The sequence below is a fragment of the Pseudoalteromonas sp. T1lg22 genome, assembly GCF_002964645.1.
GTDB lineage: Bacteria > Pseudomonadota > Gammaproteobacteria > Enterobacterales > Alteromonadaceae > Pseudoalteromonas.
The window spans coordinates 1-43,996 of the sequence record NZ_PQBY01000003.1 but is presented as its reverse complement, the minus strand read 5'-3'; the positions used below and the strand labels follow the sequence as shown (position 1 = coordinate 43,996).

At 50.9% G+C, this 43,996-nt stretch carries 42 protein-coding genes, 1 pseudogene and 1 riboswitch; of the genes and pseudogenes, 26 read left to right on the top strand and 17 right to left on the bottom strand.

Going from position 1 to position 43,996, the window contains the following annotated elements:
- Positions 1–684: 684 nt before the first annotated feature.
- From C2M24_RS02240 to C2M24_RS02200, 9 genes are all read left to right on the top strand, one after another.
- The gene (locus C2M24_RS02240; protein WP_105213180.1) at positions 685–1,215 is read left to right on the top strand and encodes a hypothetical protein; all 531 of its coding nucleotides are present in this window, start codon (positions 685–687) and stop codon (positions 1,213–1,215) included.
- 16 nt (positions 1,216–1,231) lie between these two features.
- Positions 1,232–2,494 carry a hypothetical protein gene (locus C2M24_RS02235; RefSeq protein ID WP_233999484.1) on the top strand — a complete coding sequence of 421 codons (1,263 nt, stop codon included), beginning with the start codon at positions 1,232–1,234 and terminating at the stop codon, positions 2,492–2,494.
- Between the two features lie 42 nt (positions 2,495–2,536).
- Positions 2,537–3,991: a hypothetical protein gene (locus tag C2M24_RS02230; protein WP_105213178.1), complete on the top strand. Its 1,455-nt coding sequence runs from the start codon at positions 2,537–2,539 to the stop codon at positions 3,989–3,991.
- Positions 3,992–3,996: 5 nt separating this feature from the next.
- Positions 3,997–5,985: a PEGA domain-containing protein gene (locus C2M24_RS02225; protein ID WP_105213177.1), complete on the top strand. Its 1,989-nt coding sequence runs from the start codon at positions 3,997–3,999 to the stop codon at positions 5,983–5,985.
- A 133-nt stretch (positions 5,986–6,118) separates the two neighbouring features.
- Positions 6,119–6,889, top strand: coding sequence for a MotA/TolQ/ExbB proton channel family protein (locus tag C2M24_RS02220; protein ID WP_105213176.1), 771 nt, complete (start codon positions 6,119–6,121; stop codon positions 6,887–6,889).
- A 5-nt stretch (positions 6,890–6,894) separates the two neighbouring features.
- Complete coding sequence (locus C2M24_RS02215) at positions 6,895–7,962, top strand: vWA domain-containing protein (RefSeq protein ID WP_105213175.1); 1,068 nt, start codon at positions 6,895–6,897, stop codon at positions 7,960–7,962.
- A complete protein-coding gene (locus tag C2M24_RS02210) occupies positions 7,959–8,903 on the top strand; it encodes a hypothetical protein (RefSeq protein WP_105213174.1) in 945 nt (314 codons plus the stop codon). The genes C2M24_RS02215 and C2M24_RS02210 overlap by 4 nt, the downstream gene beginning before the upstream one ends.
- A 96-nt stretch (positions 8,904–8,999) precedes the next feature.
- Complete coding sequence (locus C2M24_RS02205; RefSeq protein ID WP_105200421.1) at positions 9,000–9,695, top strand: DNA-3-methyladenine glycosylase I; 696 nt, start codon at positions 9,000–9,002, stop codon at positions 9,693–9,695.
- 8 nt (positions 9,696–9,703) lie between these two features.
- A complete protein-coding gene (locus tag C2M24_RS02200) occupies positions 9,704–11,134 on the top strand; it encodes a protein adenylyltransferase SelO (protein WP_105213173.1) in 1,431 nt (476 codons plus the stop codon).
- 58 nt (positions 11,135–11,192) lie between these two features.
- Here the strand turns inward: C2M24_RS02200 and C2M24_RS02195 are convergent, their stop codons facing one another.
- The 9 genes from C2M24_RS02195 to C2M24_RS02155 form a co-directional block, all read right to left on the bottom strand.
- Positions 11,193–12,401 (bottom strand): dipeptidase, encoded by a 1,209-nt coding sequence (locus C2M24_RS02195; RefSeq protein ID WP_105213172.1) that lies wholly within the window; start codon positions 12,399–12,401, stop codon positions 11,193–11,195.
- Positions 12,402–13,379: 978 nt separating this feature from the next.
- Entirely contained in the window at positions 13,380–14,033 is a 654-nt protein-coding gene (ribB, locus tag C2M24_RS02185) for a 3,4-dihydroxy-2-butanone-4-phosphate synthase (RefSeq protein WP_105213170.1), read from the bottom strand.
- Between the two features lie 105 nt (positions 14,034–14,138).
- Positions 14,139–14,358, bottom strand: a riboswitch (FMN riboswitch).
- 80 nt (positions 14,359–14,438) lie between these two features.
- Positions 14,439–15,137 (bottom strand): alpha/beta fold hydrolase, encoded by a 699-nt coding sequence (locus tag C2M24_RS02180; RefSeq protein ID WP_105213169.1) that lies wholly within the window; start codon positions 15,135–15,137, stop codon positions 14,439–14,441.
- Entirely contained in the window at positions 15,134–15,451 is a 318-nt protein-coding gene (locus C2M24_RS02175) for an antibiotic biosynthesis monooxygenase family protein (RefSeq protein WP_105213168.1), read from the bottom strand. The genes C2M24_RS02180 and C2M24_RS02175 overlap by 4 nt, the downstream gene beginning before the upstream one ends.
- A 118-nt stretch (positions 15,452–15,569) precedes the next feature.
- Positions 15,570–15,833 (bottom strand): YheU family protein, encoded by a 264-nt coding sequence (locus C2M24_RS02170; RefSeq protein WP_105213167.1) that lies wholly within the window; start codon positions 15,831–15,833, stop codon positions 15,570–15,572.
- Entirely contained in the window at positions 15,830–16,804 is a 975-nt protein-coding gene (locus C2M24_RS02165; protein WP_199775682.1) for a hydrolase, read from the bottom strand. Before C2M24_RS02165 ends, C2M24_RS02170 begins: the two co-directional genes overlap by 4 nt.
- 181 nt (positions 16,805–16,985) lie before the next feature.
- On the bottom strand, positions 16,986–17,132 hold the full coding sequence (locus C2M24_RS15940) for a DUF3149 domain-containing protein (RefSeq protein WP_158677986.1): 147 nt from the start codon (positions 17,130–17,132) through the stop codon (positions 16,986–16,988).
- A gap of 85 nt (positions 17,133–17,217) precedes the next feature.
- On the bottom strand, positions 17,218–17,691 hold the full coding sequence (locus C2M24_RS02160) for a TIGR02444 family protein (RefSeq protein WP_105213165.1): 474 nt from the start codon (positions 17,689–17,691) through the stop codon (positions 17,218–17,220).
- On the bottom strand, positions 17,678–19,591 hold the full coding sequence (locus C2M24_RS02155) for an ATP-binding cassette domain-containing protein (RefSeq protein WP_105213164.1): 1,914 nt from the start codon (positions 19,589–19,591) through the stop codon (positions 17,678–17,680). Before C2M24_RS02155 ends, C2M24_RS02160 begins: the two co-directional genes overlap by 14 nt.
- 121 nt (positions 19,592–19,712) lie before the next feature.
- Between C2M24_RS02155 and C2M24_RS02150 the strand changes: the two genes are divergently transcribed.
- Complete coding sequence (locus C2M24_RS02150) at positions 19,713–19,913, top strand: YheV family putative zinc ribbon protein (protein WP_105190300.1); 201 nt, start codon at positions 19,713–19,715, stop codon at positions 19,911–19,913.
- 10 nt (positions 19,914–19,923) lie between these two features.
- On the opposite strand, the gene C2M24_RS02145 is transcribed toward C2M24_RS02150, so the two are convergent.
- Positions 19,924–20,139: a SlyX family protein gene (locus C2M24_RS02145; protein ID WP_105200413.1), complete on the bottom strand. Its 216-nt coding sequence runs from the start codon at positions 20,137–20,139 to the stop codon at positions 19,924–19,926.
- Positions 20,140–20,828: 689 nt separating this feature from the next.
- On the opposite strand from C2M24_RS02145, the gene fkpA reads away from it, so the two are divergent.
- A complete protein-coding gene (gene fkpA / locus C2M24_RS02140; RefSeq protein ID WP_105200429.1) occupies positions 20,829–21,581 on the top strand; it encodes an FKBP-type peptidyl-prolyl cis-trans isomerase in 753 nt (250 codons plus the stop codon).
- A gap of 98 nt (positions 21,582–21,679) precedes the next feature.
- Here the strand turns inward: fkpA and rsd are convergent, their stop codons facing one another.
- Positions 21,680–22,147, bottom strand: coding sequence for a sigma D regulator (gene rsd, locus C2M24_RS02135; protein ID WP_105213163.1), 468 nt, complete (start codon positions 22,145–22,147; stop codon positions 21,680–21,682).
- Positions 22,148–22,588: 441 nt separating this feature from the next.
- On the opposite strand from rsd, the gene hemE reads away from it, so the two are divergent.
- Positions 22,589–23,653, top strand: coding sequence for a uroporphyrinogen decarboxylase (hemE, locus tag C2M24_RS02130; protein WP_105200411.1), 1,065 nt, complete (start codon positions 22,589–22,591; stop codon positions 23,651–23,653).
- A gap of 57 nt (positions 23,654–23,710) precedes the next feature.
- Here the strand turns inward: hemE and C2M24_RS02125 are convergent, their stop codons facing one another.
- From C2M24_RS02125 to C2M24_RS02115, 3 genes are all read right to left on the bottom strand, one after another.
- Positions 23,711–25,087, bottom strand: coding sequence for a tetratricopeptide repeat protein (locus C2M24_RS02125; RefSeq protein WP_105213162.1), 1,377 nt, complete (start codon positions 25,085–25,087; stop codon positions 23,711–23,713).
- A 131-nt stretch (positions 25,088–25,218) separates the two neighbouring features.
- A complete protein-coding gene (sthA, locus tag C2M24_RS02120; RefSeq protein ID WP_105200409.1) occupies positions 25,219–26,649 on the bottom strand; it encodes a Si-specific NAD(P)(+) transhydrogenase in 1,431 nt (476 codons plus the stop codon).
- Positions 26,650–26,687: 38 nt separating this feature from the next.
- Positions 26,688–27,818 (bottom strand): acyl-CoA desaturase, encoded by a 1,131-nt coding sequence (locus tag C2M24_RS02115; RefSeq protein WP_105213161.1) that lies wholly within the window; start codon positions 27,816–27,818, stop codon positions 26,688–26,690.
- Between the two features lie 99 nt (positions 27,819–27,917).
- On the opposite strand from C2M24_RS02115, the gene fabR reads away from it, so the two are divergent.
- The 6 genes from fabR (at position 27,918) to C2M24_RS02085 (ending at position 34,247) form a co-directional block, all read left to right on the top strand.
- Complete coding sequence (fabR, locus tag C2M24_RS02110; protein ID WP_105200407.1) at positions 27,918–28,532, top strand: HTH-type transcriptional repressor FabR; 615 nt, start codon at positions 27,918–27,920, stop codon at positions 28,530–28,532.
- 406 nt (positions 28,533–28,938) lie between these two features.
- Positions 28,939–30,486: a 2-isopropylmalate synthase gene (gene leuA, locus C2M24_RS02105; RefSeq protein WP_105200406.1), complete on the top strand. Its 1,548-nt coding sequence runs from the start codon at positions 28,939–28,941 to the stop codon at positions 30,484–30,486.
- On the top strand, positions 30,483–31,559 hold the full coding sequence (gene leuB, locus C2M24_RS02100; RefSeq protein WP_105213160.1) for a 3-isopropylmalate dehydrogenase: 1,077 nt from the start codon (positions 30,483–30,485) through the stop codon (positions 31,557–31,559). The genes leuA and leuB overlap by 4 nt, the downstream gene beginning before the upstream one ends.
- A gap of 21 nt (positions 31,560–31,580) precedes the next feature.
- Positions 31,581–32,984: a 3-isopropylmalate dehydratase large subunit gene (gene leuC, locus C2M24_RS02095; RefSeq protein ID WP_105213159.1), complete on the top strand. Its 1,404-nt coding sequence runs from the start codon at positions 31,581–31,583 to the stop codon at positions 32,982–32,984.
- Positions 32,981–33,580 (top strand): 3-isopropylmalate dehydratase small subunit, encoded by a 600-nt coding sequence (gene leuD, locus C2M24_RS02090; protein ID WP_105213158.1) that lies wholly within the window; start codon positions 32,981–32,983, stop codon positions 33,578–33,580. The genes leuC and leuD overlap by 4 nt, the downstream gene beginning before the upstream one ends.
- 70 nt (positions 33,581–33,650) lie before the next feature.
- Positions 33,651–34,247, top strand: coding sequence for a hypothetical protein (locus tag C2M24_RS02085; protein ID WP_105200402.1), 597 nt, complete (start codon positions 33,651–33,653; stop codon positions 34,245–34,247).
- Here the strand turns inward: C2M24_RS02085 and C2M24_RS02080 are convergent.
- Complete coding sequence (locus C2M24_RS02080) at positions 34,244–34,588, bottom strand: hypothetical protein (protein WP_442792498.1); 345 nt, start codon at positions 34,586–34,588, stop codon at positions 34,244–34,246. The two genes, C2M24_RS02085 and C2M24_RS02080, sit on opposite strands and share 4 nt — an antisense overlap.
- Before the next feature lie 68 nt (positions 34,589–34,656).
- Between C2M24_RS02080 and C2M24_RS02075 the strand changes: the two genes are divergently transcribed.
- From C2M24_RS02075 to C2M24_RS02065, 3 genes are read left to right on the top strand one after another with little or no spacing between them, the layout of a single operon-like run.
- On the top strand, positions 34,657–35,115 hold the full coding sequence (locus C2M24_RS02075; RefSeq protein ID WP_105213157.1) for a tellurite resistance TerB family protein: 459 nt from the start codon (positions 34,657–34,659) through the stop codon (positions 35,113–35,115).
- Between the two features lie 10 nt (positions 35,116–35,125).
- A complete protein-coding gene (locus C2M24_RS02070) occupies positions 35,126–35,689 on the top strand; it encodes a Crp/Fnr family transcriptional regulator (RefSeq protein WP_105213156.1) in 564 nt (187 codons plus the stop codon).
- A gap of 55 nt (positions 35,690–35,744) precedes the next feature.
- Entirely contained in the window at positions 35,745–36,242 is a 498-nt protein-coding gene (locus C2M24_RS02065) for a YgjV family protein (RefSeq protein ID WP_105213155.1), read from the top strand.
- Here C2M24_RS02065 and C2M24_RS02060 read toward each other — a convergent pair.
- On the bottom strand, positions 36,231–36,800 hold the full coding sequence (locus C2M24_RS02060) for an NADPH-dependent FMN reductase (protein ID WP_105200397.1): 570 nt from the start codon (positions 36,798–36,800) through the stop codon (positions 36,231–36,233). The two genes, C2M24_RS02065 and C2M24_RS02060, sit on opposite strands and share 12 nt — an antisense overlap.
- Positions 36,801–36,927: 127 nt before the next feature.
- On the opposite strand from C2M24_RS02060, the gene C2M24_RS02055 reads away from it, so the two are divergent.
- From C2M24_RS02055 to C2M24_RS02035, 5 genes and pseudogenes are all read left to right on the top strand, one after another.
- The gene (locus C2M24_RS02055; protein ID WP_105200396.1) at positions 36,928–37,812 is read left to right on the top strand and encodes a LysR family transcriptional regulator; all 885 of its coding nucleotides are present in this window, start codon (positions 36,928–36,930) and stop codon (positions 37,810–37,812) included.
- A gap of 198 nt (positions 37,813–38,010) precedes the next feature.
- Complete coding sequence (locus tag C2M24_RS02050; protein WP_105200395.1) at positions 38,011–38,391, top strand: hypothetical protein; 381 nt, start codon at positions 38,011–38,013, stop codon at positions 38,389–38,391.
- A gap of 300 nt (positions 38,392–38,691) precedes the next feature.
- Entirely contained in the window at positions 38,692–40,488 is a 1,797-nt protein-coding gene (locus C2M24_RS02045) for an assimilatory sulfite reductase (NADPH) flavoprotein subunit (RefSeq protein ID WP_105213154.1), read from the top strand.
- A 33-nt stretch (positions 40,489–40,521) separates the two neighbouring features.
- Positions 40,522–42,237, top strand: coding sequence for an assimilatory sulfite reductase (NADPH) hemoprotein subunit (gene cysI / locus C2M24_RS02040; RefSeq protein WP_105213153.1), 1,716 nt, complete (start codon positions 40,522–40,524; stop codon positions 42,235–42,237).
- A gap of 21 nt (positions 42,238–42,258) precedes the next feature.
- Positions 42,259–43,000: pseudogene (locus C2M24_RS02035) on the top strand (phosphoadenylyl-sulfate reductase).
- A 49-nt stretch (positions 43,001–43,049) separates the two neighbouring features.
- Here C2M24_RS02035 and C2M24_RS02030 read toward each other — a convergent pair.
- Positions 43,050–43,508 carry an RNA recognition motif domain-containing protein gene (locus C2M24_RS02030; protein WP_105213152.1) on the bottom strand — a complete coding sequence of 153 codons (459 nt, stop codon included), beginning with the start codon at positions 43,506–43,508 and terminating at the stop codon, positions 43,050–43,052.
- Between the last annotated feature and the right edge of the window lie 488 nt (positions 43,509–43,996).

Sequence of the window (43,996 nt, the reverse complement as noted above, 5' to 3'; positions counted from 1 at the left end):
CTTCGGTTTCTCGTCACCCAAACTCAGTAGTGAAACGAAACAGCCGGATGGCCGGCCCCGGTCGAGGATAGTGTGGCATTTGCCATGTGATAAAGCTGTAGGGAACAGCTTTACATCGCATAGGCGACCAGTAGGGCAAGGGCAGGATAGCCCGAAGTAAAGTAGAACATCCTACTTCGTAGCGAGCCAGGGCCTTGTTTAAAGAAACCCGTTGCAGCAATGCAGCGGGTTTTTTGCTTTCTGGCGTTTTAAGTTTTTTGCTTTTAAACCGTCCATTTGTTAACTGATCCCCCTTAGAATAGATTAGCCCCCATACCTTATTTAAGGAGCGGCACGATTAAGTGTGGCTTTAACAATACTTCCCTGTAGCTTGGTTACATCGCTCATCCCCGCTCCTCGCAGAGCTCGTCACCTTCAAGTGGCGTGAGTGAAACTGTTCACTCACTTAATTCCACTTTCAGCCATGCAGCATTGAATACGTCCTGTACTCACCCCTTCGGGCCAGCTAACGCTGTTCAAATCTGTTCCAGACAGATTTGTCACCTCAGAAGCTGCGAAGCAGTGCTTCGGTCTTCTTCGTCTAACAAAACCTTACAATGAATTGTTTGCCTTAATAACAGGAAAAGCGATACAAATAGGTAATAATTAGGGTAATTCTTCACCGTTGGGCTTAATGGAGTGCCTATGCGAGTTGTGTTGTTATGCTTATTGCTTGCGGGTCTGCCCCTGGCTGCGTCGCAAGCGCCAATACAAATGGCTTACGACTGTACTGCCGTGGAAATAGATGAAATCGATCCGGCTACTTTGACTAAGCAGGAGCGTATTAAGTTAATGGAAAATGCGCTGCTTGATTCGGTAAATAAATACAGCACCTGTTTGGATAAGGTGCAGCAGCAAATGGCCAGCGATCAGGCCCAAGCCAGCGCATCGGCTCAGGGGCAGGAGCAGCAAGACGCGCAGGCCCAGTCTCAGTCGCAAGGAACTAGTACTGAACAAATGACCCAAGAATTGCCCTTATCAACCCAAGATCCAGCGCTTACCAAGGAGCAGGAAAAAATGAAATCCGGCGGTGGTCGGGCGCAACAGGTGGTTAAGCCTAAGGATAACGATTCTATTATTTGCACCATGCTCTATGAAGAGATCACCAAAGAAACAAACGATGCCACCAAGCAGGCGTTAATTAAGCAATATGAAGACTACAATTGCACTAAGTAAGCAAAGGTATTGAGATATGATATCTAAGAACCCTTATAGGCTAGCTGCGCTGTTGATCATGATGATTGTCACCCTCAGTGCCTGCCAATCGACCTCAAACAAGAATACTCGTAATGCTCCCCTAGCGGTCGGTCCGAACGCAATGGGGCAGGACTCATACAGCACAGCTAAGGTGCTACCTCAGAGCGATATATTTTTAGATGTTGCGGTGCCGGTATTTGATCCCGGCTTACCCATGGACGGCAATAAGGTCGATTATGATGAGTTGGATGAAATGGATATTTGGCCGCAATTGCGTCGTGCCGAGGCCAAGCGCTTTGCGGTAGAGACCAAGCGCGCCATTGCTGCTACTCAGGCTTTCGGCTCTGTGTCTGTGGTGCCCGATGCCAATACCAGTGCCGATTTATACGTGCTGGGTACGGTATTGCACTCTGACTCCGAGTTTGTGCGTCTTGAGGTAACCGTGGTCGATAGCAGTGGTGAGCCTCTGGATAGCGAAGAGTTTGAGCATCAGGTTACCAAGAGTTATTTCCGCGATGCCTTAAATGAAGGCAAAGATCCCTATCAGCCGGTGTTTGATCAGGTGGCTGACTATGTTTACCGGCTGTTGATGGATCTTTCCGAGCAACAAAAGCAGACCTTGAAAAACACCACTTTAGTACGTTATGCCCATTATTATTCTCCCGAGGCCTTTAAGGACTATCTCAAGGTATCTATCGACCGTAAGAATGGCACCCGTTTTTACAAGTATGAGCTTAATGGCCTGCCAGCGGCTGACGATGCCATGTTGCAACGCATTGAGGTGCTGCGTAATCAAGAAATGTTGTTTGTCGATCGTCTCCAGGATCAGTTCGATGTATTCCAACAAAGTACAGATGATCCTTATCACGAATGGCAGCGTGAAACCTTACCCGAGGCTGTCAGGGCACGAGAGGCCCGTGCCGAGCGTAATACCAAGGCCGTGGTCGGTGCCCTAGGCTTTATAGCTGCCTTGGCGCTGGGCAACAACAGTAACTCAACTTCCACTTCGGTGGCTAAAACAGCAGGTGCCCTGGGCAGTGTTTGGCTGTTAAAGGATGCCTATCAAGCGAATCATAACCTTAAAGTGGCCTCAGCGGTGATCGATGAAATGGGTCAGGGTCTGGACTTAACCCTTAGTCCTCAGGTAATGGAATTTAACGAGCAGCAGGTTGAATTAAGCGGTACCGCTGCCGAGCAGTATCAGCAATGGAAAGCTCATTTAAGGAAGATGTATCATCTTGAAACTAGTGCCAATTAAGCGCCTGCCATTTTCAGTAATAAAGAACACAAGGTATTAGTGGTGGGCGAAGATAAGAAGACGAGCTTAGATCAGCAGCTGCAACAGCAAACCTCGGCCCGCGGGGCAAAGCTCAATACCTATATGCTAGTTGTTGCTGTAACTCTGGCTTTAGTGTTGGCGGCGAGTGTTTGGTATGCCTTAAGTGAGGATGCGGCGATGCCTTCGGCACACATCACATCAGTGCCAAGTGCTGAACTGGCTATTCCCCTTGATAGCGCTGCGAACGAGGTGCTGCGTGAGCAAGTGCAACAGGCTATTTTAACCTTTGAGCAGCAACACCAAGCCCTGCTAACTAACGAACAGGTGATTGCTTTCGCCCCTGAGCGACAAGTACAGGCCAGAGGTGCTTTTGATGTTGCTCTCACGGCCTTTGCACAAGGCCAGTTTCGTCAGGCTCAGGTGTATTTACAGCAGGCCGATGAACTGGCAACCGAGTTATCAGTACAATGGCAGCAAGCCATAGATAGCTGGTATCAGCAGGCATTAAAGGCCCTAGAGGAGCAACGTCCGCAAGAAGCCAGGCTTTATGTGGATAAGATGTATGCGCTCAATGAAGAGGATGCGCGCATCGATACCTTGCAACAGCAGATCCAAGCCTTTACCCAGCAGCAAAGTCTAAGGCGTGATTATCAGGGGGCCGTGGCGGAGCGCGATATAGATAAACAGGCGGCGGTGTTGGCGCAACTTGTGGCATTGCAACCCGAAAACCAGGAGTTGCAGGATAAACTTAATGCTGCCGAGGAAAGCATACGTAAACGCCAAGTTGCCCAGGCGGTCAAAGAGGCGCAGCAGGCCTTGGTACAGCAAGACTTTATCTTGGCCGAGCAGGCGATTACACAATTGCAGCGTTTAAAAGCCGACGGCGACACCCTGAATTTATTGCGCGCGCAACTGAGTAAACAGCAGCGCCAGCTGAGTACCGAGCGCACCCGCGCCCTATTAGTTGCCGCCAGCGAACAGCAAGAGTGGCAGCAGGTAGAGAGCCTAGCGCAGCAGTATTTGGCGCGCGCCCCCGGTGATAGCACCATTACCCACTTGTTGACCCGTGCCAAACAGGTATTGGCGGCGCAGCGCGCTTTAAGTATTTATACGGCGCGGCCCGAGCGTTTAAGCGACAGTCATATTCGCGCTCAGGCCGAGGCGGCGCTGACTAAGGCCCAGCCCTATGCCCCTTACTCGCGGCAATTGGCAAACAGTATCGAAGAGTTGAATCAACACCTGAGTCACTTTAGCACTCCCATCGCCGTGACCTTGCTGTCCGATGAGCAAACCCAGGTACGCATTTATGGCGGTGACCAGCTTGGCGAGTTTGCCCAAAAGCAAGTGATGCTCTTACCCGGCAGTTATACTCTGGAAGGGCGCAGAACGGGTTATGTCAGTGTGAAATATGAGCTTGAGGTGAGCGCAACGGATACGCCAATTACGCTTACCATAGCCTGTACACAAAGGATTTAGTGGTTATGTCAGAGCTAGACGCACAATTAAAACAACGACAAAAAAGCAGCTTGCTACCCTTGCTGATCGCCAGCTGCCTAGCGCTGATGAGCGTGGCGGCCATAGTGATCTATCTGTTTATCGCCAAGGGACATGCTATTAAGGTCTTGCCCGTCGAGGCCCAAGAACAGGCGCAGGTTGAGATTACTGCTGGGTTTGGCTTTGTGACCGATGAGCTGGTCTATCGCTTTGCCAGCGACGTGAAAATTAAGGTCTCCTCTGCCACCTATTTTGCTCAGGAGCTAGTGCTGACAGACACCAGCCCCGCCGCCGTGACTATAGAACTAAAACCCCGCCCAGGTACCTTGATGGGCAAGGTCGCTCAGCCCTATGGCGAACATACCTTGTGGGTTGTTGATGGCCGCTTGCTGGCCAAAGGGGCGACCATTAGCGAGACACTGGGTGAAGGCGATTACACGCTCAGTATCGAAAATCCCTATTATCAAAACCAGCAGCAGGCGCTGATAATGGCACGGGCGCAAACGACCGAGGTAAGCCCTGAGTTAGCTCCCATCTCCGGGGTGCTGGATCTGGCATCCATTCCCAATGGCGCAGAGGTCTATATGGGTGGTAAAAGCCTGGGTAAAACCCCTTTGCGACACACCTTGGCCGGAGGTAGTTATATTCTGGAGTTGCATAAGCCGGGTTATGAGCCGAGTATCGAGAATGTGGAAATTACCGAGCAATATTCGAGTGTTACCCGCCAATACCAACTTAAACCCGAACAAGCCTATTTGGAGATAACCCTGGATCCCGAGGGTGGCAGCCTGTTTATTGATGGTCAGAAGGTGGCGCCAGGGCATGTCGCCGTGGATGCCAATACCATGCACAGGGTGCGCTACGACAAGCCAGGCTATTACAGCTTTAACAGCAAGGTGATCCTGCCCCCCAAGGAGCAAAAATTCTACGCCATTACCCTAAAGCCGGAGCAAGGCAAGGTCAGCGTGCGCAGCAATGTCGAGGCCGAGGTCTATATTAATGGTCAGTTACGAGGTAAAACACCGCTGAGTAAGATCCTGCCGGCTACCGCTCATGAAATTAAGGTGAGCAAACCTGGCTATCGTACTGTGGTTAAAACCCTGACTCCAAGCGCCAAACACGCCTCTACGGTGGATGTCACCTTGCTAACGGAGTTTGATGCCCGCCGTCAGGAGGGGCGCCCCCTATTTGTTTCTACTCTTGGCATGGAGCTGCAGCAATTTAATATGACGCCCTTTACCCTGGGCTCACCAGCCAATGAAGTGGGTCGCCAGCGCAATGAGTTCCAGGTGCAGGTCGACTTCACCCGACCGGTCTGGGTGGGCAAACATGAAGTGACCGAGGCGCAATTTCATGCTTTCGATAAGCAGGTGCATAAATCCCAATTACCGGTAACTAATATCAGTTGGTTGGCCGCCGCACAATACTGTAACTGGCTCAGTGAACAAGAAGCCCTGGAACCCTATTACCGTATCGTTAATAACCAGTTTACGGGTATCAATAAAAAGGCCCGGGGTTATCGTTTGCTGAGTGAGGCGGAATGGGAATGGTTGGCGAAAAAAGCTAAGCGTGCCCGCGCCAGCAAGTATGTGTGGGGCGACAGCGAGCGGGTGCCTAAGGAAGCGGGTAACTTTGCCGATGCCAACCTTAAGGGCAAGCAGGCATTTTATCTGGCTGACTATCAGGACAGCCACGCGGGTAAGGCTCCGGTGGGCAGCTATCGTGCTGATAAGGCCGGTCTTTATGACTTGGCCGGTAATGTTAGTGAATGGGTGTTTGATGTCAGCTCCTATGTCACCCCGGATTTGAACCGGGTGCACAAGGATTATCTTGGCCCAGGGGGGGGAGGTAACCATATTGCCAAGGGCGGCAACTATCAGTCCGGGCGACTGCAGGATTTACGGGCGGCGCTAAAAATCGTTACCGATGGTCCCAGTGAAACCATAGGCTTTCGCATCGCCCGTTATGAGAGGTAAGGTATGAAACGTAAAGGCATATTACTGGTGCTGGCCTTAGTCTTGGTCGGCGCCGTCACTTCGGTCGCGATGGCGGCAAAAATCAGTTTGGACTCACCGGCCACCTTCCCGGTGGATATCTAAGGAGCGCATTATGGTAACGGACAATACCCGCATGAATTTGCCGCCTCTGGTGTCTATCGGCATCTTTATTGCTACCGTCGTTGTGGTGCACTTGCTGTATCAAGGGGTGATCCGCCCTGCGGCGGAAGCCGCTATTGTCGCCCATGGCAGTGGTGCCACGACTAATCTTTGGGTGATCTTAAAAGACGCCGAGCAGCAGGCTTGTATGACCTTGGGCTTGTTCTGTCTGATCCTGATGGGCTACAAGTATTATCGTATCGTCACCAAGGAAGAGCCGGTCTTTACCTTTGACTATCTGCGCTCTTTCCCCAAGGAGGAGGCGCTGAATGTGGATGAAGCCCTGGCGTTTTTAGAAGAAGGGGAGAGTGCAAAAAATAGCTCTGTGGCCACCTGGATCAATTGCTTACGTCGCTATAAAAACACCCAAAATGTGCAGCATGCCGCCGATGCTATTCGTGATAGCGTTGAATCTCTGGCGGCGCAACTGGAGGCGGGCAACGCCACCATTCGCTACTTTATCTGGGCCATTCCCAGTATTGGTTTTGTTGGCACCGTACGCGGTATTGGCTCGGCCCTGGCAAAAGCTGAAGAGGCGGTGGCCGGTGATATCGCCGGTATGGTGGATAAGCTCGGGGTCGCCTTTAACTCGACGCTAGTCTCGCTGTTGCTTTCTATCCTCTTGATGTATGTGCTATTTCATCTTAATAACCGCCAGGATGAAATGGTGCTCAAAACCAAGAACAACTGTGAAACCCATTTGTTAACCCATCTGCATAAGTAGCCAAAATGTTGAAGCGGCGCGGCGAACAAGGGTTAAACCTGTCCTTTCTCGATGTTATGGCCTGCGGCTTGGGCGCTGTTTTGATGATCCTGATTGTCATCAAGTTTCAGGCCTCAACCTCGGTACCCAGCACCGAAATAGAGCGACTGCAGCAAAAGCTCGCCGCCACCGAAGAGCAGGCCAGTGCCTTGCAGCAGGAGCTGGATGAGGTAGCGCAAGCGCTGGCCGCGGTGCAGGCGCAAAACAGTGACAACGACGAGCGCGTGGCCGCGTTAAAACTCATGCAGCAAGCGGCCAGGCAGGCCTTGCAAAATCAACAAGCGGTGGTGGCGCAGTTACAGCAGTCGGTAGCCGCGGCGGCGCCGAAACAGGCGGATGATCCTATTGAGTTAAAGGGTGGTGGTGAGGAGAATTACTTATTGGGCCTCAAGGTTGAAGGTCAGCGTATAGGCATTTTGATCGATCACAGCGCCTCGATGACGGACGAGCAGCTGATCAGGGTGATACGCCGTAAGCTCGGCCCCGCCCAGCAAAAGCAACAGGGGCCAAAATGGCAGCGTACCAAGCGGGTTGCGAAATGGTTGCTGGCGCGGGTGCCGAAGCAGTCTCAGGTCAGCGTGGTCGCCTTTAATTCCGGTGCTCAGGTGCTGGGCAACAGGGCCATCAACTCGGCCAAGGTGGAGGCCAGCATGCAGGCCTTGGTGAAGGACATTGACGCTCTGGTGCCGGAAAATGGCACCGACCTATATACCGCCCTGAGCACCATCAAGAGCACCTTTGCGGATATGGATGCGCTTTACATTATCACCGATGGCTTGCCGACCATGATGTCGGGCGCTAATGGGTTTCGCGAAACAAAACACTGTCAGCCAATAAGCGGTAATATGAAAACCATAGATGGCGATTGTCGTGCCCGAATCCATCAGTTCAGCATCGCCCAAGCCGCCCCCAAGGTACCGACCCATATTGTCTTACTGCCCTTGGAAGGAGACCCGCTGGCGCCGGCGCTTTACTGGAACTGGGCCAATAACACCGGTGGTTTGATGATCGCCCCGGCGCGGAGCTGGCCATGAAGCGGCGTGAACCGGTAGAAATCTTTAGCCTGTCGTTTTTAGACATTATTTCCTGTGCGTTTGGCGCTGTGGTAATGCTGATCCTGCTGGCTAAAAATGGCGATCAGGGTGAGTTTAATGACGCCAGTCAAATTGCCACCCTGGTTCGAGCCTTGGACGGGGCCGAGCGCAGCGTCCAGCAATTACAGCAGGCCTTGAGCGAGGGTGCGGAGCAGTTGGCGGCCGCCGAGGCGCAAGGGGCCAGTAATGCAGAGCAGCAGATGGCCTTGCAGGCACAACTGGCACGGGCCAAGGATAAGGTGCAGCAGTTGACCGATGCCGCCTCCGGGCTGGAGCAAACCCTGGTGGAGCGTCAGCGTGCCGCCATCAATGCCCCACGTGCCTCGGTGCGCGATGACGAGGTGGGTGGTATTCCCGTCGACAGCAATTATGTGGTTTTTATTATCGATACCTCGGGGTCGATGAAAACCATGTGGCCACGGGTGCTGAGGACCATGGACGAGGTGTTGAATAATCATCCCAAGGTACAGGGCTTTCAAGTGCTGTCCGACAATGGAGAGGTGCTGGGCGGACGCTCCCTTGGTACCTGGCGCAGCGACAGTCGGGCGCAGCGCGCCGGGGTACTGCGAGGCTTACAGCAATGGCATGGCAGCTCGAACAGCTCGCCGGTGGAGGGGATAGCCGCCAGCCTCAAGGCCTATGCCCGCTACCAGGGGGATCTCGCGCTTTATGTCTTTGGTGATGACTTTACCGGTACCAGTTACGACGATGCCTTAGCGCAAGTCAACCGGCTGAATCGCAGTACCGGCGGTACGCCTATCGCCCGTATTCATGGCATCGCCTTTAAGCGCAATATGGGCGCGTCACCGGATATGGTGAAGTTTTCCACCCTGATGCGTGAGGTGGCACGGCAAAATAACGGCACCTTTATGGGGCTGTAGTTTGATCTTCAGGTTGGCGCAATGGGTATAACCCTTTTTGTCATCGTACAAAGCATGTTTTAATGTCTCCCTCACACTAAAAAGACCCAGCAGCAGATGGAAAAATATCAATCTATTTATCAGCGTGCGCTTGAGCGCAAGGGCTCACAGGCGCAACTGGAAGCCTTACTCAGTAAGCCAAAAACCACCGAGCAATTAAAGCAACTAACCGATGATATCTGGTTAGAAGAGTTCACCCGAAAAATCTTTCAAAGTGGCTTTTATTGGGCGGTGATCAATGCCAAATGGCCGGGCTTTCGCGAGGTGTTCTGGGATTTTAGCGTTGAGAAATTACTGATGATGGCGCCGGAAATGCTGGAGCAAAAGGCCAGCGATGAACGTATTGTGCGCAACTTTAAAAAAGTGCAAACCTTGCCTATTAATTGTCTAATGATCCATGAAGTAGCACAAGAGCATGGCAGCTTTAGCGACTTTGTTGCCCAGTGGCCGAGCGAGGACATTACCGGCCTTTGGTTATATTTGAAAAAGCACGGCGCTCGCCTCGGTGGCAATACCGGCGCTTTTGCCCTGCGAGCTTTAGGTAAAGACACCTTTATGTTATCGCGCGATGTGGAAGCCTATTGCCGTGCCAATGAGGTGATCGACGGCGGTCTGCACTCGAAGCGCTCCCTGCAGGCCATACAAGGCATGTTTAATGAGCTGCAGCAGCAAAGTGGCCGCTCCTTAACGGAGCTAAGCCAGCTTATCGCCTTTAGCGTTGGCGACAATTATGTTGGTATGCAAACCAACTAAGGATAGCTATGAAGCTAAATAACCCCTATGCCCATATTGGCGCCCTGAGTCACAGCGCCCAGGTGCGTCAGTTTAGTCAGCCGCAGCTGTTGCTGTGGAATAGTGCGTTGGCGAAAACGCTGGGGCTGAGCGAGGACGAAACCACTAAAGCCCAGCTTGCCAGCGGTCAGTCTTATCCGGATGCTAATGCCTTGGCTTATGCCGGTCACCAGTTTGGCAATTACGTGCCCTTGCTCGGCGACGGTCGGGCTCATTTGCTCGGTGCCGTCACCGATCCTCAGGGGCTGAGCTGGGATCTGCAATTAAAGGGCTCAGGAGCAACCCAGTTTTCCCGCGGTGGCGATGGCCTCTGTGGTATTGGCCCGGCGGTGCGCGAATTTATTATGAGCGAAGCATTGGCGGCACTAAAGGTGCCTACCACGCGCTGTTTAAGTGTGGCGCTGAGCGGCGAGACGGTAATGCGACAACAGCCCAGCGCCGGCGCCATAGTGACGCGGGTGGCCAGCAGCCATATTCGCGTTGGCAGCTTTCAGTTTTTAGCCGCGCAGCAGGATGAGCAAGGCTTGGCCCAGTTGGTGGAGCTGACCATAACCCGTCATTACCCCGAGCTGGCCGCGCTGAGCGGGGATGAGCGCTTGTTGGCACTCTTTAGTGCGGTGATGGATAAGCAAATCGAACTGATTGTACACTGGCTGCGCATCGGCTTTATTCATGGGGTGATGAATACCGACAATACCCTGGTCAGTGGTGAAACCATAGATTATGGCCCCTGCGCCATGTTGAACGGCTTTGACTTTGGCCGGGTGTTTAGCTCCATCGACCGTACCGGTCGTTATGCCTTTGGCAATCAACCGCAGATCGCCAGTTGGAACCTGGCGCGCTTCGCGGAAACCCTGATTGACCTGTTTAGCGTAGAGCGCGACCAGGCGGTGGCAGAGTTAACCCAGGTGCTAGGCACCTTCGGCGACAAGTTTAATACCGCCCTTAAAGCCATGTGGCTACAAAAACTGGGGCTCCTGGCCGAGGAGAACGAGGCTGAGGCGCTGGTGGATGAGCTATTGGGGATGATGCAAAAAGAGCAGTTGGATTACACTAATACCTTTGCGGCGCTCACAGACTACAGTCAACAGGGCACAGAGCTGCCAGATACCCTGACGTTAGCCTTGGGAGATTGGCTGGCGCGCTGGCAGGCGTGCGTAGCCGGGCACAAGGAGCACAGCGCGGCGTTGATGAGCGCGGCAAATCCGCAGGTGATCCCCCGTAATCATAGGGTGGAAGAGGTGATCGCCGACTTTGAGCGTCAGGGTCACAGCGACAAGCTGGCGCCGCTGCTGGCGGCTATTCGCAACCCTTATTGCCTTGACCCCGAGCATGCATATTTACAGCAGCCGCCAGAGCAGGGCGAAGACGACAGTTATCAAACCTTCTGTGGCACTTAACTAGATAACGCTAGGTGTAAATAACAAAAAGCCCGAGCATTGCTCGGGCTTTTCAGTCTCAAGAGGCGTAAATCTTAGTGCGCTTTGGCAAACGCCTCTGCTTACGCCATACGCGCAGCATATTTTCGCCAAGGATCTTTTTGATATCCGCATCGCTATAGCCACGGTCCAATAAACCTTGTACCAGGTTAGGGTAGCTGGATACGTCTTTTAGGCCCACCGGCAGTGAGTCACCCACACCATCGTAGTCAGAGCCAATGCCCACATGCTCGATGCCAATCAGTTTCACCACATGGTCGATATGCTCTAGCACCTGCTCCAGGCTGGCGAATGGGAAGGGGTTCTTCTTCAGGAAGGCCGCCTTAAAGTCGGTGGTGTCCTTGCCCGCTTCTTTGGCCTTATCCTGGGCCTCATCGCGACGGTCGTACCAGCTATTTGCGCTGCTGGTCACAAAGCTGGAACCGAAGTTAATTTGGATCACACCGCCGTTCTTTTTCAGCGCCAACAGCATGTCGTCATCCATATTGCGCTCAAAACCCGGCGTGTATTTACGTAGCGAGGAGTGTGAGGCGATCACGGGCACCTTAGACAGCTCCATCACCTGATAGAAGGCCGCATCCGAGATATGCGAGACATCGATCAGCATGCCGATATTATTCATCTCGGTGACCAGCTCTTTACCGAATGGGCTTAGGCCCTTCCATTTACGGCGAATATCATAGCTGGAGTCGGAAATATGGTTGCTTTGCGAATGCGCCAAGGTGATATAACGCACGCCACGCTCATAGAAGTGGTGCAGGTTCTTAATCTCGCCTTCGATGGGGGAGCCATTTTCCATACCCATGGCCAGCGACATCACGCCGTCTTTAAATTGCTTTTCCACATCTGCGACCGAGTCGGCAATGGCGAACTTATCGGGGGCGCGATAGGCCAGCGCTTCCATCATATCGATCAGCTGATTGGCCAGTTCATAGCTTTTACCTTTGCCTTCGAATTCCAAGTTGGCTGGAATATAGATAGACATGAAGGGGGCGTTTAAACCACCTTCAATGGCGCGAGGGTAATCGAAATCACCGCGCTCGGTGGCCTTGCTGACGTCATCCCATTTGTTATGAATGCGATAAGGGACATCGATATGGGTATCGATAAGGATGTTTTCTTGCGCCAGTTTAATGGCTTTTTCAGAAGCCTGATGCACTTGTTGTGCGGCAACGCTAAGGCTGCCAAGAGCCAGCGCTAGGGCCGCGCTGAGGGTGGTGAATTTCATAATAGCCGCTCATTGTTATTATTGAATTTGGTGCCCATTGTGGCGAGGTTTTGGGGTTAAAACAAGGAAATAAGACCAATGAGTGCAGGCACGCACTTGGGCGCTTTTTTAGGTCGGCCTTCCTGCCTCTCCTTCTTGAGTCTGATACCTTGGTGTTCTTAATTGGTGGCAGTAGGCGAGGCTTTGGTACTTGTAGGTCAGACTTCAGTCTGACGACCTAATGGATTTTGTTAGATCTTGTCGCGTTGGGTGAGCGCGTTAAGAAAATAGTCCGGTGGACTATTTTTAGCATGCGAACGCCTTGAGCCAGCGAAAGGCCGGGGACGACAACCAAAGAGGGAGTTCATAACCATCGTGCATATAATTCGTCCATGAAGCTGGGTTCCTGTCGGCATCCCTTCCTCCACCTCCGAGCGCTGCGAAGCGATGCTTCGGTCACTCGTCGCCCCTCTTTGGAAACTCCGCGAACCCGTGATTCGCTAATGCTTGCGAACTCGAGTTTTTGCTAAACGCTCCGCTTTGGCTATGACACGATTTAACGGCCTATCCCTGTGCCGGTAAATCTAGCTCGGCATCAATGCCTCACTGTCCTATACACGCTAGGCAGCAAAAGCCGAGATCGAAAGCGCGAATCTAAACGGGAGTGAGCGATACCTGTCAGTGAGGAGTGGTTACTTAGCTATTGAGAAAAAAGCGCTCAAATTTCTGCTAATACAGTCTTTAATTAGCCTTGTCCTAAGTAATATTTCCTCCAATATCACCGCTGCTGATGACTTTTCTCGTATCCCCTTTTGGATGCAATGTAAGGGGGGGAGGCTTATTCATCGGGGGTTTAAGGATGGCGTTTTTTATGTTGATAACATATTGAATTCAGGCGTTATCAGACTAGGTCAATAATGGCTTGGGTGTTCTGGTAATTTTCAGAGGAAATGGGTGAGCATTTCCTCTGAGTCGGGTCATTGACCCGACAAAACCTAATTAGGCTGCTTGCTCGGTATTCGATTTTAATACCTGTACCAGGTCTTCAATCGTTAACAACACAAGCTGGTGGGCGTGAGCATAGTCGACCAGTGCCCGACCTTTCATCATGCTGCCGTCTTTGTGCATTAGCTCACACAGTACTGCTGCTGGCGAAAGCTTGGCGAGTCGACATAGATCCACGCCACCCTCGGTGTGTCCGCGACGAGTCAGTACGCCTCCAGGGGCGCTGCGCAAAGGAAACACATGCCCCGGCCTTGCAAGATCATCCGCTTTTGCATCGCTGGCGATGGCGGTGCGTATTGTTTGCACCCTATCGGCAGCGGAGACGCCTGTGGTAACCCCCTCTTTGGCTTCAATGGAGACGGTAAACGCGGTTTTATTTTTACTGCTGTTGTCTGTCACCATGGGGGGAAGCGCAAGGTTATCGGCCGCTTCACCGGTTAGTGCCAGGCAGACAATGCCAGAGCAGTCGTTGATAAGCTGGGCCATGATTGGTGTACTGATCAGCTCGGCGGCCACGATTAGGTCGCCTTCGTTTTCTCTGTCCGGGTCGTCCATTAAGAGCACGGGTTTGCCTAACGCGAGATCTGCACAGGCGCGTTGAACGCGTTCAAGTGCGGTTGCACCAAAAGGTGTTAAATTGATATTCATAAGAATCTCCTGATTTTGAAAGTCAAAACTCAGGGGAATTAGGAAAGTGACTGGCACAGCAAAAAGGCACCGTCTAGCCTAACTAAACAGTGTGTTTTTGTACCAAGTATTCTTCTCCCATCCGGACTTTAAGGGACGCTCGCTGAGTACACGAACCCTGAACCGTCGGCTTCGGATTTACACCGAATCTGCTAGACCTTTACCACGCCAAGGTTACTCTTGGTAAAGCGCTCGCGGGCTGATAACCGTCGCCGCCTTCGTATATGTGAATGTGCGAAAGTTAATTACCGCCGGTGGGGAATTCCACCCCGCCCTGAAGAAACGTGCCATTAGTGGCACGGCGTGATTTTATCGCTTGGGGAGTAGATTGCAAAGTCCACAAGTATTTTCACGTAAAATTGCGACTCATGCTATTTGCTTATTGATGATTTCAGCGACTTTCCTTGGGCTACTTTGAGCGATGAAGTGTCCCCCTTCAATTTTTTCAATATTCAGCTGTTTGCATAGGCTCTGAAATAGGTAAATAGCGTGCTGAGGAACTAGTTTGTCGTTAGTTGCTTGGATGTAAGTGCAAGGGACAGAAATTACTTGTTTAGGCCCATTTAGCTGGGCGATATTCTTGAGTCTTTGACGAAGTGTCGTGTTGCTCACTCCTTTCAGAGTACTCATAAATAAAGTTGTCAGGATGCTGTCATGATCTTGGTTACCGAACAGAGCCCAATTTAATAGCTTAACAGGAATGATGTTTTTCTTTATCAATGTCAGCGGGGTCAGGTAAGCATATCTGCTTAGGGGAGATGGGCGCTGAAGAAAACTGGCAGCAAAAATAATGTGTTTAATTTTTAAATTTGAATTCTGAGCTAGAGCATAGGCAATGCGCCCTGAGTAGGATTCAGCGAACAGTATCACTTCTTGGTTACCTAGTCGTTCTGCTATTTCATTCGCGACATCCACTTGTTTGGCATCTGAAAATTGATTTAAAGGATATATTTCGTAATCAATGTGTGCTGGTAAATGTTGAACTAGTGGTGCAAACAACTTCCCAGTTCCATCAAGACCGGGTAGCAATATGAGTTTTGGTGTCTTAAAGCCTAATGCACTCACATGCCATAATCCCGTTCGACTTTAGCGATCCGTAATTTAAACGAGGCATACCACTTCTTGCGTCCTAGTTTTTGCGCTTCAAGATGCTCCATATTGCGCTTCCAGTTTTTTATCGATTCCAGATCGGCCCAGTAGGAGACGGTGATGCCCACTTCCTCGCGAGCAGATTCGACGCCTAAAAAGCCGGGCTGTTGCTCGGCCAGCTCCACCATGCGGGTGGCGGTGTCGCCATAGCCTTCATCTATCTCGGTGCGCACCGAGGTAAAAATAACCGTGTAGTAGGGCGGTTCAGGGGTTTGAGCGATTAACGGCATACACATTCCTTGTTGGCTGAGTGGGCTGCTGCTTTGGGTGATCAGCATAACAGCCGCGGGTGAGTTTGGTTAGCGAAAAATGCTGGTAGTGGTACGGGCTGGTATTTGCCAGCCCCGATTAAAACTCATCCCTATCAATGTGATAGTCGCCTTCCTCGGTCTGCATTTGCTTAAACTGCTGGGCGCTCATAATGTTTACTTCTTCATGGAGTTCCGAGTAAACGATCAGCGCCTCGCCGCTTTTTATCAGGCCAAGCACCTGTTCGATTTTCGTAGCCTTGTCCACCTCGGTTTCACCATAGTCGGTGCCTTCGCGAAGAATAAACTGCTCTATAAGGTTGGTAAGTGCTTCTTTACTTAATTCTTGGTAGGGAATGATCATGCGTTTTCTAATTGCTCTAAGAAATATTGGGGGACGGTTTGCTCTAACCAAAATTCCGGTTTAAACCAGCCGCTGCAACTGATAAAGCCCACATGCCCGCCCTTGGCCGATACGCGTAAATCAACGGCGGCGGAGACATCTTCTGGGCGGGGTACCGCCGGGGTTGCCAGCATGGGGTCGTCTTCGGCATGAATTATCAGGGTCGGGGTGGCAATATGTTTCAAATAGGGCTTGGCACTGCTTTTTTGGTAGTAATCCTCGGCGCCGTTAAAACCATGCAGGGGCGCGGTGATCATATCGTCAAACTGCCATAGGTCATTGATGCTGTTGAGCTGCTCGGCACTCATATCAAGCGCACCTTTGAGGTGCGGCAGCTTGCGGGTCATGGACTTTTTCATGCGGCCAAGCAGGTAGTGCTGATAAATTTTGCCCAGGCTTTTGCGGATCACCTGACAGGAGCTGGATAAATCATGAGGGGCGCTGATCACCGCCGCGGCCTTAAGGCCACTGTGCTCGCGCTGCTCGCCCAGGTATTTGGCCAGGACGTTGCCGCCGAGTGAAAAGCCGACCGCCGCCAAGGCTCGTCCTGGAAAACGTTGCTGCAGGGTGCGGATAAAAAAGCCTAAATCCTGAGTTTCGCCGCTGTGATAGGCGCGGGTTTGTCGGTTTGGTTCGCCGGAGCAATTGCGAAAATGCATCAGCACCGCATCCAGCCCTGCCGCTTGCAACGCCAGCATCATGCCCTTGGCATAAAAGCTGTCGATATTACCCTCCAGACCATGGAGGATGATCACCAGTGGCTTATCCGGCTGGGCTGGTTGTGCCCAGGCAAGATCGAGAAAGTCGTCATCTTCCGTGGTGATGATTTCGCGGCTGACATTCACCTTAAAACCGGGGCGAAAAAAGCGCGGTAAAATGGTTTGCAGGTGGCGGCCGGGCATCCACCAAGCAGGGGTAAAGTGGTTACTCACTGAATATTTACCAACAAAATCAGAATACATCGCGCACTATAGTAACAAAGTTTGGCGACATGCTCATTTTTATCGGATAAAAATAAAGCCTCCGCTAATACAAGATTAGAGGAGGCTTTGTGCGTCGTGCTTAATTTGGTTGGTAGCCAAGGGCGTATAAGCTTGACCCGTGGCGGGGTAATTAGTTTCCTTCAGGAACCTCGGCGTCCATGACTTTCTTCACGAAATAGCCCACATAGAACAAGCAAAGTAAAATCACTACAGTCAGTATGCCGAAAGACATAAACAGCACCGGGTCTGAGAAAAAGTCGCGAAAGAATACTTGCATGATGGCGTCTCCTGTTCCTTTGATATGGCTAGTGTAGGAGAGCCGAGCCGGTGGCAATATGACCTAGATCAAGGTTATTTTAGGGTTAGTCTGTGATTGCGTGCAGAGCTTGATCCAGATCAGCATTTAGCGGCAGTAGGGAGCTGGGTAGATACAAAGCCAGGTTGTTGGCCTTACTCTCAGAGCGCAGTTTCAGGGTATTACAGGCCTGTACCAACTGCATTTGCTGCTGGCGTTCAAACTGCAGTTCGAGGTCGAGTAACTGCTGGCGCAGTGCCGGGTAGTCGGGCAGTGACCCCTGCTGCGCCTTGACCTCGGCGCGCACCTGGCGCAGGGGTTTAAGGGCAAGCTGGTTAAAGGGCGCTATGGCCGTTTGCAGCGCTTGCAACTGGGAAGAGTTTAGAGCTTGCTGGTGGCAGTCTAAATAGGCCAGCAGCAGGCAGAGATTGACGTTCAGGTCGTACTCGTCCTGCCACTGCAACAGGGCTTTTTGCACCTGGGGGTTGGCGTACACAGTGAGGCTAAAGCGCCATAACTCTGCGGCGCTAATCTTGCTCATAAAAGGCCTGCTCTTGCTCTTCGAGCTCGGTCATTAGCTCCAGCAATTCTTCTTCCACCTGCTCCTGCTGTTTTGCCGCCTCGGTTTGCTGTGCCAGCAGTTGCTTGAGCTTTTCCTTATGCTGCTCTTCATACAGGCTGTTATCGCTGAGTTGCTGCTCTATCTCGCTTAGCTGTGGGCTGAGCTTGTCGAGCTGCTTCTCCAGCTTCTCAATGGCTTTTTTCAGCGGCTGCACCTGCTTGCGGAACTCGGCTTCCTTGCGCTTTTGCTCCTTGCGGTTGGCGCTGGAATGGGCCTTATCTTCATTGTTTTGTGCAGGCTTTTCCGCCTGATTGGCCTTAAGCAGCCATTGGTAATAGGCATCGAGATCATAACCAAACTGGCTCACTTCGCCGCTGTCGACCAGATAGAACTCATCGGCGGTGTTCTTTAACAGATGGCGGTCGTGCGATACCGTCACCATGGCGCCTTCAAAACCTTGCAATGCCATAACCAGGGCATGACGCATTTCCAAGTCCAGGTGGTTGGTCGGCTCATCCAGTAACAGCAGGTTCGGTTTTTGATAGACCAGCATGGCCAACACCAGGCGGGCTTTCTCGCCACCGGAGAAAGGCGCCACCGCCTCCAGCGCCTTATCGCCGATAAAGGCAAAGCCGCCAAGGAAATCACGCAGCGACTGCTCGCTGGCCTGCGGGTCCAGGCGTTGCAGGTGGGTCACCGGGCTGGCCTCTAGATCCAGGGCTTCCAACTGATGCTGAGCAAAGTAACCCACCTTGAGGCCCTGGTGATAAAACACCTCACCGGCCTGGGGTTTGATCTCCTGAGCCAGTAATTTGATCAGTGTGGATTTACCGGCACCGTTGCGACCTAGTAAGGCAATGCGACTGCCCGGTACCAAATTGAGCTTAATGCTGTGCAAAATGGTGGTGTCGCCATAGCCGGCCTGGGCGCCATCAAGGGCGATCAGCGGATTGGGCAGGGCATCGGGCTCGGCAAAGCTAAAGTCGAATGGTGAGTCGACATGGGCTGGGGCCAGCTTTTCCATGCGCTCTAAGGCCTTAACCCTGCTTTGGGCCTGTTTGGCCTTGCTGGCCTTGGCCTTAAAGCGGGCGATAAACTTTTCTAAATGGGCAATTTGTTCCTGTTGTTTAACAAATTGCGCCTGATGCTGGGCCAAACGCTCGGCCTTTTGGCGTTCAAACTGGGAGTAATTGCCCTTGTACACATTGATCAATTGCTGATCTATGTGCCAGATTTCACCGACCACGGCATCGAGAAACTCTCGGTCGTGCGAGATAAGCACCAGGGTGCCGCTGTAGGCACGCAAAAAGCGCTCGAGCCAATACACCGCATCCAGATCCAGGTGGTTGGTCGGTTCATCGAGCAACAGCAGGTCGGCATCGCGGATCAGCGCCTGTGCCAGGTTAAGACGCATACGCCAGCCCCCGGAAAAGTCACTGACCGGATAATCTATCTGGCTATTGGTAAAGCCTAAACCATGCAGCAGCTCTCCGGCTTTGGCCTCAATGCTGTAACCCTTCATCAATTCCAGCTGTTGGTGCACCCTGGCCTGGGTATCGCCATCGCCGCTTTGCTCCGCCGCTTTCAGCTCGGTGCGCAGCGCATAATACTGGGGGTGACCCTGCAACACATACTCAAGGGCGCTGATATCCAGGGCCGGAGTTTCTTGCTTGACCGAGGCAATGGACCATTCCTTGGGAACTTTGGCTTCACCGGCATCGAGTTGCAGTTCGCCTTTAAGCAAGGCAAACAGGCTCGATTTACCACAGCCATTACTGCCCACTAAGCCCACTTTATGTTGTGGGAACAAGGTGGCACTGGCATTTTTTAACAGGCATTTTGGGCCGCGTAAAAGCTCGATGTCGCTGATTTGAATCATAGTTACTGCATGGTGTTAATAATGGAGCACATCATATCATGGAGTCCTTGCCCAAGCGGGAAAGTTTTTATGATAAACTGGCGCTTTAAAGCCGGGTGTTTTCGGCCAAGGGGTTGAGAGTATGAAACAGAAAAAGCGTTTTATTGCCGGGGCCAGTTGTCCCGAGTGTCAGCAAATGGATACCATGATGCTGTATAAAGAGCATGATGTGGAAAAAGTACAATGTGTTGAGTGCGGTCATATCATGACCCAGCCGGAAAACGCCGTACAAGCATCAACACGTCAGTTTGAGCAGGTGATCGGCGTTTTCAAACCGGAGTAAACACCTGTTATTAATAATGCGGCGGGGGCGGCTCTTGCTCCTGCGGCATCATTGTCGAACTGCTTTGCACTTCACGGAACTTCTCGCCCAATAGCTCCATCTGACGGCGCATCTTCGCCATCTGCTGTTGGTGCGCCTTAAGCTCATCATTCAGTATATCTATGGTCTCGTCTTGAAACGCCACCTTGGCCTCGAGACTTTCAATACGTGCTTCTAAGTGGTTCATGGGGCTCTCTTAATCTCAAAATACTCGGACAGAGCACTGGAACTTTTGGTGCTCGGTTGATTCTGTTCGTTAAGGCAACGGCTGGCCGCAACCTGATAATCCAACACGCGTTTGCTGCAGAGGATATTCCACAGCGTTGGACATTTTCTGGCAGGCAATATACTGCAAATTACTGTGCTGTGCACCTGTTGTCAGCTCCCAAACCCCTGCTTGGCATTTGCTGTCGTGCTGTTATCGGCGTAAATATCCGGGGCGATAACCAGATTCTGTTCATCTTCACTCAAGTACCATTGAAATTTTAGCGCCCTGACTTGATTGTTGCAGGTGATGACACCATGTCTATCCCGGACACTAGGCTATAACGATCGCCTTCTTATATGGCGGCGTGTGGGTGCTGTTTAACAGCATAGAATTGCTGCGGCTGACGGGCGACAATCAGGCTTCACAAGGCCGTAACGACTAGTGTGCAAATTATTATCATAAATTTGCACGTGTCCCTTAACTCTGTTGCTTCAAGCAGTTAGACTAGGGTCGCAACTCAAGGTTGTTTTTCTAATTATTTCATTAAAGTAATTTGAAAAACAGCCTCATGCTGGAGTTGGAAAAATGGGCTTTACGGGTTAAGGTCTGTTAATCAAAATTTAGTTTTGTAACCTTAAATTGGCAACCCTATGTTGCCGGAGATAGATATGAAAAAAACAATTAAGCTATCGCTTGTAGCGGCATCAGTACTAGCCCTTGCAGCGTGTAACCAAGAAGCAGCTAAGCAAGAAGTAAAAGAAGTAAAACTAGAAACTGAAGCTCAGCAACAGGCTTATGGTATTGGTGCCTCTGTGGGTACTTTCCTAAACAAAGATCTAGCGGACAAAAAAGAGCTGGGTATCGTGCTTGACCAAGAGCTATTGCTACGTGGTTTTAAAGATGCGCTAGCCGGTGAAGCCAAGCTAGACGAAGAGAAAATTCGTGAAGTGCTAACTACTCTTGATGAGTCAGTACGTACTAAGCAGCAAGAGCAAGCGAAAGCCGCTGCAGCCAAGAGCAAAGAAGAAGGTGAAAAATACCTAGCCGATAACGCTAAGAAAGAAGGCGTGACGGTAACTGAGTCTGGCCTACAGTGGGAAGTGCTGACGGCTGCCGAAGGCGACAAGCCAGCTGAAACCGACACGGTTAAGGTACACTACAAAGGCACCTTGATTGACGGTACCGAGTTCGACAGCTCTTACTCTCGTAACGAACCTACCAGCTTCCCGCTTAACCGCGTTATCCCTGGCTGGACTGAAGGTCTACAACTTATGCCTGTTGGCTCTAAGTACAAGTTCACTATTCCTTCAGAGCTTGCTTACGGCGAGCGTGACCTAGGTAAGATCCCTGCTAACTCAACGCTGGTATTCGAAGTTGAGCTGCTTGAGATCGTTAAAGCGGAAAAGACTGACGCTGAGTAATCAGGGTTAGTTGTTGTGCGGTGGTCAACACTGCCGCACACAAGCATAAACGCAAAAAAAAGCCCCACTCAATGAGTGGGGCTTTTTTGTGTATTGAATTAAGTGTGATTGGTGTAGAGGTTGTGGATCAACTCATCTTCCAATTCAAAGCGAATGCTCAGTGCTTCGCCGAGCTGCGATAGGTCTTTATCGAAGTTCTCAAGTAAATCGTCGCTTTTGGTTTCCGCGTAGTTATCGTTAAAGTCGAGGGCGATATCTGTGGTGGCGGAAATTTGCGGATACAAGGAGCGCGCTAATTTCAGACTGTCTGCGCCGCGGCTTTCGCATTGCTTAACTATGTCGTCGTAGATTTCAAAATGGCCGGCTGAGAGGTAGTCCATCAGTAATTGGCAAAAACTCTGGATATTGGCTTGCTCCGGTAATGCCTGATCATGCTTACCATGGTGCGCCGGACCCGCTAGGCCGCAGTACTGCACCAATAGTTCCTGGCGGTCGGTTAACCACTTATCGATGACGCTATGGCTACCACCCCATTTTTGTTGTGCTTTTTCCAATTGCGATAACATCATTGCTCTCCTAACCTCGCTGGCGTTACCTTCTATAAAAAGGAAATCTGAGGCAAAGGTCAACCTATTTTTCACAATTATTATTTCAGATTATTACAGGGCGGAGGTCGGATGATTGTTATCAGGCAGGTTAGAGAAATAAAGCGCTGGAAAAGAAAAAGCCACCGCAAGGGTGGCCGAATTTCTTTAGCAGTCTCGTTGTACGAGCTTCTTTTTATTATGTTTGTTCTAACTTTTTATTATTATTCTCTAGAACGGCATTAGTTATACCAAGGTCGTATAAGCGTTGCAAGTTCTTTTAACAAAAAAATTTACATTTTTTTATCAAGCTTCACATTTGCTGCCGCACAAATGTGCATTTCCATGATCTATTTCATCATAGTGAATCTAGGTTATGGTAGAATCCCGCCCAACTAAAATTTGAACCGAAAGAGTTACGCCATGAGCGAATTGAAAAATGATCGTTATTTACGTGCCTTAGCTAAACAGCCCGTTGATAAAACGCCGGTATGGATGATGCGTCAAGCCGGTCGCTATTTGCCAGAGTATCGCGCTACCCGATCTCAGGCCGGGGACTTTATGAGCTTATGTAAAAATGCCGAGCTCGCTTGTGAGGTAACTTTACAGCCATTGCGTCGTTATCCTTTGGACGCGGCGATTCTGTTCAGCGACATTCTGACCATTCCTGATGCCATGGGCTTGGGACTGTACTTCGAAACCGGTGAAGGCCCTAAATTTGAGCGCCCAGTAACGAGTTATGCAGATGTTGCCAAGATCGCCATTCCCGATCCGGAAGACGAGCTGGGCTACGTGATGAACGCGGTTCGCACCATTCGTCGCGAGCTTAAGGGCGAAGTGCCTTTAATCGGTTTCTCTGGTTCACCTTGGACCCTGGCGACCTACATGGTTGAGGGCGGTTCGAGCAAAACCTTCGGTAAAATTAAGAAAATGGCCTTTGCTGAGCCTAAAACGCTTCACTTGTTGTTAGACAAGCTGGCCGACTCGGTTACTAGCTATCTGAATGCGCAGGTAAAAGCCGGTGCGCAGTCCTTAATGATTTTCGATTCATGGGGTGGGGTATTAAGCCCGCGTGACTACGAAGAGTTCTCACTGCGTTACATGCACAAAATCGTTGATGGCTTAATTCGTGAAAACGATGGCCGTAAAGTACCGGTCACCCTGTTCACTAAGAGCGGTGGTCAGTGGATCGAAAAGATTGCTGCGACCGGCTGTGATGCCATAGGTCTGGATTGGACCATAGATATTGCCGATGCCAAGCGCCGTGTAGGCGACAAGGTGGCACTGCAGGGTAATATGGATCCATCCATGCTGCATGCCTCACCTGAGCGCATTCGTGAAGAAGTAGCGTCGATTCTGGCCGGTTTTGGTCATGGCAGCGGTCATGTATTCAACCTGGGCCATGGTATTACCCCGGACGTTGATCCTGAGCACGCCGGTGCCTTTATCAATGCCGTACATGAGCTAAGTGCGCAATACCACAAGTAATTACAGCCTAAAGAAAAAGCCCGCAGTTGCGGGCTTTTTTGTGTCTGTTAGCAGCCTTTAGTAAATCAGGCTGGTGCCGTTGGCCATCATGGAGGCACGGCCTTCCATCAGCTCCAGGTAATTCTGCGTTGGCCAGTTACGGCGCTTGGCTTCGTCGTATGCCTGGCGCAGGTATTTTTCACCTTGCTGCATGCGTCCCAGTTCGCTGTAGGCAACACCCAGTACGGAAAGCAGGACCGGGTTATCCGGTGCTTCGGCGCGAGCAAGCTCGGCGTATTTTACCGCTTCTTCATAGTTGCGGATCGATTCCTTATCGGCAAAAGCAAGCAGCTTGGCATAGGCGATCATCGCCGGCAGATACTGCTGATGCGTGGCTTGTTTAAGAATTTTCGCCGCTTTATCCAGGTCATAATGCACAGTTTCATAGTCGAGCAGCTTGTTGGCCAATTGATATTGAGCGCGCTCGTTACCACTGTGGCTGGCTACTTCCAACCAGTTATAAGCCTTTTGTTTATCGGCTTTACAGGCAGTGCCGTATTCAAAGCAACGAACCAACCATAATTGCGCGTCATAGTTGCCGTTAATGGCAGCGCGGTAGTACCAATCCAGGTAATGCTCATCGCTGTTGTCCACTAAGCCGGCTTCCAGCATCATGGCGTAGCGAGCCTGGGCGTAGTTATTGCCTTGAACGGCGAGCGCTTTAAGCTTTTGTGAATACTCCGCCAATTGTGACTTATATTCACGGCGATAATTGTTCTGGCTGCTTTGTAATTCAAAGGTGTGAGTTAGGTCGAACACAGCTTGCGGTTCGCCGCTGTAGTCGTTAGGTACATTGTATTGCCACTGGGCAATAGCGGCTAAGGCGGCGTCATCTATTACTCCTTTAGGGAAGGAGGCGATCACCCGCTCATTTATAACATGACCCTGCTGGTTAACGTCAAAGCTCACCGTGGCCCAGGCGCTTTGAATACCGCCCTCATCGTTATATTCCGGATTTACCTTTTGTTTAACCGAAATATAGCGAGCATCGTGGCCGGATTTATCTTCAATGGGCGCCAGGGTTTGCTGGTGTTTGTCATAACCGAATTTGTATGACAATGCCTTGTAGTGGTCTTTCCCGTCTTTACGAGAGGGGACAGTACTGCGGATATCACGATAGCGATCTTTGGCGTCGTCGTTACCGTAATCCAGGGCAAGCATATACCAAGAAAAAGCGTTGTAGATATCGGCTGGGGCTCCAAGGCCCTGCTCATACATCTTGGCTAGCTCGAACATGGCTTGGGGGTGCCCCTGCTCGGCGAGCTTTTTAAATTCAGAGAAGGCGGCGTCGAAATTTTTATTTTGGAGATCTTTCTGCGCGCTGGAATAATCGGCGAATGTGGCGAAACTTGCCAGACTTAATGCTGCACAAAGACCAAAAGCACGTATTTTCATTCCCTTTTCCTAACTTTTTCTTATTATATCACCGAGTTTACAATAATTTTACAGTTGAACAAGGGCTGAATGCTAAAAAATGGGCACAAGGCCCATTTTTGTATTTATAAAGGGTATTTTCTTAATCTATATCAAACTAAACGATTAAGCCCGTTTAGTGCCGCCACCCGGTAGGCTTCGGCCATAGTCGGGTAGTTAAAGGTGGTATTGACGAAGTACTCGACATTATTGCCACCATTTTTCTGCTCCATAATGGCCTGACCGATATGCACTATCTCCGAGGCACGCTCACCAAAGCAGTGTACCCCCAGGACTTCCTTGGTTTCGCTATGGAATAGAATCTTTAGGCTACCCACATCTGTGCCGGCAATTTGCGCCCGAGCCAGGTGTTTAAACTGGGCCCGACCTACCTCGTAAGGAATTTTGGCGGCGGTAAGCTGCTGTTCGGTTTTACCCACCGAGCTCATTTCCGGAATGGTGTAGATGCCGGCGGGGATATCTATGATCAGCTTTTCGTTACATTCCCCTTTGACTATGGCATCGGCACAGATACGCCCCTGGTCAAAGGCGGCGCTGGCCAGGCTGGGGTAACCAATGACATCGCCGACCGCATAGATATTATCGACGTCGGTTTGGTAGCTCTCATTAACCTTAAGTTGGCCACGGCTGTCGGCTTTTAAGCCTACCGCTGCCAGGTTTAAGGTGTCTGTGTTACCGGTACGGCCATTGGCAAAGAGCAGGCAGTCGGCCTTGACCCGCTTGCCCGACTTCATATGCATAATGATGCCGTCGTCGCGGGTTTCAACGCGATCGAATTCTTCATTGTGGCGAATAAAAATGCCGCTGTTCCAAAAGTGGTAGCTTAGGGCATCGGAAATCTCGTCATCCATAAAGGCCAGTAAGCGATCACGGGTGTTAACCAGATCAACCTTGGTGCCTAAACCTTTGAAAATAGAAGCGTACTCACAACCAATCACACCTGCGCCGTAAATTAGAATGCGCTGTGGATCGTGTTGCAGATTTAAAATGGTGTCGCTGTCATAGACGCGGGGATGATTAAAGTCGATTTCCGCCGGACGATAGGGGCGTGAGCCAGTGGCGATCACTATGGTTGGCGCGCTTAGTTGCTCGATTGACCCGTCCTGATGTTGCACCTGAACCGTATGCTGATCGATAAAGCTAGCATCACCTTGATACAGGTCGATGCGGTTGCGTTCATAAAAGCTGCTGCGTAAGCTCGACTGTTTAGAGATCACCGCGCTGGTATGACGTAGAATATCACCAAAGGTCAGGCGGCTAGGACGCTCTGAGATATGGAACAAGGGGTTGGCCTTGTATTCGATATAACGGCTGACCGAGTGGCGCAGAGCCTTGGAAGGAATGGTTCCCCAATGCACGCAGCCACCACCGACTGCGCGCTGGCGTTCGATCACTGCCACCCTTTTATTGCTTTTGGCCAGGTTCATGGCGGTGCCTTCACCCCCAGGGCCTGTACCAATAATAATGGCGTCATACTGGTATGCCGCCTCGGGCTTCTTCTTACTTGTGGTTTGTTTGGCCACGCTCACTCCTTTACCCTTTTAAACCCGGCAATCTGCTCTTAGCTATACGCCTTTAGTAAGCGTGCATTTAACGCCAACCAGGCCTGCTTTTGTGTTTGCCAAGCATCTTCTAGTTCATGATATTGCTTCATTAAAGCGGATTTTTCGCATTGTTGCAGCATCGAATTCTTTTTTGCTTCAAGCACCTGCTTCTGTACCTGACAAAAATGCTGCAGTTTTTTCAGCAATACTTCGTACTCGTTTTGCAATAGCGCCAGTTTATCATGAGCGACTTCCTTAGCGGCAAGTTCGACCTTGGTTTTAGTCAATAAGGTTTGCGCCTTGGCCTGCTCGATGCGTTCTATGGGTGTGCGTTTAAGTTTTTTCGCCAGCCCCACATAGGCGAAGGTGCGGATCATCCATTTGGTTGGATCGTAGTGCCACCAACGAATGCCATTGCGGTAGTCGCTGGCAAAAATGTGGTGGAAGTTATGATAACCCTCGCCATAGGTAAGCAGCGCCAGCAAGCCATTATCACGGGCGGTATTTTTTTGAGTATAAGGACGCGAACCCCAGATATGGGCCAGCGAGTTAATAAAGAAGGTAAAGTGCTGCGATAACACCAGACGCAGTAAGCCTGCCAGTAACAGCATGCCGATGATGTCGCCAAAAAGAACCCCGAGCAGCAGGGGCAGGCCGATATTCATCAAGATCACTAACTTCATATAATGCTTATGTTGCCACATGACCACCTTGTTGCGTTGCAGGTCGCGGGCGTTGTTGTAGTTGCTGTAGGCCTCACCCTGGTAATCGCGCAGCATCCAGCCAATATGGCTGTACCAAAAACCTCGGGTGGCGGCATAGGGATCATTCTCCGGATCGTCGACCTGACCATGGTGTACCCTGTGGTCACTGCTCCAGTGCAAGGCACTGTTTTGCAGAGCAAAGGCGCCGCCGAGGGCAAAGATAACTTCAATGACTGGGTGCACCTCATAGGTTTTATGAGCCCATAAACGGTGGTAGCCGGCGGTGATTGAAAGACCGGCAAAAAACATACAGGCAACAAAGGCCCACCAATGAGAAGCGCTGTAACCCTGGGTTATACCGTACCAGGGAACAAGGGTAATAGCGGCCAAAAAGGATAGGCTGAAAAACAGCACATTGAGCCATAAAAGTGGGGGTTTTTTCATTAGTAAAGAATCTCAGCGTACAAGTGTACGCTAAAATAGAGGTTCAATCTCTTAGCGTCAAGTATTAGACTTGAGTTTTTATCAGCTTAGGTAGCAACCATGGCCGGAGTTCGTGCCCAGCAAAAAATGAAAACCCGTCAAGCATTGATTGCGGCGGCCTTTAACCAATTGAGTGCTGAGCATAGCTTTTCTAACCTCAGTTTGCGTGAGGTGGCCCGTGAAGCAGGCATTGCCCCGACGTCCTTCTATCGCCATTTTAAAGACATGAACGAACTGGGTCTGACCATGGTTGATGAAGCCGGTTTAACCCTGCGCCAGTTGATGCGCCAGGCGCGTCGTCGTATTGCCAGTGGTGGCAGTGTGATCTCCACCTCAGTGCTCACCTTTATGGAGTTTATCGACAACCAGCCCAACCAGTTTCGACTGCTGCTGCGGGAGCGCTCGGGTACCTCGAAAGCATTTCGTTCCGCCGTTGCCCGCGAGATTAAACATTTTATTCTCGAGCTGGCTCATTATCTTGAAGGCGAAACTCAGTGTGATAGCCATCATGCCTATATGCAGGCCGAGGCCATGGTGACAATCGTTTTTACCTCAGGAGCGGAAGCACTGGATTTAGAAGGTCAGGCCCGCGAGGAGCTGGTAGAGCGTTTGCAGTGGCAGCTTAGATATATTTCCTTCGGCGGGTATCATTACGCGCAAAAAAACAGCAAATAAACCCAGCCATTAAAATAAAATAATATACGCAGAGATCCCCAGGCGCAGAGTTAGCCTCTGTGCCTTTCCTTCTTATCTTGGTTTTTATATTCCACTTTTTGTTTTTGCTTGGAATTATTTTCCTTAAACCCAGCTTAAAATCCCTTTTTATTGGATTTTTTATGCTTGCTTCTGCCCCTTGGTTAGTGTTAAAAAATAGCCAACTTACAAACGAACGAATACCCATGATGCACACTACTCAGTCAATTACTCGCTTACTCAACCTGCTGCTCCTAGAGCAAGACTGCGGGGCGTAGCGCGTTGGCTGTGTGTGACACAGACTTTGAATAAGACCCCGCACTGAGCGGGGTTTTTTATTTCTAACGGGTTAATTTTTGGCATTGGGCACTGAGGATGAGGACAGAATATGCAAGACAAGGTTTGGATCTTTGACACCACCTTACGCGATGGTGAGCAGGCACTAAAGGCAAGTTTGACCGAAGATGACAAGCTGCAGCTCGCTCATGCTATCAGTCGCCTTAATGTTGATGTGATGGAGGTGGGCTTTCCTGTTTCCAGTCCCGCCGATTTTCGTGCCGTGCAGCGCATCGCCAGCGAAGTAAAGGGGCCGATTATCTGTGGTTTGGCACGAGCGGTAGCTAAAGACATTGAAGCTTGCGGCGAGGCCTTAAAAACGGCGCAGCAGGGGCGTATCCATACCTTTATCGCCACCAGTCCACTGCATTTAGAGCATAAGTTACGGATGTCTTTGGATGATGCTACCGCTATGGCGGTGAAGGCCATTAAGCAAGCCCGTAACTACACCGATGATGTGGAATTTTCCTGCGAAGATGCCGGGCGCACGCCTCATGATCACCTATGCCGCATCGTCGAGCAGGCCATAGCCGCTGGTGCCAATACCATCAACCTGCCGGATACCGTGGGCTACGTCACCCCGGATGAGTATGCGGCGATGATCCATCATTTAATGAACCATGTGCCGAACATAGATAAGGCGCGCTTAAGTGTGCACTGCCACAATGATTTGGGTTTGGCGGTGGCCAACTCCATTGCTGCGGTGCAAGCGGGGGCGCGCCAAATCGAATGTACAGTTAACGGCATAGGGGAGCGCGCCGGTAATTGCTCCTTGGAAGAGGTGGCGATGATCATGAAGATGCGTCAGGACCACCTTAAGGTGCATACGGATATTCGCAGCGAGGAGATTTACCGGGCGTCACGTCAGGTGGCGAAAATCTGCAATATGCCGGTGCAGCCAAACAAGGCCATTGTCGGTGAAAACGCCTTTGCCCATAGCTCGGGTATTCACCAGGATGGCGTCCTAAAAGCGCAAAATACCTATGAAATCATGTCACCGGAAAGCGTCGGCGTGCCCAGCAACCAGTTAAATATGACCTCACGCTCAGGTCGCCATGTGATAGAGCACCGCCTAAGCGAGCTTGGCTATCATAGCGACGACTATGATATGGACAGCTTGTATACCAGCTTCTTGGAGCTGGCCGACCAAAAAGGCACGGTTTATGACTACGACCTGGAAGCGATGATCTACTTTAATCAAATCCGCGACAAGGATGAGCATTACCAATTGCAGTATGTCAATGCCACTTCAAACTCCCAATCCGTGGCTACTGCGACTATCGGCCTTAGTGTGGCCGGCGAGCAGAAGCAAGAAGCGGCCACGGGCAACGGTCCGGTCGAGGCCTCGTTTGCTGCCTTAGCGCGCTTAACCGGCATGGATGTGGATGTAATCGAATACAACCTGGACGCCACAGGTCAGGGCGCCAGCTCCTTGGGTCAGGTAGATATTATTGCTAAATATCAAGGGCGTACCTATCACGGCGCAGGCCTGGCGGCAGATATTGTCGAAGCCTCGGTGCATGCCATGGTGCGTGTGTACAACATTATTTATCGAGCCCAACAGGTTTCGAGCTTAAAGCAACAAAGGAAAGCAGGATGAGTCAACAAAGTTATAGTATCGCCGTATTAGCGGGTGACGGCATAGGTCCGGAAGTCATGGCGGCGGCCGAGCAGGTTTTGGCGGCCACCAGTGAGGTATTCGGGTTTTCCCTAACCCTGGCGCATCATGCGGTTGGCGGTTGTGCCATAGATGAATTTGGTGAAGCCTTGCCGGCGCACACGCTAACAGCCTGCGAACGTGCCGACGCTATTTTGTTTGGTGCCGTTGGCGGCCCTAAATGGGAAGGCCTGCCGCCGGAGCAACAGCCGGAGCGAGCCTCCTTGTTGCCGCTGCGCAAACACTTTGGCTTGTTCTGTAACCTGCGTCCGGCACAACTATTACCGGCGTTAAGTCACTCGTCGCCGCTACGCCAGGACATCAGCGCCAGCGGTTTCGATATTTTATGTGTGCGCGAGCTGACCGGCGGTATTTATTTTGGTGAAAAGGGTCGCAGTGGCACGGGGGCTCAGGAAGCGGCGTTTGATACCCAGACTTATTCCCGTGAAGAAATCGAGCGCATCGCCCGTTTTGCCTTTGATGCCGCGCGCCTGCGTCGAAATCATGTGACTTCGGTGGATAAGGCCAATGTGTTGGCAACCAGCGTGCTATGGCGTGAGGTAGTCAATGAGGTGAGTCGCGACTACCCGGATGTCACTTTAGACCACATCTATATAGATAACGCCGCCATGCAGTTGGTTAAACAGCCCAGCCAATTTGATGTGTTGCTGTGCGATAACCTGTTCGGCGATATCCTTTCCGACGAATGCGCGATGATCACTGGCTCCATGGGATTGCTGCCTTCGGCAAGTCTGAATCAATCTGGCTTTGGTCTGTATGAACCGGCGGGGGGCTCGGCCCCGGACATTGCCGGTCAGGGTATTGCCAACCCCATAGCGCAGATTTTAAGTGCGGCGTTAATGCTGCGTTACTCCCTGGGCCAGGACGAGGCGGCGCGGCGCATTGAAAAAGCGGTGGCCGAAGCGGTGGCCGCCGGTGTCGGCACCCCGGATATCTTCCCGCACGCGGGCTATAGCACCAAAGATGTGGCCAAGGCCATTGTTGAGCGTATTTAACCGAGAATGAGGAACCAGCAAGTGGCCCAGACCCTATACGACAAAATTTGGCAGGCGCATTGTGTTGCCCATTTAAACGAACAAACAGATTTACTTTATATCGACCGTCACCTGGTGCATGAGGTGACCTCGCCCCAGGCCTTTGCTGGTCTGCGCGAGAAAAACCGCCCGGTGCGTTGCCCGCAAAAAACCTTTGCCACCATGGATCATAACGTTTCTACCAAGAGCCGTTCATTGGCTGCCGCCAGCGAGGTGTCGCGTAATCAGTTGCAGGCCCTGGCGCAAAACTGCAAAGACTTCGGCATCGTCTTGTACGATCTTGATTCCATTAACCAAGGCATAGTCCATGTCATGGGGCCTGAGCAGGGCATCACCTTGCCCGGCACCACCATAGTCTGTGGCGACAGCCATACCTCAACCCATGGTGCCTTTGGTGCCTTGGCGCACGGCATAGGAACTTCCGAGGTCGAGCATGTGCTGGCGACTCAAACTTTGCAGCAGAAAAAAGCCAAGTCGCTGAAGATTCAAGTTAATGGCGTTTTGCGTCCGACGGTGACGGCAAAAGACTTAATCTTGGCAGTGATAGGTCAATTAGGCACCGCCGGTGGTACAGGCTATGTCGCCGAATTCTGCGGCACCGGCATTGAAGCACTGTCGATGGAAGCGCGCATGACGCTGTGCAATATGAGTATAGAAATGGGCGCCAAGGCCGGCTTAATCGCCCCGGATGAAAAAACCTATGCCTACCTTGAGGGTCGTCCTTTTGCACCGCGCGGTGAAGACTTTGCCGCCGCCATTGCCTACTGGCAGACCTTGCGCAGTGACGCCGATGCGGTATTTGATAAGGTTATCGAAATTGATGCTGCCCAGATACAGCCGCAAATCACCTGGGGCACCAGCCCGGAGCAGGTCATAGGTGTGAATGAGCCTATTCCCGATCCGCAGCAAGAGACGGATTTAATCAAGGCCGATGCCATCCGCAGCGCCTTGAAATACATGGATCTTAAGCCGGGGCAAAAGTTGAGCGAGGTCAGTGTTGATACCGTCTTTATAGGCTCCTGTACCAATAGCCGCATTGAAGATTTGCGCGCTGCCGCCGAAATTGTTGCCGGTAAGCAGGTAGCTCCTGGCATTGAAGCCTTGATTGTACCAGGCTCAGGATTAGTGAAAAAACAAGCGGAAGAAGAAGGCCTGGCGGAAATCTTTAAGGCCGCTGGCTTTGAGTGGCGAGAGCCGGGTTGCTCCATGTGTCTAGCCATGAATGATGATCGTTTAGCGCCGGGTAAGCGCTGCGCCTCCACCTCTAACCGTAATTTTGAAGGCCGTCAGGGGCGCGGTGGTCGCACTCATTTGGTCAGCCCAGCTATGGCCGCTGCTGCCGCCATTGCCGGCCACTTCGTCGATATTCAAGGAGCCAACTCATGAGCTATTTTCACACTGGGTTAGTCGCCCCTTTGGACAAGAATAATGTCGATACAGATCAGATAATTCCAAAACAGTTTCTAACCTCCACCAGTCGCGATGGTTTTGATAAGGCCTTGTTTTACGACTGGCGTTACCTGGAAAGTGGAGAGCCGGATCCAAGCTTTGTGCTTAATTACCCGCAATATCAGGGCGCCAGCGTGCTGCTTAGTCGCGATAACTTTGGTTGTGGCTCATCCCGTGAGCACGCGCCCTGGGCGTTAAAGCAATATGGCTTCAGTGTGATTATTGCCGAAAGCTTTGCCGATATCTTCTTTAATAATTGCGCCAATAACCAGATGCTGGCTATTACCTTGTCGGGCGAGCAACTCGATGCCTTATTTGCCCTGGCGCAGGGCGACACGCCTTTGCATATCGAGGTTGATTTGCAAAACCAGCAATTGCTGAGCGCGGCCTTTGCGCCCATTGCCTTTGAGGTGCGCGCCGATATTAAGGAGCGTCTGCTAAGCGGCCTGGACTTTATCGGGGTCACCGAGCAGTTTAATCCGCAAATTGAAGCCTTTGAGCAGCAGTTGCAGGCAGAGCGTCCTTGGCAATAATCTCAAAAACTCGCAATACCTATAATTAAAGCGCTACTATGGCGCTTTATTTTTGTAATGGATGAACATCATGAAATTAGCTTTTGCCATGAGTGCGGCAGTATTAAGTCTGAGTACAATAGCCGCTGCACGCCCTGCGCCTTTAGTGTCTATTCCCAGCCACGATGCTTTCTTTAACAATCTCAAGGCGCATTGTGGTAAGGCCTACCAAGGCGAAGTGAGTGTTGATAACGCCGGTCCAAGCAGCTTTAGCGAGGCTAAGCTGGTGATGCATGTGCGCCGTTGTAGCGATAGCGAATTGCAAATTCCGTTTCATGTGGGCGAGGATGCGTCACGTACCTGGATTATCACTAAAACCGGTAGTGGTTTAAGTCTGAAGCATGATCACCGCCATGAAGACGGCACCGACGATGCCTCAACCATGTATGGCGGTCATACTTTGGATGCCGGCTATGCCAATGTGCAGTCTTTCCCTGCGGATCAGTATTCCAAAGAGTTGTTTGTTGCTCAGGGTATTCCCCAGTCTATCGGCAATACCTGGCAAATGTATATCTACCCTGAAAAGTTCACTTATCGCTTAGTGCGCGAAGGACGTGAGTTCCGCGTTGACTTTGACCTGACCAAGCCCATTGCAGCGCCAGCCGCGCCTTGGGGTTATACGGACTAATCGCAGCTGACTTCGGTCAATAGATTGGGTTCATAGGCGCGTGGGGTAGTGGGGAAGCGATCATATTCCTGCACCCCTTCAAATACTTGTATGTTAAACGCTGCGCTGCGGCACAACTTGCGTGCGTGACGCAACAGAAACACACTCTGGCGTTGAAAGTGCTCGTAATCATCGGCCACTACTTCCAGGCGATAGCGCTTATCGGCCAGCTTGGTTTGGTAGTAATGTACCTTTTCGTCGAAGTCATAAAGCTTCTCGCGTTTGCCCTCGGGCGTTTGCGCGTAGCTACTGGCTGCCAGCAATATCAACATGCTTGCCAGTAAAGGTGTATGTAGAGTCATAATCGCCCCTGTTGTCTCTGTACTGCGTATCCATTACAGTGAGTGTAACACTTAGCGAGGGCCCTGCCATGTTAGAGCATATTAAGCAGTTTTTTACGTCCCTGGCGGCAACACCCGAGCAGCCGCGATTACCGGATTTTAAAATCTCGGTGGCCGCCCTATTGGTTGAGGTGATGCGCGCCGACAGCGAGCTACAGGCGCAAGAGCAAGCAAGCTTGCAGGCTTTATTGCAAAAGTACTTTGCCCTAGATATGGAGCAGGTGAATACCCTGATCAAGGCCGCCACCCGGGACTTGGACGACGCCATAGATTACTTCCGCTTTTCTAAACAGATCAATGACAACACCAGTGCCGAGCAAAGGGTGGAAATAGTGCAACTGCTGTGGCAACTGGCCTATGCGGATGGCGAGCTGGATAAACACGAGGAGCACGTGGTGCGTCGCGTTGCCGACTTGCTCTATGTTACCCACAACGACTTTATTAAAGCCAAATTAGCGGCCCAGTCGGCTGGCCAGTCGGCAAGTTAAAGGAGCCGACATGGCTTATGAAGGACTGGGGGAGGTCAACCCTGAGCTCAATCGTCAGCTGCAAGCGCAGATAGAGGCGACAGCGGATAAGTCCTACCTAGACATGGCGCCGGGACAACGCCTGCTTAGCCAGGGAGAGATGCAAGAATATGCTTACTTTATTGTTTCCGGCGTGCTGGTGGCGACCCATCTGGATGAAGCGGGCTGCGAACATTATAAAGAGTTCTATTTTGCTGGGGAGTTGGTGTTCTTATATAGCGCTTGGATCAATCAAGGTGCTGCCCAATACAATATTGAGGTGCTTAAACCGAGCCAGGTATTGCGCGTGCCTATTGATGCCCTCTCTCGGCCTGAATGGCAAGCCCTGGTGCTGGCACTGTTAAAACAGCAGGTGCTGTATAAGGAAGCCAAAGAAGCGTTTCTCTTGCTGCAAACACCGCAGCAGCGCTATCAATATCTCTATCAACATCGCCGCCACTGGTTGGCACAGCTGAGTTTACATCAGGTGGCTAAGTATCTGGGGATCAGCGCGGTCAGCCTGTCACGTATTCGTGCTCGATTAGGGATCAATTAACAAAGGTTAAGGCGCTTTTGCCGTCGTCCGTTCATTATCGGCGTGCGGAGGAAGCATGACCTATTATCTTATTTCCCAAGTGCTTGCGGCCATTGCCGTGGCGCTTGATTTAATGTCGTTTCAACTCTATCGCCGTCATTATGTGCTGGCCTGTTTGGTCGCCTCGACGGCATTGACGTCCATTCATTATGTCTTATTACAACAACCGGCAGGGGCGGCCTTAATGGCGCTGGCCTCGGTACGGTATGCCATCAGCATCCGCTATCAGCGGCGGCAACTAGTGTACTTTTTTATCCTCAGTGCCTTAGTGTTAGGCGTCTTGGTAATGGATTCCTGGTGGTCGTTACTGGCGGTGGCCGGCAGTTGTTTGCAAACCTATGCGGCTTTTCAGGGGGAGCAGGTGCGTATGCGTGTCAGCATGTTGTTCGGCACCTGCTTTTGGTTGGCCTTTGCAGTGATTGCTGGCTCGCCGGTCGCCATGGTGATGGAGGCCCTGTTCCTTACCAGCAATCTTATTGGCCTGTATCGGTTTCGCCGTAGCTTAACCCTTTAGTTTCTCGGTGACATAGACCAGTTGCGCCGTTAGTGCATTGATTTTCTCGCTGGTGGCGGCGTCATTGATCTGACCTTGTTCATCAACCAGGGTATGTACGCCACCTATGGCAAGCTGATCGCCTAGTACCAGGGCGCCGATGCCGCTGAGAATATCGCGAACATGGTTAAGGCCACGCAGACCACCCAGACCACCGGGTGAGGCGGCAAATAAGGCTACCACCTTATTGCGAAATGCCGGCATGGCGCCTGGCTCGGTGCGTGATGCCCAGTCGATGGCATTTTTTAACACCGCGGTGATAGAGCCGTTGTACTCTGGGTTGGCCAACAAGATGGCATCTGCAGAGCGCAGCTTGTCTTTGAGGATATTGACGCTTGCGGGTGTGCCTTGGGCTTCAATGTCTTCATTAAACATAGGTAGATCAAGTTCGGCCAGGGATAGAACTTCAACTTCCGCGCCTTGCTGCCTTGCCAGCTCGGCGGCATGGGCGATAACTGCGTGGTTAAAACTGTTGCTACGTAGGCTGCCCGCCAGGGCGATGATTTTTGCGTTAGTCATATTGGTGATCCTTATGCGGTGGCAATGGTTGCTGAGTGCTTGGAGGTTACTTTAAAAGAAAATCGCCTTGCAAAAAAGCGTGAAAAACGCAAAGCTTATGTGCATATAAACACATAAGGACGAAGCCATGGCGAGTGAGTTTAGCGATTGGCAGGATATTAAGGTGGCCTTTGAGGTTGCCCGCCGCGGCACCCTGACTTCGGCAGCTCAGGCGCTAGGTGTGCATCACAGCACTGTGTTAAGGCGCATTAACCATCTCGAGCAAAGCTTGAATACCCGTTTGTTTCATCGTCATGCCCGAGGCTATACGGTGACAGAAACCGGCGCCCAGCTGTTTGCCAGTGCCGAGCAGATTAACGAGCAGCTTGAATCTCTGCACAGCAGCATCATGGCCGCCGACACCACATTAAGCGGTTCATTGTTGTTGACCACGGTCAGTGGTTTTATCGATCTTCTGGCGCCCGTGTGCGAAATTTTTCAACAGCGTCATCCGCAAGTGCAGCTAGAGATCCTCTTAGATCAAAAGCGCTTACGTCTGGATCATGGTCAGGCGCATATAGCCGTGCGCGCAGGTCCGCGTCCCGACGAAGGTGACTATATTGCTCAGCACCTGTGTATCCGAGATTCAGGGCTTTTTGCCCACGAGCGTTACTTGGCACGCATGGGGGAGCCCAAGTCGTTAAGTGAGTTGCAGCAGCATCATTTTATTTCCGGGGTGGCCGGTTTTAATAGCCGGGTTCCTTACTTTGCTTGGGTTGATGAGCATATTAACGCGTCGCAAATCACCCTGCGGGTGTCGGAAACATCCGACGCCAACCGCGCCGTGGTCAATGGTCTGGGGATTGGCGGCATGCAAAAAGAGGTGGCTCGCCTATACCCTCAGCTGCGCCCCGTGTTGCCCAAGGAACTGAATTGGCAGCACGATATCTGGTTGGTAACGCACCACCAAATGCACCGCAGTGCCAAGGTTCAAGCCTTTGCGCAATTGCTCAAGCAGCACTTTCGCTCCTAACGCAAGGGTAGGGCAGGCATATAAAGGGCGCCCATTTATAAACAGTTCAACTATGTTTAAAAAGGCGTTTATTCACTATTGTTATTGCCAAGGGTTGGAGAACTCCGGTGTACGCCCTTGTTATTAATGGTCAATATGACACAATGGCGCAGATTTAAACTTAACCGGCCTGTGGCGTAAACGGGAGCAAAACACTAGATGGCAGACATTCAATTTCTTAACGTTGATCTTGAACTGGAATCGCAACAGGACATTAGTGCCCTGGTTGCCGACTTGGATAAGCGCGCCGTGGTGCTGCATTATGACAAGGATGATACCCGCCAGTTGGCTCGTTTTGAGGCCAACAGCGATGCCATCAGCCCGGATAAGGCCATTAATGAATTGTGTGAACTGATCGAGTCTTGTTCTAAGGCCGCGTTAAAACAATGGCTGACCTGCTCGCGCCGTACCTTCGACTTAGGCTTTAGCTCAGGGCATTCACCAAAATGTTTTAATGAAGCGATCAGCGCCGATACCTTACTGCGTATCTCCGCCATCGGCGCCGGTATAGAAGTCACCATCTACGCCGTAGAAGACTAACAGAGCGCCAAAAGGCGCTTTTTTGTTGCTCTGTGTGCACTCCCACATTTAATCAGCTTCCCATTATTGGGGGCTCCCCATCCATCTAACACATTCATTTAAACTGTTTTTGTTGGAAAAAAACGAAATTAATAACCAATTGGAATAACAAAGCAGATTCTATTCTTTTTTCCTGCCTTCGCACCTAGGTATGCTTCAGGCTCACCATAGCCTGGTATTGACCTTTTTTGTTGCCGGGCAAACACACATTTTACACTGCATGGCACAAGGGCGATGTAGTTTTGGGTTAGAGGAAAAAAGATGTTGTTAAACCAGCTGAACGCGGCGGCAAGTCCGCTTACACCTGAGCAGGTGCAAAAACTTCAAGGTTTGGTGGCCGAATTAAATCCAATTCAGCAGGCCTGGGTAAGTGGTTATCTGGCTGGCAATGCAAACAGTGCCGCTTTAGCTGGTGGCGTGGCGACCAATGCCGGCGAAGCCGCAACTCTGACCATCCTATACGGCTCGCAAACCGGTAATGCCAAGGGTGTGGCTACGCAATTGCAAGCGCAGGCACAAGCACGCGGCCTGGCAGTAAACCTAGTGAGCATGGCCGATTATAAGCCGACGGCACTGAAGAAAGAGCAGTTTATCAGCATAGTGGTATCTACCTATGGTGAGGGTGAGCCGCCTGAAGATGCCGAAGCCCTGTATGAGTTTTTAGCCACGAAAAAAGCACCAAAATTAGAAGGTGTAAAAATTGCCGTGTTGGGTTTGGGTGACTCCAGCTATGAGTTCTTCTGCCAAACCGCAAAAGATTTTGAAGAGCGTTTAGTTAAGCTCGGAGCCGAAGTGATCCTGCAACGTGCCGACCTGGACGTGGATTATGAAGATCACAGTGACGCTTGGATCAATGGTGCCCTGGATGCTTTCGAGCCCGACCTTAAAGCCCAACAAACGAATAACAATGTAGTAAGCATGCCGATGACCGCGGGTGCGGCGAGCCAGTACAACAAGCAAAATCCATTTACCGCCGAATTGCTGACGGTACAGAAGATCACAGGTCGCGACTCAACAAAAGATGTGCGCCATATCGAGATCTCTTTAGAGGGTTCTGATATCCAGTATCAACCTGGAGATTCATTGGGCGTGTATTTCCTTAACGATGAAACCAAGGTCGATAAGGTTTTAGCGACTTTAGAGCTAGATGGCGAGACTCAGGTAACCTTGGGCGATGAAGCTTTAAGTTTACGTGATGCATTAATCGAGCGCCTAGAGCTAACGCAGTCTTACCCTGGCTTCGTGGAAAAATACGCGGCTGTGACCGAGAACGCCGAATTATTGGCACTGGTTGCAGATAAGGCGGCGATGCGCGAGTACATAGAAGCGCGTCAAACCTATGATGTTATTTTCCAAAACCCAGCCAAGGTGAGCGCTCAAGAGCTAGTAGACAGCCTGCGCAAAGTGCAGCCGCGTCTTTACTCTATCGCCTCAAGCCAGGCGGAAGTGGAAGACGAAGTGCACCTTACTCTTGCCGTGGTTGAGTTCGACGGTTTTGGCGAGCAGCACCTGGGTGGTTGCTCTGGTTATCTGGGTCGATTTGCCGAAGAAGGCGCGACCATTAAGGTATTTACCGAGCACAATGATAATTTCCGTTTGCCTGCTGACGATAATACGCCAGTGATCATGATAGGTCCGGGGACGGGTATTGCACCTTTCCGCGCCTTCTTACAAGAGCGTGAAGCCCGTGATGCGCAAGGTAATAACTGGCTGTTTTTCGGCAACCCGCACTTTACTCAGGATTTCTTGTATCAAACTGAAATTCAAGGCTACTTGAAGTCGGGCCTGCTGACTCAGGTTGATGTGGCTTGGAGCCGTGATCAGGCGCAGAAAGTATATGTACAAGACCGTATCCGTGAACAGGGCGAGCAGCTGTTTGCCTGGTTAGAGCAGGGCGCTCATGTGTATATCTGTGGTGACGCCTCACGCATGGCCAAAGACGTACACCAGGCCTTAGTTGATGTGATCAAAGCCCAGGGTGGCAAAGATGATGACAGCGCCGAGCAATATTTGAAAGAGCTACGCAGCGCTAACCGTTACCAAAAAGATGTTTATTAAGCGCCCGTCAGCGCCCCGAATGTAGGAATTGAAATGAGCGATTACAAGCCAAATAGCAAGCATGATCCACAGGCCAAACTTGCTGACAACGAGCGTTTAAAAACCGAAAGTAACTTTTTACGCGGCACCATAGAAGCGGATCTTAAGGATCAGATCACCGGTGGCTTTACCGCCGATAACTTCCAGCTGATCCGTTTCCACGGCATGTACCAGCAGGACGACCGCGATATTCGTCCCGAGCGAGCGAAACAAAAGCTTGAGCCTTTGCACAACGTGATGCTGCGTGCCCGTATGCCCGGCGGCATCATCAAGCCGGAGCAATGGTTAGCCATCGACAAATTTGCCGAAGAAAAGACCATGTACGGTTCGATTCGACTAACGACCCGTCAAACATTCCAGTTTCACGGTGTTTTAAAGCCGAATATTAAAGACATGCACCAGATGCTTAACAGCGTTGGCATTGACTCGATAGCTACCGCCGGTGATGTAAACCGTAACGTACTGTGCACCACTAACCCGGTGGAGTCGGAACTACATCAGGAAGCCTATGAGTGGGCGGCGAAGATCTCTGAGCATTTGCTACCAAAAACCCGAGCCTATGCAGAGATCTGGTTAAATGGTGAAAAGTCGGAAACCACCGAAGAGCCAATCTTAGGTTCAACCTATTTGCCACGTAAGTTCAAAACGACCGTGACCATTCCACCGAACAACGAAGTGGATGTGCATGCCAACGACTTGAACTTTGTGGCCATTGCTGAAAACGGCAAGTTGGTTGGTTTTAACGTCTTGGTTGGTGGTGGCCTGGCCATGACTCATGGTGATGTAAATACTTACCCGCGTAAGGCGGATGACTTTGGTTATGTGCCGCTTGAGCACACCCTGGCCATCGCCGAGCACGTTGTATCTGTGCAGCGTGATTGGGGTAACCGAGTGAACCGTAAAAATGCCAAGACTAAATACACACTAGATACCTTCGGCAGCGATGCCTTTAAGGCAGAAGTTGAAAAACGTGCCGGTGTGAAGTTTGAAGAAAGTCGTCCTTATGAATTCACTCACCGTGGCGATCGCTTCGGTTGGGTTGAAGGTATAGATGGTAAACATCACCTCACCGTGTTTATCCAAAACGGCCGTATTCTAGATTTCCCTGATAAGGCCTTAAAAACTGGTTGTCGCAAAATTGCCGAGATCCACCAAGGTGATTTCCGCATGACAGCTAACCAGAACCTGATCATTGCCGGTGTTCCTGCGGAGCAAAAGGCGGTGATTGAACAGCTTGCTCGTGAACATGGCCTTATCGACGATACCCATACTGAGCAGCGTAAGGCGTCAATGGCCTGTGTGGCCTTGCCTACCTGTCCATTGGCCATGGCGGAAGCGGAGCGTTACTTGCCGGATCTGATTGAAAAGACGGAAGCGCTCTTGGCTAAGCATGGTGTTGCTGACGATCACATTATCTTACGTGTGGTTGGCTGCCCTAATGGTTGTGGTCGTGCCATGCTGGCCGAAGCTGGCCTGGTAGGTAAAGGTCCGGGTAAATACAACCTTTACTTAGGCGGCAACCGCGAAGGTACACGTATACCTAAACTCTATTTGGAGAATGTGGGTGAAGATGTTTACCTCAATGCCCTTGATGAACTGATTGGTCGCTGGGCCAGTGAGCGCAATGATGCGGAAGGTTTCGGTGATTTTGTGATCCGCCAAGGGATCGTGGCCGAGGTCAAGGTATCAAAAACAGACTTTTACGCTTAAGCGTACTGTGAGGACGAGATAATGAGCGCATTTAGTCAGATATTAACGCTTGATAAAGCCGAGCAGCAGGCTCTGTTGGTGGATATCAATACCATCTTAGCCGATAAAACCCCCGAGCAAAGGGTGCAATGGGCGATGGAAAATTTGCCGGGTACGCATATTTTGTCCTCCAGCTTTGGCATACAAGCAGCGGTGATGTTGCATTTGGTGACCAATGTAAAGCAGGACGTTCCCGTGGTCCTGACCGACACCGGTTATCTGTTCCCTGAAACTTATCAATTTATTGACCAGTTAACGCAGCGCTTACAGCTGAACTTAAAGGTCTATAAATCACAGCTAAGCCCAGCCTGGCAAGAAGCCAAATACGGCAAGTTATGGGAGCAGGGTGAAGGGGGTATTAAGCTCTATAACCAGCTTAATAAGGTAGAGCCTATGACTCAGGCTCTGCAGGAACTTGAAGGCGGGAACCTGGTTCAGTGGTCTGCGACGTCAGCAATCAAGTACCCGTCAAGACAAGAACATTGTCGAAATCAGTCGGGGAACCGTTAAGGTGTATCCCATCATTGAATGGGATAACCGCGACGTCTACCAATATCTGAGCAAGCATGACTTGCCTTATCATCCACTGTGGGAGCAGGGTTACGTGTCTATGGGGGATGTTCACACCACGCGCAAGCTTGAGCCGGGGATGACAGAGGAAGAAACGCGCTTCTTCGGTTTAAGCCGAGAGTGTGGTTTGCATATAGATGGTGATGGTATCTAACTGACCTGAGTACAGGTAAGTAATAAAAAAGAGGGCTTAGCCCTCTTTTTTATTCGTCGTTATCTTGTTTTTGCTTCGCTTCTCTGACCTTAAGCGTTCTTTCCTGATATTCCTTATCATTAAGCTGGTTGATCATTAGGTCGGCGTCTTTTAATGCAACCTCGACAAAACCAAAGCCACGGCGTTTGCCCGTATGCTTATCTTTTAATAAGCGCACACTAAACACCATGCCGTGTTGTTCAAATAGTTCTTTAACCATATGTTCATTGGCACGGTAGGGAAGATTACCTACATAAAGCGTTTTTGTATCCGTTGCGGCTTCCTCTGCAGCCGCGCTGTTGCTTTTGCCGTTAAGCACCAACAACAGGATCCCTGTGAGCGCCGCACCCAAAGCAAATGCCAATGGTGCAGATAAAGAGGATGTAGATAAAACGAAAGCGAGAAGAACGTAGCCTAAAACTGCGCTACAAACGGTGATTATAATTGTTTTTAGATTAGCTGATGTCATTGTGATCTACCAATATACATGGAGTAAACATTAATTTAACAAAACGAAAAGCCTTATCTTAACCAGATTAGTTCACATAGCAACATTTAAAGGAAGGATCTTCATTTATATTCCACAAAATTGACTAATATCTGGTCGTTTAAGTAGTAAAACAGCCCTCTTTGCTTACATTTTGAGCGAACGGAAAAGATCTTTAAAAAAAGTGTTGATCTGAATTTCGATCTCCCTATAATGCGCATCCACCGACACGGAGCACAACGCTGAAAAGCAATGAGCAAAGTGGTCGGGAAAGTTAGACGGAAAAGTTACTTCTCTTTGAGAAAAAGAAAATTAAATTTTCTAGTTGACTTTAAGTCAGGAAGGCTTAATATACGCAGCCCTGACGCGATGAAGAGTCATCGCAACGTTCTTTAAAAATATGAAGCAATCATCTGTGTGGGCACTCGTACAGATTGAGTTCTAACAGCAGATTCTAGTTCGCTAGATGA

Excerpts from the sequence above, each read along its gene's own strand:
- C2M24_RS02240 (WP_105213180.1), top strand. The coding sequence starts at position 685 with ATGCGAGTTGTGTTGTTATGCTTATTGCTTGCGGGTCTGCCCCTGGCT.
- C2M24_RS02235 (WP_233999484.1), top strand. The coding sequence starts at position 1,232 with ATGATATCTAAGAACCCTTATAGGCTAGCTGCGCTGTTGATCATGATG.
- C2M24_RS02225 (WP_105213177.1), top strand. The coding sequence starts at position 3,997 with ATGTCAGAGCTAGACGCACAATTAAAACAACGACAAAAAAGCAGCTTG.
- C2M24_RS02220 (WP_105213176.1), top strand. The coding sequence starts at position 6,119 with ATGGTAACGGACAATACCCGCATGAATTTGCCGCCTCTGGTGTCTATC.
- C2M24_RS02215 (WP_105213175.1), top strand. The coding sequence starts at position 6,895 with ATGTTGAAGCGGCGCGGCGAACAAGGGTTAAACCTGTCCTTTCTCGAT.
- C2M24_RS02210 (WP_105213174.1), top strand. The coding sequence starts at position 7,959 with ATGAAGCGGCGTGAACCGGTAGAAATCTTTAGCCTGTCGTTTTTAGAC.
- C2M24_RS02205 (WP_105200421.1), top strand. The coding sequence starts at position 9,000 with ATGGAAAAATATCAATCTATTTATCAGCGTGCGCTTGAGCGCAAGGGC.
- C2M24_RS02200 (WP_105213173.1), top strand. The coding sequence starts at position 9,704 with ATGAAGCTAAATAACCCCTATGCCCATATTGGCGCCCTGAGTCACAGC.
- C2M24_RS02195 (WP_105213172.1), bottom strand. The coding sequence starts at position 12,401 with ATGAAATTCACCACCCTCAGCGCGGCCCTAGCGCTGGCTCTTGGCAGC.
- ribB (WP_105213170.1), bottom strand. The coding sequence starts at position 14,033 with ATGAATATCAATTTAACACCTTTTGGTGCAACCGCACTTGAACGCGTT.
- C2M24_RS02175 (WP_105213168.1), bottom strand. The coding sequence starts at position 15,451 with ATGCCGTTAATCGCTCAAACCCCTGAACCGCCCTACTACACGGTTATT.
- C2M24_RS02170 (WP_105213167.1), bottom strand. The coding sequence starts at position 15,833 with ATGATCATTCCCTACCAAGAATTAAGTAAAGAAGCACTTACCAACCTT.
- C2M24_RS15940 (WP_158677986.1), bottom strand. The coding sequence starts at position 17,132 with ATGCAAGTATTCTTTCGCGACTTTTTCTCAGACCCGGTGCTGTTTATG.
- C2M24_RS02160 (WP_105213165.1), bottom strand. The coding sequence starts at position 17,691 with ATGAGCAAGATTAGCGCCGCAGAGTTATGGCGCTTTAGCCTCACTGTG.
- C2M24_RS02155 (WP_105213164.1), bottom strand. The coding sequence starts at position 19,591 with ATGATTCAAATCAGCGACATCGAGCTTTTACGCGGCCCAAAATGCCTG.
- C2M24_RS02150 (WP_105190300.1), top strand. The coding sequence starts at position 19,713 with ATGAAACAGAAAAAGCGTTTTATTGCCGGGGCCAGTTGTCCCGAGTGT.
- C2M24_RS02145 (WP_105200413.1), bottom strand. The coding sequence starts at position 20,139 with ATGAACCACTTAGAAGCACGTATTGAAAGTCTCGAGGCCAAGGTGGCG.
- fkpA (WP_105200429.1), top strand. The coding sequence starts at position 20,829 with ATGAAAAAAACAATTAAGCTATCGCTTGTAGCGGCATCAGTACTAGCC.
- rsd (WP_105213163.1), bottom strand. The coding sequence starts at position 22,147 with ATGTTATCGCAATTGGAAAAAGCACAACAAAAATGGGGTGGTAGCCAT.
- hemE (WP_105200411.1), top strand. The coding sequence starts at position 22,589 with ATGAGCGAATTGAAAAATGATCGTTATTTACGTGCCTTAGCTAAACAG.
- C2M24_RS02125 (WP_105213162.1), bottom strand. The coding sequence starts at position 25,087 with ATGAAAATACGTGCTTTTGGTCTTTGTGCAGCATTAAGTCTGGCAAGT.
- C2M24_RS02115 (WP_105213161.1), bottom strand. The coding sequence starts at position 27,818 with ATGAAAAAACCCCCACTTTTATGGCTCAATGTGCTGTTTTTCAGCCTA.
- fabR (WP_105200407.1), top strand. The coding sequence starts at position 27,918 with ATGGCCGGAGTTCGTGCCCAGCAAAAAATGAAAACCCGTCAAGCATTG.
- leuA (WP_105200406.1), top strand. The coding sequence starts at position 28,939 with ATGCAAGACAAGGTTTGGATCTTTGACACCACCTTACGCGATGGTGAG.
- leuB (WP_105213160.1), top strand. The coding sequence starts at position 30,483 with ATGAGTCAACAAAGTTATAGTATCGCCGTATTAGCGGGTGACGGCATA.
- leuD (WP_105213158.1), top strand. The coding sequence starts at position 32,981 with ATGAGCTATTTTCACACTGGGTTAGTCGCCCCTTTGGACAAGAATAAT.
- C2M24_RS02085 (WP_105200402.1), top strand. The coding sequence starts at position 33,651 with ATGAAATTAGCTTTTGCCATGAGTGCGGCAGTATTAAGTCTGAGTACA.
- C2M24_RS02080 (WP_442792498.1), bottom strand. The coding sequence starts at position 34,588 with ATGACTCTACATACACCTTTACTGGCAAGCATGTTGATATTGCTGGCA.
- C2M24_RS02075 (WP_105213157.1), top strand. The coding sequence starts at position 34,657 with ATGTTAGAGCATATTAAGCAGTTTTTTACGTCCCTGGCGGCAACACCC.
- C2M24_RS02070 (WP_105213156.1), top strand. The coding sequence starts at position 35,126 with ATGGCTTATGAAGGACTGGGGGAGGTCAACCCTGAGCTCAATCGTCAG.
- C2M24_RS02065 (WP_105213155.1), top strand. The coding sequence starts at position 35,745 with ATGACCTATTATCTTATTTCCCAAGTGCTTGCGGCCATTGCCGTGGCG.
- C2M24_RS02060 (WP_105200397.1), bottom strand. The coding sequence starts at position 36,800 with ATGACTAACGCAAAAATCATCGCCCTGGCGGGCAGCCTACGTAGCAAC.
- C2M24_RS02055 (WP_105200396.1), top strand. The coding sequence starts at position 36,928 with ATGGCGAGTGAGTTTAGCGATTGGCAGGATATTAAGGTGGCCTTTGAG.
- C2M24_RS02050 (WP_105200395.1), top strand. The coding sequence starts at position 38,011 with ATGGCAGACATTCAATTTCTTAACGTTGATCTTGAACTGGAATCGCAA.
- C2M24_RS02045 (WP_105213154.1), top strand. The coding sequence starts at position 38,692 with ATGTTGTTAAACCAGCTGAACGCGGCGGCAAGTCCGCTTACACCTGAG.
- cysI (WP_105213153.1), top strand. The coding sequence starts at position 40,522 with ATGAGCGATTACAAGCCAAATAGCAAGCATGATCCACAGGCCAAACTT.
- C2M24_RS02030 (WP_105213152.1), bottom strand. The coding sequence starts at position 43,508 with ATGACATCAGCTAATCTAAAAACAATTATAATCACCGTTTGTAGCGCA.